Here is a 57671-nt window from a genome sequence, read left to right as displayed (position 1 = left end):
GAAAATACACATAATATCCTATCATTACAAAGAAAATAAGTGCAAAAATTATCGTTGTAGTCATAATTTCACTATTTAATTTTTTTCTTTTTTTTCTTTCCGACTTTTCCAATTTCGCCTGTTCTTTCAAGCTGTCGTATTCTCTCTGTCTGTCTCTGTTCATTGACTAATCCTTCCGTTGGAATTCTTCGCGTTACGTTTCTTTTTACTTTAGTTCCCACAATTGCTAAACCTTGCATAATTGCAAACACAAATAATGTACTTAGTATTGAACTACCACCACTACTTACTAAAGGTAAAGTTACACCTGTTGATGGAATCATTTTAAGTGCACCACCTATTGTAAGAAATACCTGTACTGCATAGCCTACACCAAGACCTACACACACAAGTTTATTAAACATATTTGCCTGTTCCATCGCAATTTTCAAAAATGCAATAAAACAACTAAAACAAACTAAAATTAAAAGCATTGCAAATAGACCGCCAAATTCTTCTGCTATAGCAGAAAAGATGAAGTCCTCAGTAACTACAGGAATATATTTAGGCGAGCCCTCATACAATCCAGTTCCCATAAATCCACCACTTCCAATAGCAAATAATGACTGTGCAACCTGATAGCCTGCATTATCTATAACTGACCATGGATCTCTCCATGCAATAAATCTCTCCTGCACATGTGAAAAAAGATGATACGCTATTACCGAAGCACCTGATAGCCCTCCGGCTCCTAAAAACAAATATATAATATTTCTTGTTGAAACAAATAGCATAAATAAATAAATCATAAAAAAGATTAAAGCACTTCCTAAATCTGTTGAAGCTACTAAAATCAAAACATATATAGCTGCTAAAACTGCAGAAATACACACGTCTTTAAATTTATTATGTTCAGCCAAATAACCTGCAAGAAAAAATACAAAGATAATTTTAACAAATTCTGATGGTTGGAATTTAAAATTTCCAATTTCAATTGCAAGTTTTGCTCCATAATCTTCATCTCCAAGGAACAAAACTGCTATAAGAGCTGCTATTCCAACGAAACAATATACCCATGTCAGATATTTCCATAATTGGAATTTACTCATCAAAAATGGAACAATAAGAGATGCCATTGTCACAACGGCAACAATAATGAACTGTCTGACACTTGTTTCAAAATTAAGTCGTGCAAGCATGATAAATCCAATAGATAAAAGCATACACATATTGCTTAATACCGCTCTGCTTATATTAGAATAAATTATTGGAAAAATACCTAATACTATTACTAAATAGCATAACTGTGCTCCCGCTAATATAACTGTAAAATTAGAGGGATTTTTCAAATATACAACGGATATTCCCAAAACATAAACAATAAATATTATTGCATTCTGTCTGTGAAATATTCTTGCTGTCTTTCTTTCTTTTCTTGTTTTTAATGCACTAAAACATTCCCATGTATATACCGCCATTAGTAACACAAAAATATATTTAGCTGCAGTAACGTACAAAGTTTCCATATCTTATCTCCGGTTATAACACTCCTCTGTTAAAATGTCCTCTTGTTATTTCACTATTATTTTCAAATAACAAATCATATTCTTTATTATCTATATGTTCAATCATATTTTTAATTTGTTTTTTTGATTCGAATGTAAAAGAATATCTTATACTGTTTAACTTTAGTTTATCAATTTTATTATTATAATCAATCAATGAAAGCGGCTTACAATTATATATAAGATTATAGCAATAATCGCAAACGCATTTCACCTTAAAATATTCACTCTTTCTATCTTTTAAACTGTAAATCTCTTTTGACTTTTGACACATATCACAACTTTTAGCAATGCAATTTACAGTTGTCATTACAGGCATATAACCATATATAATCATTTCCTGACCGCTACATCCCATATCAAACATTTCTTTATAATTCAATTCTACAGGAACAGTATATGTTATATCATCTGTTTTACGGATAAATTGTTGTGAAAAACTATTCATAACGTATACATTATAATCAAAAATATAATTTTTTACCATATCTATATTTTTAAGCCAGAAATATTCCTCCATATTTCTAATTAATGCACCATCAAATTTATTTAACATTCCTATATATTCTTTTGAAAAATAAGCCTTGTCTTTTTCCCTGAATATATATGGCATTGCTATATATATCTGTTTAGTTTTGTTGTTTACTACTTCTTCAATTTCCTGTCTTGTAAATTCTGATGCTTCTATATATATTCTTGATATTCTATTCCATTTTTCAATAGTTTTATACTGTTCAAAATTAGAAACCAACGCTGTCTCTAGTTTTTTATCATTACATATTATTGTATTTTTCTCTACATTTTCATATGGTAAAGCATTATTTCTTTTATATCTGTCAATAATGCTTTTTGTCATTTCATCAATCAGTTTTCTCTTTAATTGATTTATTTTACCAATGGTTACAAATAAATTGTCATCGATATAAGTTTCTATTTTTTCAACTTTAAATGGTGTATTTCCAAGCTTTGCCATTTTTTCATTTACCATATCAGAAGTTGTAGGTAGTTTTTTTGCTTCATCAGGCAAATCTTCATATACGGTAACAACATTTTCACCACATATTCCAACAGCTTCCATTGGAGAATCTTTTTTTATTGTAACAAATATATCTATATTTTTTCTTAAGTTAGTATTAATATATTTGTTCTGAATTTCCTTTATTAAACCTTCATTAGCTGCTCTGAAATCAGGTTTAGAAAATGTAATCATTTCTTTACCGTTATATGTTTTATAATAACTCTCACTAAATCCTTTTCTATTAAAAAGGTCATTCAATTTCTTTATATCATTATTATCTACTTTATATTTTTTTCGACCAAACTGTAAATATAAGTCAATATATTTTCTATAAATACTTACAACTCCTGCCGTGTATTCAGGCTTCTTCATTCTTCCTTCGATTTTAAGAGAATAAACACCTGATTCAATAATATCCGGCAATATTTTCAATGTGCAAATATCCTTAGGACTTAATACATACTTTGAATCTCCCGGATTAAGCACTTTACCATTCTTTACAACATCATATTCCATTCTACATGGCTGGGCACATCTTCCCCTGTTTCCACTTCTACCGCCAATGTAACTACTTAAAAGGCACTGGCCTGAATAACAATAACATAAAGCACCATGTACAAAACTCTCGATTTCTATATCACAATTTTCTTTAATTTTTTTAATTTCCGGAATTGATAGTTCTCTTGGAGTAACAATTCTTGTTACCCCTTTATTTTTCAACTCTTTTACAGTGAGTTCACCTAATATTGTCATCTGTGTACTGGCATGAACATGTAACTGTGGGAAATATTTTCTTACAAATTCCAAAACTCCATAATCCTGAACTATAACTGCATCTAAGCCATGAACATATAATGGTTCAAGATAATCATAAAGTTCTTTTTTTATTTCATTCTCCTTAAGCAGTGTATTTATTGTCAAATATATCTTTCTGCCATGCAAATGAGCGTAATCGATTACGGACTTTAATTGTTCAATAGTTAAATTGTCCGCATTTGCCCTTGCTCCAAATTTTTCACCACCGGTATAAACTGCATCTGCCCCTGCATTAAGTGCCGCAATAACAGTTTCATATGAACCACCTGGTGCTAAAAGTTCTACTTTCATTATTCCTCCGGTCGTTAACTGCTTTAAACTTAAAAAAGACCGGCTACAGGTCTTTTTTATTGTTTCCCAGTCACAATAACTTATTAAGCTTATATTATATGTGCTTTTGTTATTTCTTATTTTTTAATTCTGTCTGCAATTTTACTATTTCTTTCTGAAGTTCGATATTCTTATCTTTTGCTTCCTGAAGCTGTGCCTCTAACGATTCAATCTTCATATCTGCTGTAATTAAATCATGTTTTAAATCATAATTTTCTTTATCTTTTTCTTCTATCTCTACCTGAAGAAAATCAGCCTGCTTCTTTGCCTTAAAATAGTCATCTGCAATGTTAATTTCTAATAAAGTCTTCTGTGTATCAATTTTCTGTCTACGATAGGCATCATCCTGCTTAAATTCTAATATTTTACTACTAATATATGTAGCAAGTTTCTGTAAATAAGCTTCGCTTTCAAATCCGCCTATAGTATATATCTTTCCATCTATTATCACGTCAATTACATTCTTCGCTGACATATGTACTCTCCTCATTGTATTCAAGTATAAACTACGTTAATTTTATCACAATTTTTTACAAATACAACCATTTATTGTTTTATCCCTAAATGCTCATAAGCGATAGGTGTTGCAATTCTTCCTCTAGGAGTACGTTGTATAAGACCATTCTGAATTAAATATGGTTCATATACATCCTCTAAAGTTCCTGAATCCTCACCAATTGAGGCCGCCAAAGTATCAAGTCCTACAGGTCCTCCTGCAAATTTATAAATAATTGTTTCAAGTATTGTTCTATCCCCTTTATCTAATCCAATCTTATCTACATCCAAAAGATTCAGTGCATAATCTGCAACCTCTTTTGTAATATGTCCGTTATATTTAATTTGTGCAAAATCTCTCACTCTTTTTAAAAGTCTGTTAGCAAGTCTAGGGGTTCCTCTTGAACGTCTTGCCATTTCAACTGCACCATCCTCATCAATTTCCACATTTAATACTTTAGCTGAACGTGTAATGATTGTCTTTAATTCATCAACTGTATAAAACTCAAGCCTGTTAATTACACCAAATCTATCTCTAAGTGGTGCAGTAAGTAAACCTGCTCTGGTAGTTGCACCAACTAAAGTAAATCTAGGCAAATCAAGTCTTATTGAACGTGCTGTTGTACCTTTTCCTATCATTATATCTATTGCAAAGTCTTCCATTGCAGGATAAAGTACTTCCTCTACCTGTCTATTCAATCTGTGAATTTCATCTATAAAAAGCACATCACCTTCGCCTAAGTTATTTAATATTGCTGCCATTTCGCCGGGCTTTTCAATGGCAGGTCCAGATGTAACTTTAAGATTTACTCCCATCTCGTTAGCAATTATCGATGCCAATGTTGTCTTTCCTAAACCGGGTGGTCCGTAAAACAAAATATGGTCTAAAGATTCACCTCTTGCTTTCGCAGCTTCTATATAAACTTTTAAATTAGTTTTAATTTTTTCCTGACCTATATATTCATCTAATTCCTGAGGCCTTAGCGTCTTTTCTATAGCAATATCTTCATATTCAGGTTCAGTAGTAATTATTCTTCTGGACATTACTCTACTCCTTTTTCACATAATTCTACATTCATTAGTAAATCTTTTTTAATGCCATTTTAATTACGTTTTCTACGTCTAGTTCTTCTATATTATCAATACTCTTAACTGCCCTATAAGCATCTGCCTGTGAATAGCCAAGTGCTACAAGTGCCATAACTGCTTCTGACATTGAATTATTATCATTAACTTGAAAGTTTGCATCTAATTTAGGCTCAAGTACATCTTCTAAATTTAATTTATCCTTTAGCTCAATAATAACTTTTTGTGCTGTCTTTGCACCAATTCCAGGAGCCTTTGAAATAGCTTTTGCATCTTCTGAAATAACGGCAACCCTCAAGTCATCCGTAGTAATTGTAGATAAGACGGCAAGTCCTCCTTTTGGTCCTATTCCATTTACGGTAATAAGCAATTTAAATACTTCTAAATCGTCTCTTGTAAGGAAACCAAACAATTGCATTGCATCTTCTCTTACATTCAAATATGTAAACACTCTTACTGTTTCATCCACATTCAATGTATCTATCTGAGATGCCGGCATAAAAACGTTATACCCAACACCATTATTATTCACAACAACCTTATCTACATCAATATATTCAATAATTCCTTCAACAAATCCTATCACTGTATATCTCCTTTATTATTGTAAAATTTATCTATTCTATCAAGGACCAATCTGCTTACTATACCTATTATTGCACCTGTAACAGCACCAGTTAAAATTAAAATAGGTAAATATCCAAAAATATAATAATTATCAACTACAAATGATGCGACAACAATCTGTCCTATGTTATGAAAAATTCCGCCAAACATACTTACTATCATAATTGAAAATTTATTAGTTTTCTTCATTATCACCATAACTATCATGCTTAAAGTTGCACCTGCTAATGCGAAAAAAATGCTAAACAAATTTCCAAACATAAATCCTACTATTAATATTCTGACAAAATTACATACGGCCGCTTCTTTTGTTCCTTCCAAATAAAGTACTATTATAATAGCTAAATTAGCAAGTCCTATTTTCATTCCCGGGATGCCTAAAACAGGAATGCATGACTCAACATAACTTAAAATAACAGCAAAAGCAACAAACATTCCTAACAAAGGTACTTTCTTACTCATGTCATTCTCCTACCTGGCAATTACATCTACTTCTGATTTATCATCTGAAACTATAGTAACTTCTACCTTATGTGGAAGACAAATTAATGTCTGTCCATCTTTACTGATAGTTCCCATATTAACACATGTCTGATTACTACAATCCGACTCTTTTATCTTTGCTTTTTTATCTTTAATCCGAATAATATTATATCCGTTATCAACATTAACTTTATATTCCTGATTTTTGTTTAAATCAAGCTTTTTCTCTATCTTTCCATCTACATATATAACAACTGTATCCGCTTCATCGTTTCTTAACAAATTTACCGTAATATAACTTATAATTACAATTACAGCAACACAAATAATAGCTATAATATCATATTTTTTTAACTTCATTATCACACCAAAATTGAGAGTTTTTGACCCCGACATCATTTATTAGTTTCATTAATTTATATATTTTTATATAAATCAGAACAAACGTTTACCTATAGAATGATAACATAATTATATTTTTTATACAATCAGTATTTTCTGCTAATTTATAAAATAAAATGTGTTATAATAAGCGATAGTTATATATTAAGATGCCAAAGCAAAATGGTCTAAGTTCACATAAGTTTGCTTATAATTGGGCAAAAAAATTTTAACCACGACATCATACTAAACGATATATGAATATGGAGAATATTATGAAAAAAACTTTATTAAAAAAGCTGTTATCTCTTACAATAGTCATCACACTTCTTGCTATGCCTCTTACAGGATGTGTTTCCACATCATCAAGTACTACGGCAACAGCAACACACGAATGTTTCAATACTGTTGTTACACTTACAATAAACAGTTGTAGTGGTGATGAATCAGCTGATGATATAATAAATGAATGCTTTGGTCTTTGTTATAATTACGAAAAACTATTTAGCAGAACCAAAGATTCAAGTGACGTTTCAGCCATTAACAATTCAAATGGGCAGCCTGTAGAGGTAAAACCTGTAGTTGCTGAATTAATAGAAGATAGTATTTATTATAGCGAATTATCTAATGGTGCATTTGATATTACTATTGCCCCATTGAGTATACTTTGGAACATTACAGGTGATAATCCATCCGTTCCGTCATCAGATGATATTACTAATGCATTGTCACATGTAAACTACGAAAATATATCCGTCAACGATTCTACAGTTACACTAGCAGACCCTGAAGCAAAAATAGATTTAGGTGGAATTGCAAAAGGATTTGTTGCAGACAAAATAAAAAGCTATATGATTCAGACAGGTGTTACTTCAGCAATAATAAATCTTGGTGGAAATATTGTTACAATTGGTGGCAAAAAAAATGGTGGCAATTTTAATATAGGAATTCAAAAACCATTTGGTTCATCCGAAGAATATTCAGCAATTGTAAAAGGTTCAAATTTATCAATTGTAACTTCAGGCTCTTATGAACGATATTTCAAACAGGACGGAAAAATATATCATCATATTTTAGACACAAAAACAGGTTATCCTGTTGATAACAGACTTTTATCTGTAACTATTATTTCCGAGGATTCCTTAAGTGGTGATGCATTAAGTACAACTTGTTTTGCTTTAGGGTTAAAAAAAGGCATGCGTTTAATAGAAAATACACCAGAAATCGAAGCAGTATTTATTGATAAAGATTACACAATCCATACTTCAAGCGGACTTGTCTTGGATGAAGGAGAAGATGGAGTTCCTACAATTTCAGTTGTTTCTCCAGAATCACTAACAAAAGAAGTAAATGAAGCTGAATAATAAACACAAACTAAAATTATTTCATATTTTGATATAGAAAATAAAATGTCTTACGAATTGTCTTGTATTAACTACTCTTGCGATTTGTAGGACATTTTTATGTAATAAACAGTTATAATCTGATAGAAATATATATCTGTAAAATACATTTTTTATAAACTATCATTTTTTTCAAATTATAACTGTTTTATAATTATTTTTTACTTGTTCTAAAGAACTGTCTGCAAATTTTTTTTAAATCAAATGGTATTAAAGGATATATATAACTTGTGTTTGTAATCGTTTTATTCATTCCGATTACAACTGCTGTAAATATAACTCCTCCAATAAATCCATATAATCCAAATATCGCTGTTAAAATTAGTAAAATAATTCTTAAAAATTTTATCGCATATGCAAATTCATAATTTTCATGAGTAAAATTTGCAATTGCTACTACAGCCATGTATAAAAGAGTTTGAGGTACAAACCACCCTGTAGTTATTGTAAATTCCCCAATAATTATTGCTGCTATCAAACTTAACGGTGTGTTTAGCATATTAGGAGTATTAATTGCCGCCAATTTCAAACCGTCTACACCAATTTCAAGCATTAATAGTTGCCAGATAATTGGGATATTTAACTCATCAGATACCTTTGTAAATATTAACCAATTTGGAAGCAATTCCGGCTGCACTGCATATAAAAGATATAATGGAGTCAGAAGTATGGATATAATTGTAATAAAGGCTCTTGCCAATCTAAGGTAAGTACCGGTAAGAGGTGAAAAGTAATAATCATCTGCTTCTTCTATAGCATCAAATACTGTAGTTGGTAAAAGCATAGCCGCCGGCGAATTATCTACCAGTACTGCAATCTGTCCATTAATTACTGATGCAGCAACAGTATCAGGTCGTTCTGTGTATCTAAACTTTGGGAAAGGATTAATCCAGCTTCCTTTATAAATACATTCAGCAAGACTTTCCTGATTCATTGCTAACGCATCTATTTTTGCATTTGCCAGTTTATCTTTAATCAAATTAAGTGCCTCTTTATCGACTCTTCCTTCAATATAACATATTGCCACGTCAGTTCTTGAACATTCTCCTATTTGTGTTATTTCACATCTATACTCAGGACTTCGTATTCTTCTTCTGATTAATGCAGTATTATATACTAAAGTTTCAACAAAACCATCTCTTGAACCTCTTAATACCTTATATTTTTCAGGCTCTTCAACTCCTCTTGCCGGATATTCTCTTGCATCAATTAAAAAAGCACTTTCATATCCATCTACAATCAAGCAAACAATCCCGGATAAAATCGCAGTAATAATATTATATTCGTTACTTTCATCTGAAGTTTCAATATAAGGAATGATGTTTGCAATAAAATTTTCTTTATCATTCGGAATATCTTCTGATTTAACTGATGTTAAAGCTTCAATAACTTTTTCCATTACATCTTCATCACAAAATCCATTAATAAAATATAGAACAGCATTTTTATCTCCAATAGTAATTTTCCTTTTCAATAAATCATAGCTTGTTCCAATAGCTAGTATTTCATCTATTTTCTTCTCAGTAATTTCAATTTTTGAGTCAATAAATTTTTCCATAAAAAAACCTCACACTAGTATATAGTGTGAGATTTTCTTAATTTTATTCGCATTATATGTTAATTCCGGCATTTTCATAATGCAATAAAACAATTAATGCAATTTAGTAATAATTTTTTTCGGACATTTTTCAGCACATATTCCACAGTTTTTACATTTACTCTGATCAATATGAGCTAAATTATATTCAAATTCAATTGCACCATTTGGGCAATTCTTAGCGCACAGTCCACATCCTATACAACCAACAGAACATGCCTGCATAACATCTCTTCCTTTATCCTTAGATGAACAGGAAACCATATACTGTGCATTTTCCGTAATTATTTCAATAAGATTTTTTGGACACGCTTTTACACATTTACCACATGCGACACATTTATCTCTGTCTACTACTGCCTTACCATTAACAACTGATATTGCACCAAATTCACATGCTTTAACACATGAACCAAGTCCAAGGCATCCATATGCGCAGGCTTTTGCACCACCACCGGGAATATTTGCAGCATCCTGACATGACATATTTCCATAATATTCGTACTTATCTTTTGATTTATCACAATCACCTGAGCATTTAACATACGCATATTTCTTAACAACGTCTGCTTCAACACCTACAATTTCACTTATAATCTTCGCAACAGGTGCTCCTCCAACAGGGCATGCTCCCGGATCACATTCTCCATTTGCAATTGCAGCCGCTAAACCATCACATCCCGGATAACCGCATCCACCACAGTTATTTCCCGGAAGCACTTCTCTAATCGCTGCTTCTTTTTCATTAACTTCAACTGCAAAAAACTTTCCGGCAACTACAAGGATAACTGCAATAATTATACCAACACCGCCTACAACAATAACTGCTCCTAAAATTCCACTCATATCCAAGCACCTCCTATATTATTCCTGTAAATCCGGTAAATGCAATTGCCATTAACCCTGAGGCAATTAAAACCATCGGAGTTCCCTGGAAAGGTTTTGGAATATTATTGTTTTCACTCTTTTCTCTGATACCTGCTAAAATAACAATTGCAATCAAAAATCCTACAGATGTTCCAAGTGAATTAGCAAGGCTCTGTCCAAAAGTATATCCGTCATCAATATTCGAAATTGCTACACCTAAAACTGCACAGTTTGTTGTAATTAAAGGAAGATAAACACCTAATGCCTGATATAAAGGTTTTACATATTTCTTTAATATCATTTCAACCAACTGAACTAACGCAGCAATTACAAGAATAAAGACAATAGTCTGTAAATATTCAAGATTAAAAGGTTTTAAAATTCCATAATAAATTCCATATGTTACGCTTGAAGCAATCAAAATAACAAAAATAACCGCTGCTCCCATTCCGGCTGCAGTATCTGTCTTTTTTGAAACTCCAAGGAAAGGACACAAACCAAGGAACTGGCTTAAAACTACATTATTAACTAAAGCAGCTGCAACTGCTATTAACATACATTGAACCATTTACGCTTCCTCCTTTGTATCTTCTTTACAATGTTCTGTTGCCATTGCACAACCCTGACAATTACCATCGCATATTTTATCTTTTGGCTTTTGACCATGTTTCATTTTAATATAGTTCTGTGTAGCTATTAAAGCTGCAAGAACAAAGAACGCTCCCGGTGCCATTACAAAAATTCCGATTCCATCCCAATGTGGAATGTTAATTCCAAGAATTGTTCCCGCACCGATTATTTCTCTAAATCCGCCCAATATAGAAAGGGCTATTGTAAATCCAAGTCCCATTCCAAGTCCATCGAAAATAGATGGTAAAACAGGATTTTTTGATGCATAACTTTCTGCTCTACCTAAAATAATACAGTTAACAACTATTAATGGAATATAAATTCCAAGCGCTGCATTAAGTGATGGCAAATATGCTTCAAGCATAAACTGTAAAATAGTAACAAAACTTGCAACAATAACTATAAATGCAGGCACACGTACCCCATTTGGTATTATATTTCTAAGTAATGAAATAAAACAGTTTGACAAAACAAGTACCACCATTGTACTAAGTCCCATTCCGGCACCATTAATCAATGAAGATGTAACTGCAAGTGTCGGGCACATACCTAATATTAAAACAAATGTTGGATTTTCTTTTATAATTCCGTTATATAATCTTTCTAAACATTTACCCATTATTCAGCACCTCCTGTAATATATTTAAAACAGAAAATTGCTGCATTAACGCCATTAGTTGTTGCATTTGTTGTTATTGTTGCTCCACTCATTGCGTCAATTTCATTATCTTCTGATGCTCCTGTTTTTGAATATTTAAAGTAGTCAACTTTCTTATCATTAAACTGATTTTTATAACTGTCTTCTTTTGCTCTCATTCCAAGTCCTGGTGTTTCGCTTATAGATAAGAAGGAAATGCCATTAACAGTTACATCTTCCTTAATTCCAACTGAAAACTGAATCTTGCCATCGTAAGCTTCATTATCTGTAACAGTTATTACATATCCAAGTACGTTGTTATCTTTATCTTTTGCTTCCATTATTTCATTGATGTCTGCATTAATATCTGATGCACCATTAGCTTTAACTTCATCAGTATCCATTTTCTTAATGTAGTCCGCTATCTTTTTCTGGTCACTGTCATTTATTTTGTATTCATCAAAATGATCTGCGCCGTCAAATACTGCCTGATAAGCTGCATTTTTTGTTTTTTGCTCCTGTTGCGCTCTGGCCTGTGATGTAACATTATACACAGCTCCAAGTCCTAAACCCGAAACTAAAGTAATAGCAAATAATATTAACGCATCTTTTATCATTTTATTCATATTACTTGCCCTCCTTCTTTTCCTTAACCATTCCAAATGCTTTAGGAATTGTTATTTTTTCAATTAAAGGTACTAATAAGTTACAGAATATAATTGCAAACGATACACCTTCAGCTGTATTTCCAAATGTTCTGAAAATTGCAGTAAGTACACCTAAACATATTCCAAATAAAATTCTTCCATTCTTTGTCATCGGAGATGTAGAATAATCAGTTGCCATAAAGAAAGCACCAAAAATTAATCCACCACCACAAAGATGTTTAAGTAAGAATGTAATATCTGTCTGTCCGTTAAATAACATAATGCAGATTGAAAATACAACTATGTAAGTAATTGGTATTCTTAAATCAATTATCTTATTAATTACAAGGTATAAAGCTCCAAGTAAAAGTGCGATAATACTTGTTTCACCTATTGTTCCTGCATGTGTACCAATAAACATTGATAACAAATCAACATTTTCTCCGGCTTTTAATGCTGTAAGCGGTGTTGCCTGAGATACTCCATCTACGACTCTGTACATTTCAGGATAAAACGCTGTCATATTTCCTGCAAATGATAATACAAGAAAACATCTTGCACCTAATGCAGGGTTCATGAAGTTCTGTCCAAGTCCACCAAACAACTGTTTAACTATTATTATTGCAAATGCACCTCCAAGCATTGCTTTCCAATAAGGAAATGTACATGGAAGATTAAGTGCAAGAATCATTCCTGTTACTACAGCACTTAAATCGCCTATAGTTGATGGTCTTTTAGTTATTAAATCAAATATATATTCCGAAATCACACAAGCAGCTACTGTTAATAAAATCAGCAATGCTGAACGGATTCCATATTCCATTCCAAATAAATTTTGATAATTAATAATACCAAAAATAGATGGTGGTAATAATGCAATAATTACATCGCCCATTATAGATTTTGTTGTAAGTTTTGACTTAACATGAGGGCTTGATGATACATGATACATTTTTAGTTCACTCTTACCCTTTCTTTCTTGCTGCAATAACTTTTCTCTTCATAGTTCTTACAGACTGTGTAATATTTCTGTTTGCAGGACAAATATAATTACATGTTCCACATTCTATACATTCCATTCCATGATATTTTAAAAATGTATCCATGTCATCCGCCGCTGCAGCCTGTGCCAATTTAGCACATATAAGATTTTCAGGACAGACACTTGCACATTTCCCACAGTTAAGACAATTTGTCATTGTTGCATCAGCAACATCATCATGAAGAAATGCTAAAAGTGCTGAAGAACCTTTTATTACAGGTACATCTAAACTAAACATTGCCTGCCCCATCATAGGTCCACCTGAAATAAGTTTTACAACTCCATCTTTTAACTCGCCAGCTTCTTTTACTAATTTTGCATGACTTGTTCCAATTGGAACTACAAAGTTAGATGGTGTATTAATACCATCTCCTGATACAGTAACTATTCTTTCAGTTAATGGTTTATGAAATTTAACTGCATTATAAATATTATAAATAGTATCTACATTATCAACTATACATCCGGCATCAGCAGGAAGCATTTTTGAATTAATCTTTCTTTTAGTTACAGCATAAATAATATGTCTTTCTGAACCCTGTGGATATTTTGTTTTTAATTCAGCCACTGAGATTTTTGGTTCATTTTCCGTAAGTTTGCTTAACTCTTCAATTACATCTTTTTTGTTATTTTCAACAGCAATAACACCTTGTGCATTTTCAAAAAGTGATAATACAATTTTAAGACCTTCTATTACCTCTTTAGGCTGTTCTTTTAACCTTCTGTAATCAGCTGTAATGTATGGCTCACATTCTGCCGCATTTACTATTACATAATCAATTTTATCAATTTCTTTTGGTGATAATTTTACATGAGTTGGAAAACATGCGCCGCCTAAACCTACAACGCCACAATCTTTTATTAATTCAATTTTCTCTTCTCTGGATAAATTATCATCCGGTTTTTCGTATTCAAACTTCTCATACTGTTCATCATTTTCAATAACAACAGATAAAACTTTACTTCCATTAGGAACTAATCTTTGTTCAATCTTTTTTACTGTTCCCGATACCGATGAATGAATATTAGCTGAAACAAATCCATTAGCTTCAGCAATCTTTTGACCAACAAGGACTCTGTCTCCTACATTTACAATTGGTTTAGCAGGTGCACCAATATGCTGAGCTACAGGTATCACTACTTCACCATCAGGGTAAATTTGTCTGGTCGGAATATCTTTCGATAGTTCTTTTCCATCATATGGATGAACTCCACCCTTAAATGTTAAAATAGACATCTAACTTCCTCTCTTTCATTTTTGTACAACTAACTTGCCACTCTTTATAATAATACTTTTTATGCTTTTTTACAACGAAGTATTCTTCAATTTTTAGACTTTTGACCCTTATGTTTTTATATGTTATCATACGTTTATGATTGTTATAAAAGATAAAGTTGAAAATAAAATTGAATACCCATTAGAAAGATTAGGAAATGTTGACCATATGATTTATTTTGACATTGAAACAACAGGTTTTTCCCGAAAATATTGTATGGTTTATATGATAGGATGTATGTATTTTGTTAACGGTGAACCAATTTATACACAATGGGTTGCTGAAAATGCAAATGACGAAGCAAATGTTTTGATGGCTTTTCATAAATTTATTCAAAATTATAAAATAATAATCCATTTTAATGGAAATACTTTTGATATGCCATTTTTAAAGGAGCGTGGCGAAAAATATAATATAAATTTTGATTTTAATTCATTTGAAAGCATCGACATTTATAAAACAGTAAAAAAATATTCTGATTTACTTAAATTAGAAAACAACAAGCAAAAAACATACGAAGATTTTCTTGGAATAAAACGTAATGATCCTTTTTCAGGCGGTGATTTAATTGAAGTCTATAAAGAATTTATGCGTACACATGATGAAATGTTAGTGTTTCCACTATTATTACACAATAAAGAAGATGTATGGTACATGGGCACACTCACTTCTCTTCTTTCATTAAATGATTTTTTTGAAGGAAATTACACACTAAACAGTTATGAAATACGTAATTATAAATCAATAGATGGAATCATCGGTAAAGAATTATATATAAATTTAGACTTAGATGTATATGCTCCATTTACGGTTACTAAAAAAACTGACTACATTTATTTTAAGCTAAATGGAAATAATGCACAGATTACCATTATTAGTCCACATCTTTTACTTAAATACTTTTTTAAGAATTATAAAGACTATTATTATCTTCCTGAAGAAGATATCACAATACATAAAGATGTGGCAACATATGTTGATAAAAATCACCGAATTCAGGCAACCGCCTCTAACTGCTTTACAAAAGTAACTGATAACTTTTTACCGATATTTTCAGTCAAAAGCCCAGATTTTAACCAGATCTTCATTGAAAACTACGGCGAAAAGAATGGTTTTATTCAATTAGAGAGCATAAAAGATGAAGATTGTGTATTAAAATATGTCAACTGCATACTGGATTATTTGTATTAAGGGCCATAAACTGTTATTAATCATTTAACACAATAATATTTAGCTAATTTAATATTAAGAAAAATTTGTAAATTCAGGTTCAACTTACCAGTTTATTATCTATCTATCTCCACATAATAGTAGTGTAACATAAACCTTCAGTTGATGGTTTAAGTTACACAATATACTGAAGGTTTATAAAACCGGAAGTAATGTTAAATTCGGAGGTATGAAATTATGAGTAACACAAACAATGTTAATGTTCCTGAAGCAAAGGCTGCTATGAACAGATTTAAAATGGAATGTGCAAACGAAGTAGGAGTAACTTTATCAGATGGTTACAACGGAAACTTAACTTCAGCTCAGGCCGGAAGTGTTGGTGGTCAGATGGTTAAGAAAATGATCGAAGCTCAGGAAAAACAGATGTCAGGTAAATAAGACATTTCTCTTTAGAGTATGAAAAACGAGAGCTGCCGAAAGGCAGCTCTTTTTTTAATATAATATGCATCAAAATGATAACTTTACAATATTATTATGGAACTTTTTTGCAAAATAATTTAATAAATTGTTATTGAATATCCATTTTCAAATTCTTCTGATGGTTTTAATTTGTTTCCGTATTCTCTATCCTGTAATTCTCCATCAAAATCCTTAGAGTCACATCTACCGCACCATGGTTCTAAACAGATAAATGGAGCATTTTTCTTTGCAGGAGACCAAATACCACAAAGTGGCATATCAAATTCAACTTTTACATATTCATTTTTATTTGAATCTAATAATGAAAGACTATGAATCTGATTATCCTCTACAATTAAAGCGTCATCGTCAAACATATTTTTTGTTATATTAAATATTCCTTTATTATCAACAGTTATTTTATATGTTGCACTTGTATCCTTTACACCACCTTCGGCAATTTTGAAATATGTAAATTCATTTTTGCAATCCGTTTTAATATAACACTGACTTTGTTCTTCACCATCATTAATAGGACAATAAAAAGCCGGATGTGCTCCAATTGAAAAGTACATTTCCTTTGTATCATTGTTTTTAACTTTCCACATTACCTTAATATTATTTTTCTCTAATTTATACCCAATTTCTAAAGAAAAAATAAAAGGATATTTTGCAATTGTTTCATCAGATGCATTTAAGACAAACCATATTTCATCTGACTTACTAGTTATAAGTTTGAATTCCATATCTCTTGCGAACCCATGCTGTCCCATAAAATATTCTTTTCCATCATACTTATATTTCTTGTCTTTTAAGCTTCCAACAAAAGGAAATAAAACAGGTGAATGTCTTTTCCAATATTTTTCATCTGCATTCCATAAATATTCTTTGTCATTTTTCTTGTTTTTAATTCTTGATAATTCAGCACCAAAAGAATTAATTTCCACGTACAATTCTTCATTTTCTAAAACAAATTTTTCCATATGTTTTTTACCTTTCAATTATAAATTATTTTATGTAAAGCTTCGATAATACATATTTTCTAAATCTGTCAATCTGCTAAAGATAAACTGTTATGACAATTTTTCAACTATTGTTTTAAATTTCATGCTGTTTGAAGCTTTTACTAAAATAGAGTCATTTTCTTTTAATATGTCATCCATTTTGTTTTCAAATTCTTCTTTTGTTTCAAAATAAAACACTTTAATATTTTTATTATTTTCCTTTGCAGCATCTGCAATATTTTTTGCTAATTCACCTATGCATATAACAACATCAATGCCAAGATTTGCAGCATGCATTCCAACTTCTCTATGAAGTTGTTTTTCATTTTCTCCTAATTCATACATATTTCCAAGAATTGCTACTTTTCTGGTATTTGCTTCATTCAATACGCTTAAAGAAGCTTTCATGGACATAGGATTAGCATTATAACAATCATCAATAACAACAAATTTATCTGTATGGAAAATATTATTTCTTCCACTTATAGCCTTAAGACTTCTAATACCCTTATCTATTTCTTCTGTTGTCATCCCAAAATGTTTTCCAAAACATGAAGCAGCCATCGCATTGTAAATCATATGATGACCAGGAATTGGTATTATTGTTTCAAACTCTTCGTCAAAATATCTTATTGTAACTTTTGTTCCTTCAATTCCTAATGACTGATATTTAACTGCACAAACATCTCTATCTGTTTCTATTCCGAAGAAAACAGGCTTAACTCCTCTTACATCTTTTATTTGTGACAACTTGTCATCATCACCATTTAAAACTACATATGCATTTTCCTTAAGGTTATCAAAAATTTCTGTTTTTGCCTTAAATACACCATCTCTATCTCCTAAATTTTCCAAGTGACATGTACCAATATTTGTTATAACACACGCATCCGGTTTTGAAATTGCAGACAATCTGTGCATTTCCTCAAAATCACTAATTCCCATTTCAATAACAGCGATATCATGATTTTCTCTTATTTTAAGTATTGTTAAAGGCATTCCGATTTCATTGTTGTAATTACCTTGTGTTTTTAAAACATCAAATTTCTGTTCTAAAACAGACGCTATTATTTCCTTTGTGCTTGTCTTTCCAACACTTCCTGTTATTCCAATTATTTTACAGTCAAGTTGTTCTCTGTAAAATGTCGCAATTTCTTTTAATGCTAACGCTGTAGACTCTACCTTAATATAAGGATATTCTTCTGTTTCCAGAATCTTTTCTGACAATGTTACAAGCGCACCTTTTTCAAAAACCTGTGGAATAAATTTATGTCCGTCCACAACATTACCAACAAAAGGTATATATAAATATCCTTCTTCTATTAGTCTGCTATCTTTTTCAACACCTGTTATTTCTTTGTCTAATAATGATTTATCTCCATAAAACTTACCATTACATGCCTTTGTAATGTTTTCAATTGTCATATTTTTCATCAATATTTCCTGTTGATTTAATATTAAATATATACGTTTATTATACTGTATTATTTATCGAATTTATTTCAAATAGCAATATTAACTCAACTTTCTCCTTAATTTTTACTTATATTTTTTCATTGAAACATTAATCAAATGTTCACAAAGCTGTGGAAATTCCATTCCCATTGCTCTTGCTTCCTGTGGCACAAGACTTGTAACTGTCATTCCCGGTAAAGTATTTACTTCTATACAATACATTGAGCCATCTTTTTTCATCAAAACATCTGCTCTCGAATAAGTTACTATTCCAAGTGCTTTACATGCTTCCTCTGCCAATTTCTGCATTTTCTTTGTAAGTTCTTCATTAATTTGTGCCGGACATACATCTTCTGTTGCACCCGGAAGATATTTATTCTTGTAATCATACCATCCTGTTTTTGGAATAATTTCAACTATCGGTAAAGCCTTTCCATCAACAACACCTACAGAAAATTCTCTTCCTTCAACAAATTCTTCAATTACAATTGTATCTTCTAATGCAAAGCACTCTTTTAAAGCTGCATCATAATCTTTTTCATCTTTTACAATAACTACTCCTACACTAGAGCCGCCATTGCTTGCTTTAACTACAACCGGAATCTTCATTCCATAATCACTTAAATTTGTACTTTCACCTTTTTTTATCCATATTCCTTTTGGAGTAGATACATTCTGAGCCATAAATATCTGCTTTGTAATACTTTTATCCATGGCTAATGCACTTGCAACACTTCCGTCTCCTGTATACTTTATTCCCTGCAGATCAAATGCAGCCTGACATTTTCCATCTTCTCCATTTGCACCATGAAGAGCCATAAATACAATATCTGCCTGCTGGCATATTTCAAATACATTTTCACCAAAGAAGCCTTTTCTTTCTTTCTTTACTTTATCAACATCTTTTGATAATTTCTGTAATTTTTCCTTTTCAGCCTGTACATCAAAATCACTTACATCTAAAAGATTTTTATTTTCATTTCCAAAAAATACGTCTAAAAGCACAGCATTATGTCCAATACTTCTTAAAGCATCACACACCATTGAACCTGAATTCAATGATACTTCTCTTTCTGTACTTGTTCCACCGCATAAAACTACAATATTCATTGTGTTACCTCCAATTTATTTATATGCACAAATTACTGCCGATATTTTCCTTTATTTTAATAAATAACATAATACATAATTACTTAAATGCCATTCAACATTTAACTATACCATAGTAATTTAAATATTCAAGCCACTTGAATATATATATTTGTCTATATATTCATCAAGCCTTTGTTTTTCTACATCTGACACTTCAATTTCGCCATCTTCAATTCTATTTACCATATCAGCTGCAGTTTTTAAAATGCTTGCATCACTGTAAATATCACCTAGTTTAAACTCCATATCACCACTTTGTCTTACACCGAAGAAATCTCCCGGGCCTCGTAATTTAAGGTCTTCGTTGGCTATTTCAAATCCATTATTTGAATGATTAAGTATTTCAAGTCTCTCAGAAGCTTTCTTTGTTTCTGAGGCATTAATAAAAATGCAATACGACTGATATTTTCCTCTTCCTACTCGTCCTCTAAGTTGGTGCAGCCCTGCAAGTCCAAATCTTTCTGCATTTTCAATCATCATAACTGTAGCATTAGGGACATTTACTCCAACTTCAACCACCGTAGTTGATACTAATATCTGTATTTCATTTTTAGCAAATCTATCCATTATCTCATTCTTCATTGCAGGCTTCATTTTTCCATGTAAATATTCTATGTTTATATATGGTGGAAATATGTTTTTTAATGTATTGCAATAGTCAATTACATTTTCACCTTCAATAGCTTCGCTAAATTCAACAGTCGGGCAAATTATATATGCCTGTCTGCCTTGTACTACCTGTTGTTCTATAAACTTATAAGCATTCGGTCTGTAATTTGTACCAACAACGCAGTTTTTGATTGGTAATCTGTTCGCCGGTAATTCATCAATTATTGATATATCCAAATCTCCATACATAATAATTGCAAGAGTTCTTGGAATCGGAGTTGCACTCATTACAATTATGTGTGGCATTGAACCTTTATTTGCAATAGATTCTCTCTGTCTTACTCCAAATCTATGCTGTTCATCAGTTATTACTAATGCTAATTTTTTATAATTTACTGAATCCTGAATCAATGCATGTGTTCCAATAATAATTGACACTTCTCCACTTTCTATCTTTGCATATGCTTCTCTTTTTTCTTTTGCCTTCATTGAACCTGTAAGTAAAACAGTATTTATATTTAGTTCATTTTCTGCAATTAATTCATTAATGCTTTCCAAATGTTGTCTTGCAAGAACTTCAGTCGGTACCATTATTGCTCCCTGATATCCACTTAATGCTGCACTTATAAGAGCCAATGTTGCAACTATCGTTTTTCCCGAACCTACATCTCCTTGTATCAGTCTATTCATTACTTTAGAACCGGACATATCTTTTTCAATTTCATTCCATGTTCTAAGCTGTGCATTTGTCAGTTTATATGGCAAATCATTTATTATCGTTGAAATTACTTCTGAATTATTTATAACAAACCTATTTTCATTATCTTTATCACTATCTTTAAATTTTCTAAGTGAATATGTAAAATCAAAAAATTCATTAAAAATTATTCTGTCTTTTGCCTGCTTTAACTCCATTTTATTTTTAGGAAAATGAATCTGTATATATGCTTTGTTTATATCAAGCAGACCTCTCTCTTTAAGTACCGCATCTGGCATATATTCTTTAACCGGCAATTCAACTTTAATAGCCTGCACAACCGCTTTTGTAACCATTTTTTCAGTTAAGCCCGAAACTAGAGGATAAATAGGTTGCATTTTATCTAACAATTCTTTATATTCATTTATCTTATAAATTTTTGGCTGTTCTAAAACAAACGCTCCTCTATTTTCCTTAACCATACCTCTAAATACAAAACTTGATCCTGGTTTTAATGTGTTCTTAAGATATGCCGCATTAAACCACGTTGTCCGAATAACATTTTTAGTATCATCCTGTAAATACGCTGTTACAATTTGTAAATTACGAACACGTCTGATTTCAATTTGTTTGTAAACTATTGCTTTTACTGCACAAATTTGATTGCATTTTAAATCACGTATCCACAACGGCATTTCATATATATCATAATTCCTTGGATAGTATTTAAGCAGGTCATCCGTTGTATGAATGCCTGCTTTATTAAATACTTTTTCTGTTTTTTCTCCAATGCCCTTCAATTCATTTATATTCATATGATTGCTCCAAATCTGCTTTGTTAAATCATTTCTCATCATAACTATATCTATGATAACATATAAACTTATTTTATCACATTTCTTATTAGGAAAAAACTTTTTATTTAATTAAATCCATTACAAATATTACTTTAAATAAATCTCCATCCAAAATAATATCAAATGTTCCACCGTGATTTTCAACTATACTTTGTGCTATAGATAATCCTAATCCACTACCTTCAGTACTTCTTGAAACATCACCTCTAATAAATCTTTCCGTTAACTGATCACTGTTAAAGTTCAACTGACTCTCAGAAATATTTTTAACTTCAACTCTTACTTTTGAGCCAACAATATTCGCATCAATATATACTCTTGTATTAGCCAAAGCATATTTGTAAATATTTCCATAAAGATTTTCTAATAATCTCCACATTTTTCTTCCATCAGCAAAAATATAAACTTCATCTTCTGGAAAATTTGTAACAATATTTAGTTTCTTATCTTCAAATTTTTCTTCATATTCACCTAAACTTTGTCTGATAAGTTCCGTAAGATTAATCTTTGTTTTTGTCAGTTTAATTGTTCCGGAGCTTAACTTAGATGCTTCAACTAAATCATCTACAAGTATCTTCAAACGATTTGATTTTTCTTCCAAAATCTTTACATATCCTTGTGCCTTTTCATTTTCGAGTTCTTCCTGATCTAACAAATGAACATAGTTAATAATTGATGTAAGAGGTGTTTTAATGTCATGTGATACATTAGTTATCAGGTCTGTTTTCATACGTTCATTCTTAACATTCTGATCAACTGCCTTATCAATTCCCATTCCAATACTATTTACACTATGTGCCATTCTACGGTTAATTCCAAAAAAAAGCTTTTCGTTTATCGTTCTTTTTGTATCTCCGCTTGCAATCTTATCTGTTTCTTCATTTATAAATTCATATTCAACCAAAAACTTCCACAATATAGCCGCTAAAGTTATTGTTTCTATTGCTATTGCTAAAACTAATAAACCAAATGAATAAAATATACTATAAATTGCACAGTCTATTAAAGCGACTGCAATAATCGCTATCATAAAAATAATAACTTTAACCGTTGTTTTTAAATTAGTCCACAACGCTTCGCTTTTCTTAAATACAATATAAAGCAGACTTGTTCTAATGAGGGATTTTGCTTTTAATCTACGTATAATACTCATTACAAATTGAACGATAATTTCTGAGCATACAAAAATTATTGCTGATAAAACTATTTTAAGAATGTTTTGATTAATTACATTATCAATTTCATCAGTATAAAAACCTCTGGATGCTGCATTAATAATTAAGGCCACAACAAAACCTGATACTGCAACTAAATCCCACCATGAATAATCAATAGTATATAAATATGCCGGTTCCTTCCATTTATTCTTGCCTGTTGTAATAGCAAGTCCAATACCTGCTATACCTGCAATAACACAACTAAGTCCAAGAATAACAATCATTATGTTGTATTTTAAAATTTCCTTTTTTGAAGTAACTACATCTTTTACATAATAACTTAAATTAGTATCATATGGGTATGTTGTATTAACAGCCATTAAAACATATAAATCATTGTAATCTGTAAATGTTTTACACTTGCTGTTAAATATTTCAGCTGTAAAAAACTGTTTATCTAAAGTACAGATTTTTATATCGTTCAACTGGTCATACAAAAAATATTCTTTATATTCATTTGATGTAAGAATCTTCTCGGCATCCTGTGTATTATATTCTATATGCTGCCCATCTACATCGGTATACGAAATCTTGTACGATACATTTGAATCTATATTATTCATATACTTACTCGAATATTTATACAGTGAATAATCACAAAAGAAATTAAAAATTGCTTTACTTTCAGTTGAACTATATTCAGGATTTCTATCCATAAAATCCTGTAAATTATAATCACTTGAATACTCTAAATAATCACTATATGCATTATTGTCGTCTTCATATCTGCCATTATCATAATAATCACTATTTCCATAATATTCACCCATATTATACTCTGATGAAATATCCTGTTTATCATACATTTCAATCAATTGCTTTATAGTATAACTGGAGTTAGGCAATACCGCATTTTCATCTTTACCATATTTATCATAATATGTTGCAATATTTCCAACATCTGATAACAATGCTGAAAATGATGATTCAACAATATTATTGTAATTTCTCATTGCCTCATTTCTGGACATTATAGTTTTATCGTTAAACTCGAAGTACATAGAAGAATAACATATTCCCACAATTCCTATGGCAATTAAAACATTAAAAATTGTTTTCCATTTTTTCATAAGGTACACTCCTACATTTTTTCGATTTTATATCCTAAACCCCAAACTACTTTTAAATATCTTGGTTCTTTTGGATTAATCTCTATCTTTTCTCGAATGTGTCTTATGTGAACAGCTACAGTGTTGTCAGCAGAAATTGCAGGTTCATTCCAAACACTTTCATATATCTGCTCAATTGTATAAACCCTTCCCGGATTCTTGATAAGCAGAAGCAAAATGTTATATTCATATGGTGTTACTTTTACAGGTTCACCATCAACCGTAACCATTTTTCTGTCGTCGTCAATCTCAAGGCCTCCAACAACATATGTATTGCTTTTCTTTTCGGCTATATTTCCAAATTGTGTATATCTACGTATCTGTGATTTGACTCTGGCAACAAGTTCTAATGGATTAAACGGCTTTGTAATATAATCATCCGCTCCCACATCAAGTCCTACTACTTTATCTGAATCTTCTGATTTAGCCGATAAAATAATAATAGGTATACTACTGTTTTCTCTGATTTTTAAAGTAGCTCTTAATCCATCAAGCTTAGGCATCATTACATCAATTAATAGAAGCTGTACCTCGTTTGACTTCAATTTTTCAATTGCTTCTAATCCATCGTAAGCCTTAATTACATTATAACCTTCTTTTGATAAATAAATATCAATCGCTTCTACGATTTCTTTGTCATCATCACATACTAATATGTTGTACATTTTCTGCTCCTTTTCTAAAACACATTCTATTTGATTATAGAATATCCAATGATTTTTAAATTCCGTCACTCAATTTCTTAAGATTTAATTATGATTAAATTCTAAGTTCTAGTTTTGTTTACTTCTGCACTTTTCTTTTTACCTTTATAATCGGTTTACTTCTACGCTTTTACTTTTACCTTTATAATCAGTTTACTTCTACGCTTTTACTTTTACCTTTATAGTCTTGCTAAAACTGCCATAAATTTTCTTTTTATTATTCTTCTTAAAAGCTCTGGCTTTTACATAATATGTCTTTTTGCCTGCAAGTTTCTTGATTGTATATTTATTTTTCTTACATATTACTACATGTTTTTTCTTGAAATTTTTCTTTAAAGAATATACTATTTCAAAACCTGATGTACCTTTAGCCTTAGATAATTTTACATTAATTTTGTTCTTCAAGCCTTTTGCCTTAATATTTGCTTTTGCAGGAACAATATTAAATGTAACCTTCTGTATTCCCTTGTAAATACCTATTCCATTAATTTTAACTGTGGCTTTACCGATTTTTTTGTTATTTTTATATGTTATTGTATAATCAATGCCTTCTCTTAAAGTTACATCTCTATATGTGATTTCAATATTTTTAAATGTAATATTTTTACCTGTATACACTTTCTTTTTTGGCACACCGTTTACTGTTGTCATAGTAATGAATTTCTGTAATCTTGGTTCAGCAACTGCATTACCATTGCAATAAGACATAACTCTGCTTATATCTCCTGAGAATAAAGCATAAGCACCTGCATTATTTACAACATTATCAATTCCACCCTTACCACTTAGCACAACTGAACATGCATTAGTAATTGAAACTTCAGGCTTATCAGGAACACTGATTGCATTATTTAAATATGAAGATGATTTTGTTTTTCCTCCATAATTTCTTATTGTTTTTATTTCTAAACCCTTTTCATAAATTTTTAAGCATTTAAATATGATAACATATTTTAATATTGCGGTCAAAAATTGTAATATCTTTTTATCAAAAAAGTGCCGACAAAACATTTATATGTCTGTCAGCACTTCTTTAAAATATATTTATATATAATTTTATTAAATTAATGTAGGGTTAAAATCTCCCCACTTTGATGCCTACATCATTCCCATTCCCGGATTTGCAGGCATAGCCGGTGCATCTTCCTTTATATTTGCAACAACCGATTCTGTTGTTAATAATGTGCTAGCAACACTTGTTGCATTCTGTAATGCACTTCTTGTAACCTTTGCAGGGTCAAGGATTCCGGCATCAACCATCTGTACATATTTTTCATTATATGCATCAAATCCGTTTCCAGGTTCTGATTCGCGTACTTTATTTACGATAACTGAACCTTCAAGTCCGGCATTCTGTGCAATTGTAAATAATGGTGCTTCAAGAGCTTTAAGAATAATCTGTCCGCCTGTCTTTTCATCGCCTTCTAATGTATCAACTAATTTAGCAACTTTCTTTGATGCATGAATATATGCAGAACCACCACCTGAAATAATTCCTTCTTCTACAGCAGCTCTTGTAGCATTTAAAGCATCTTCCATACGAAGTTTCTTTTCCTGCATTTCAGGTTCTGTAGCAGCACCAACTCTGATAACTGCAACTCCACCTGCCATCTTAGCAAGTCTTTCCTGTAATTTTTCTTTATCAAAATCAGATGTTGTTTCAGCAAGCTGAGCTTTAATCTGAGCGATTCTTCCCTGAATTTCTTCAGAATTTCCTTCGCCATCAACGATAATTGTATTTTCTTTCTGAACCTTAACTGATTTAGCACGACCAAGGTCTTCAATCTTAGTTTCAGCAAGTGATAAGCCTAATTCTTCTGAAATAACCTGACCACCTGTAAGAATTGCAATATCTTTTAACATTTCTTTTCTTCTGTCACCGTATCCAGGAGCCTTAACAGCAACAACATTAAATGTTCCACGAAGTTTATTAACAATTAATGTTGTAAGAGCTTCGCCCTCTACATCTTCAGCAATAATTAAAAGTTTTGAACCGCTCTGTACAATCTGTTCAAGAATTGGAAGAATCTCCTGAATATTTGATATTTTCTTATCTGTTATTAAAATATATGGATTATCAAGGTTTGCTTCCATCTTTTCCATATCTGTTGCCATATATGCTGAAATATATCCTCTGTCAAACTGCATACCTTCAACAAGGTCAAGCTCAGTTTTCATTGTCTTTGATTCTTCAATTGTGATTACACCATCGTTAGAAACTTTTTCCATTGCATCTGCAACCATTTCTCCGACTTCTTCATCTCCAGCTGAAATTGCAGCTACTTTAGCAATCTGTTCCTTACCTGTAACCTTACTACTCATTTCTGAAATTGCCTTAACAGCTTCATCTGTAGCTTTCTGCATACCCTTTCTTAAAATAATTGGGTTAGCACCTGCAGCTAAATTTTTCATTCCTGCATTAATCATAGCCTGTGCTAAAACTGTAGCTGTTGTTGTTCCATCACCTGCAACATCATTTGTCTTAGTAGCTACTTCTCTAACCAACTGTGCACCCATATTTTCAAATGCATCTTCTAATTCAACTTCTTTAGCAATTGTTACACCATCATTAGTAATAAGTGGTGCACCATATGATTTATCTAAAACAACATTTCTTCCTTTAGGTCCAAGTGTTACTTTTACTGTATTTGCCAACTGATTTACTCCAGCTTCTAACGCAACTCTGGCATCTGCTCCAAATTTAATTTCTTTAGCCATTTTTATAACCTCCATTCAAATTTCCAATTTATAAGTATGATATTAAAACTATTCAACTACAGCTAAAATATCGTTCTGTCTAACTATAATATATTCCTCGCCATCTAATTTAACTTCATTTCCTGCATATTTTGAATATATTACTTTATCTCCGGCTTTAACCTGCATTGTTACTTCTTTACCGTCTACAACTCCACCGGGACCTACAGCAATTACTTCTGCCTGTTGTGGTTTTTCCTGTGACTGTGTTGTCAAAATAATTCCTGACTGTGTCTTTTCTTCAGGTTCAGCCTGTTTCAATACTACTCTGTCTCCTAATGGTACTAATTTCATTTAAAACTACCTCCTTTTCAGCTTGTTAGCACTCTTTCTTTTTGAGTGCTAACCCAATAACCTAATAATATATCAATTATTTCAAATATGCAACCCCTTATTTTTATTTTTTATTGTCACTTTTCTTCTTTTTATCTGTTTTCGTTCCAATTTTAGCATCTCTTCCAAAGCAGAATAAATACTGCTGTGCATAGCCTCCATACTCACCATAATGATTAGATGCGAATTTTTGTATTTCCTCTTTACTTGTCTCTTTTCCAAAATAAATGGCTTCCATTATACGTTTAATCCAAACATCAATAGGAAATGCATTTCTATATCCAAGTCCAAATAGCAAAACACAGTTTGCAACTTTATCTCCCACTCCCTTTATTGACTTTAATAATTCTCTTCCATCTTCTTCATTTAGATTTGCAAATAATTCTTCATTTATTTCACCTGAAGCAAGCTTTTGTGATGCATCATATAAATAAGGTGCCCTAAATCCGGACTTCATTTCCCTAAATGCTTCTTCTGTTATTTCTCCTAACTTTTCAGGATTTGGGAAACTATAGTATTTTTCACCATTTACATCACCAAGATATTCACCATATTGTTCACTTATTCTTTTTACAATCTGCTTGATTTGAGGTATTTGTTTGTTTTGTGAAATAATGAAAGATATTAGAACTTCATGGAAATCCTGATTTAAAATTCTAACACCATATTTTTCTTTAATTGCACTTTCTAATTTATTATCCTTCTTCAACAAATATTCTTTAATTTCATTATAATCTCTATCCAAATCAAAATAATTAGTCCATATTTTTTCTACATCTTCCTTTGAAGTATTATAAAATATAAGTTGATTTTCATCTTGTTTTATATGAAGCATTTTATTTTTTGCAACAATAACATATTCTTCTTTATCTAACTTATAAAATCTAAAACACTGACCACATTCTAATGTCTGTTCCAAATCAAAATCTTTAAGTTCATTTATTAGAGTATTTTTTCCATTCTCTGTAATTTTCATTTGTTTTTCCTCTTTTCTTACGAATATTTAACTAATCTAATAGGTAGAGTATCATTTTTATTATTCACATTCAATATAGATATTTATGTAAATTTATTACATTCTATTTTTTTAGCGTATGTAATATACATAAGTTTATATTTACTCACTTTTTACTCACACAATAACTTATGACATTATATCCTCTTTTTTTAATAATTAATATTAAAATTGTCATAATTTCTTTACATTATTTAATGTATTTCTCCTTTATTTTAGTCCAAAATAGTTATATAATTATATTAAAATGTTGGCAACGAAAGGAGACTGTATTATGGGATTTTTTAAAAAATTAGTTGGTTCAGCCGCTGTTATTGGCGCTGCTGTTGGAGGGATATCTTATTTAAAGAAGCGCAAAGAGGAAAAATATACTGAAGACGATATTTTTGAAGACTTTGATGACGAAAAGATTTTTGATATTAAAACAAATTCTAACAAAAACGGAACTCAGAAAATAACAATTACATTTAATTCTAACAAAGCTAAATCAATGGCTAATAATGCTGCTGATAAAGTATTAGAAGCTGCTGATTCTGCTAAAGGAAAAATTGTAGATGCTGTTGGCGAAGAAAAATATGATTCTGCTGTAAAAAAAGTAACTGATGCTGCTACTTTTGCTAAAGATAAAGCAAATGATGCAAAAGACAAAATCACAGATTTTGTTGGTGAAGACAGAATTGACAACGCTAAAGATTTATTCAATGATGCCGTTGATTTTGCAAAAGATAAAACATCTGAATTAATTGATAAAGTAAAGAATTATAATAATGAAAATGATTTTGTTGATACAGATTATAGTGACATTGATGATTTTGAATCTTTAGATGATGACTTTGTTGATGAATCTGACGATTTAAATAACGACTTTGATGAAAATTACTCTGATAATGATGATTTTGTTTCATCTGTCAAATTAGAGGAAGATGAGGCTTCTTCATTTAATGACGAAACATTTGATAACAATGACATACCTTCTGAAGAAAATCATATTTTCGAAGACATTGATGATATAAAGCAGGACGATGATTCATTTGAAGATACAAATATTTCTGAAGAAGGCACAGACATATTTGAAGAAGAATCTGTACCAAATGTTACGGAACATAATACCGAATCAAGTCTAACTGACGATGAAGAATATGATACTGAATCTAATATTACCGATGATGAGCTTGATAATAAAAGCAGTATTTCAGATAATACCTCAGAAAATCAGGCTGCTACAGAACCTGATGAATTTAATGAACTTGATGACGAATTAAACGATGATACATTTGATAATATCGAAGTAAATAATGATTCTTTAAATAGCAATAAATATAACAGCGAAAAAGATTCTGCTATTGTTGAAGAACATTTCTCTTTTTTAAAAAAAGCATCAGATAAGAGTGATGTTAACACTTCTACTGAAGATACTGATTTCTTAGATGATGAACTTGATGAAATCTAAATAATTTATAATAAAAAAATATAAAGGAGCCATTACAGTATGATAATTCTGACTAGTTAAGAAGTATCATACTGTAATGGCTCCTCTTGTTATCTTCCCGTAAAAAATCTCCCTATTCTAGGTCTATAGAGATTTTTCACAATGTAACCGAAAAAATAAATTTCGAAATTTGTACGAATATATTTTACAATAAATGAGCTCTTAATTCTTCTCCGCTCATTTCGCTTAAATATGCAGGTGCAATATCTAATACTGTCTTACAGCCTTTCTGTCCTTCATCATAAAGACGCTTAGCAGCTCTTGCATATGCAATTAAAACACTTGTAGTAAATTCAGGATTTGAATCTAACTTTAAGCTATATTCAATAATATGATTATGTTCTTTATTCATTCCTGTTTTTCCTGAACGGATTACAAATCCACCATGTGCCATTCCGCTATGATTCTTTTCTAATTCTTCTTCACTAATGAAATGAACTGTTGTATTGTAATCTGAGAAATAATTTGGCATTTCCTTGATTTCTTTTTCAACTGCAGCGGCATCTGCACCTTCTTCTAATACAACAAAACATTCTCTTTCATGCTTATCTCTTGTTGTAAGTTCCGGATTTTCGCCCGATCTAACTCTTTCTAAAGCACTTTCTACAGGAATTGTATACTGCTTTGCATTCTTAACGCCTTTAATTCTACGAATTGCATCTGAATGTCCCTGACTAACACCTTTTCCCCAGAATGTATAATCTTTTCCATCTGGAAGAATTGCATTTGCATAAACTCTGTTAAGCGAGAACATTCCAGGATCCCAACCTACTGAAATAACTGCTATTTTTCCAGCTTCCTTTGCTGCCTTATCAACTGTAGCAAAATGTTCAGGTATTCTTGCATGAGTATCAAAACTATCAATTACGTTAAACATTGAAGCAAACTGTGGAGTCTGTACAGGAAGATCTGTAGCACTACCACCACATAAAATCATAACATCTATCTTATCTTTCCAGTCTGCAACTTCATCAATATGACATACCGGAACATTTTCTGTTAAAATAGTTACATTCTTAGGATTTCTTCTTGTAAATACAGCAACTAATTCCATATCATTAGCTTCTTTAACTGCACATTCTACACCTTTTCCCAGGTTTCCATAACCTAAAATACCAATTCTTGTTTTCATTTCAGTCTCCTTCGTTAATATATATTTTACTTAATCAGCACTTGCAATCATTAGTCTTCTTTAATTGACATATTGTAAGTTTTCGCCACAAAAAATTATAGAATTTTTCCACAGATTTGACAATACTTTATATTATATTTTCTATAATTCTTTAATTTTTTCAAGAATACTTTTGATGCCTTGCTAAATACTGCATGTTTTTTCCATACTAAAGCTAGATTGCCAAAAAAGAAGTGTATTTAATTCACAATGAAAATAAATACACTTCTTAGGCTTATATATTTTTTATATATTATTTACTATTTGCTTTATATCCTCTAAATTGTCTGCGAAAAAAATTCCTTCCTGTCTTTGTTTAGACGAAAATTCTTTTTCAATCATATGATTTAACAATTCTTTTAAACTGTTATAATATCCATCCAAATTATATAAAATACAAGGATTATTAAGCTGTTTCATTGAAATTTTACACATAACTTCAGACACTTCTTCCAGAGTACCCGTACCACCTGGAAAAGTCACAAATACATCTCCTAATTCTATCATTTTAGTTCTTCTTTCTGACATATCTTTTGTAATAAATAATTCGGTTAATCCCTCATGTTGAACTTTTGCATCTATAAAAAATTGTGGTTCAACTCCTATAACTTTGCCACCTGCATTTAATACACTGTCTGCAAGTTTTCCCATAAGTCCTGTTTTAGATCCACCATACACAAGTGTGTTGCCACTTATTCCAATCCATGTTCCCAATTCTTTAATTGCCCTTTTAAATGTTTTATCATTTCCGTCTGATGCCCCAAGATAAACTGTAATATTCATTTCAATACCTCTTTCGTAATTTAATTCTAAACTTCTGTCCCAACTTCAATTAAGTTTCCATCTAAATCATAAAATCTTATAACTTTTTGTCTCCAACTATTTGTCATAAGTTTATTAATTTTCCATCATTATCTAGTATTACATCCAATCCAAATAATTCATGATATAACATTATTGATTTTTCTATATCATTAACAACAATTAAAACATTCCTTAATTTCATAAAAACGACTCCTATACATATTAGTCTTATTTTATTATATTATTTTTCACTACCTCATAACAAGTAAAAGAATTATATTTATTTCATTCTTCATCCGTAACACCGTTTGTTTTGTACATTGTTCTTACTAATGCATCCTTTGAATTTTTCCATGGTTCATCTTTATATCTATAATCAAATTTTTTTATAAACCATTCTACATCCTCAATTGTTCTATCTAGATTTTGTTCAAATATATCTATAGTCATTTTATTAAATTCGTCAAATTTATTTCCCGATAATTCTTTATCAGCATATTTAAGTAAAGCATTTAAATGCTCAAAGCAAAATCCTTTACAATTCTTATATAATTCTAAAAAATCTTTATCTTCTTTTTTCCATAAATAAAGTATCGTGGCAACATATCTGTCAAATGTATCATTTAAACGGTCGCACACGAAACAACTTCCATTTAATTTATCCAGATATTCAGTTATTGGCTTCTTTTCTTTCTTTTTAAATAATCCACCTGAAGATTTCTCCTTAGACAGCGTATCAACCTGCTTTTTTACATTCTTTAAATGTGTTTCCATTATTAGAGCAAGTCCTAATCTGTTATTGTATTCGTATAATTTTTTTATATGTCTGGAACAATAACCTTTTTCATCAGTTTCAAATCTAATATAGTCCTCCATGTAACTTGGTCCCATGGCAAATGCTATATTATCGTTTTCTATATCATCTCTCATTTTGCATAATGGGCACTCACAATCTACCTTAAATGCATCCATTACAGGTATTGTATATAATTTTTCTTCCATTCTTCCTTCTCTCCATTTTTTAATCTGTTTACATTTTTATATTAATTCATAGCGAATAATTTAAACTAAGTCTGTTTATATAATTTAAGTTAATTCTCTTTGTTTAATTAAAACTAATAAAAGGTTGAAAAGGATTTCTCCTCCTCAACCTTTTATTGGCTCTATTTAGGTAATTTAAAAGAACTCTTTAATGAAACTATTCTGTTATATACCGGTTTTTCTTTTGTATAATCTTTAATATCTGCACAGAAATAACCCTGTCTTACAAACTGGAATTTATCTTCAGGCTCTGCATCAGCAAGTCCCTGTTCCAAATAGCATTTCTTCAATACTGTAAGTGAATTTGGATTAAGGTTAAGAGAACCATCTTCATTAAGTTTTCCTTTTTCTTCATCAACTATATTTTCATATAATCTTACTTCAGCTTCAATAGCATGTCTTGCTGATACCCAATGAATTGTTCCTTTGACCTTACGTGCTGTAAAGTTATTACCACTTCTTGTTTCCGGATCATAAGTACAATGCACTACAGTAACATTACCATTTTCATCCTTTTCGTAATCTACACATTTTACAAAATAAGAATGCATAAGTCTTACTTCATTTCCCGGGAACAATCTGAAATATTTCTTAGGTGGTTCTTCCATAAAGTCTTCTCTTTCAATATATAGTTCTTTACAGAATGGAACTTTTCTACTTCCTAATTCTTCATTTTCAATGTTATTAACTACATCAAACCATTCAACCTGGTCTTCAGGATAATTGTCAATTACAAGCTTAATTGGATCTAATACAGCCATCATTCTTGGTTTCTTAGTCTTTAAATCTTCTCTAATGCAATATTCTAACATTGCATAATCAACTGAACTATTGCTCTTTGATATACCACAAAGTTCAACGAAGTTCTTAATTGATTCAGGAGTAAATCCTCTTCTTCTAAGTGCTGCAATAGATACTAAACGTGGATCATCCCATCCATCTACAATTCCATCTTCAACTAATTTTTTAATATATCTTTTTCCTGTGATTACATTTGTCAAATATAACTTTGCAAATTCAATCTGTCTTGGAGGATTAGGGTATTCAAGTTCTGTGACTACCCAATCATATAAAGGTCTGTGATCTTCAAATTCCAATGTACAGATAGAATGTGTTACATGTTCAATTGCATCTTCAATAGGATGAGCAAAATCATACATTGGATAAATGCACCACTTATCTCCTGTATTATGATGTGTCATATGAGCCACTCTATAAATAATTGGATCTCTCATATTAATATTAGGAGATGACATATCAATCTTAGCCCTTAATACCTTTTCACCATCTTTATACATTCCATTCTTCATGTTTTCAAATAGTTCTAGATTTTCTTCAACACTTCTGTCTCTATATGGGCTGTTCTTTCCAGGTTCAGTTAATGTACCTCTATATTCCCTAATTTCTTCAGGTGTTAAATCGCATACATATGCTTTACCTTTTTTTATTAACTTAACAGCTGCCTCATACATCTGATTAAAATAATTAGATGCAAAAAATAATCTGTCTTCCCAGTCAGCTCCAAGCCATTTTATATCTTTTAAAATTGACTCTACAAATTCTGTCTTTTCTTTTGTAGGATTTGTATCATCAAATCTCATATTAAATTTACCATTATATTTCTTAGCCAAACCATAATTTAAAAGAATTGACTTTGCATGTCCAATATGAAGATATCCATTTGGTTCAGGTGGAAATCTTGTCTGAACATGATCAAATCTTCCTTCTTCCAAATCTTTGTCGATAATCAATTCAATAAAGTTTTTAGTTACTTCACTTTTCACGTTTTCTTTTTCCATTTTGTATGTCCTCCAGCGTTTAGAATATAAACGTTTTCATAATTATTAGATTATACAATAAATTTTTTTCCATTTCAACATCAAGTATGCATTGTTTTAGGCATATTTAGTCAAATATCAATGCTTTTACTGTTAAATCAAATGTTTTATAAAATAAATTTTTCAAGCATTCTTCTTAACACATATTCATGTCCGGCCATAACAATTGTATCATCATTAATTCTTAAAACGGCAGTTCTTACAAAATTCCAACCAACACCAAGTTCAATACCACCATGTGTCTCACAATTTCTGATTATTCTTTTTCTTTCATTTTCACTCATTGCAAGTAATTTCATATTATCTTCTTTATCAAATTGTATTATCGGATATCCGCCATGATATCCAACCAATTTTAAATTTTTCAAATTAAAAGTTTTGCTCCATTGTTCTAATATCTCTTCCAAAATTTATCTCCTTAAATTTTATCTTTTCATAATCTTTATTCATTATTAATTGTCTATTCTAAGAATTATAACACAATAAGGCAAAACTTTCATTTTTTTGTAAATACAAAGAAACAGGTTTTATGAAAGACATCTTTCTAAAAACCTGTTTCTTTTCAAAATCTAAACCCTTTCGTAACACTTTGTTACGATAGTAATTTAACATATTTAATATAATAAATATAGTATTTATATTTTAAAATATGTATCATTTTTTATATGTGAATGTAATTACAGATAAAAATACACTAAAATAAGTTTTTTTTGCATTGTCAAAAAAACTGTCAATTTATAAACATAACATTTTTATCTTTTTATCGCATTTATTATTTGATATGTTTCTGAATAAAATTAACTACTAACTTTCTTGTTTCTCCCAATGCATTCGATGTTTCAAATTTTCTTTCAGGATGCCACTGCAAAGCTAATATCTTCATTTCATCAGAACCAAATGCCTCTATTGTCTGATTTTCTTTATCAATTGCAAGAGGCTTAAAACACGGAGCTAATCCATCAATTGGAACTACGTCCTTGTGATAGTTGTTTACTATAATTGTTCTATCTTCTTCCACAAGATATACTTCGTGATCCACTCCTCTTGGTCTTTCTACCGGCAAATCAGGATGATAAAGTAACTTTCCGCCAAACAAAGCATTCATATACTGCATTCCTCTACAAGTTGCGATAATTGGAATTTCCTGCTCAATACAATGTCTTATTAATTTTTCTTCCATTGCGTCTCTATGCGGCTGTAATTCTTCGTTATGAGGCCTGTCATAAAATTTACATGGAAGAGCTCCTCCACCTACAACAATAAGTAAATCACATTGTCTTTCAAATAATTTACCTACATTTTTAACATGATTTGAAGCCGGCTGTGGAATAAATCCAAGCAATTCGTAAAATCTTATATATGCAGATTCTAATACATCAGTTGAATCTCCATATTGATTTACGCCTTCTCTTTGAGTAATCAGTGCTCGCAAATCCTCACACTGCATCCCTTCTTTAATACTGCCATTAGCACAGTCTAATTCCATGTAGTTCATAGATGCCGCATAATTATATATTTTTTCACCACATCCGATTGCTGCCGGGATTTCAAACTCAGCACATCTTATAGCCATATGGCTTGCCATTCCACCATATTTTGTTATAAATCCCTTTATTCCTTTTGTAAAAATCCATTCATATCCGGGATCAGCCTTTGGAATCATTACAATTTTATCCATAAGGTCTTCATCTGTTTCCCTTTCAAGATTTACTACTTCTCCCTCAACTTTTTGTGATGTAATAAAATTTGGTCTTGCCTCATTTACAGGAATAAACGAAACACCTAACTTAGATAAAATGACATCCGGTAAAATGATGTTTAACTTATCATAATATTCTTTTCTATTATTTACTATTGTATCCGTTAAATATTTTTTAATTTCAGCTACTTTTAATTTCTTACAATGTTTTAAATCCTCTACTGTAATATATGACAGGCTTTTTCTGTCAATTTCAAGTAATTTACCTAAATTCTGAATTAAATCAATTACTAGACTTAAAGATTTAGTAAATTCAAATTTAAAAAATTCTCTTCCCTCAATTGCAGAAACAAGGAAATTATTAAATTCCTTTGGATGAATATCAAATCCAATAGAAGTAAGTGCTTCTTTCAACCTGTTTTCATCTAAACCTTTAGATACATTCTTATCTTTATAGTTTTTATTCTTCTCCGTTACCGGTCTGAAAACCATCTGATTATAACTGTCTGTACGAATATCATAAGTGCCACTTCTTAAATGTCCATATATTTTATTAAATTCATTTCTAGACATTAACCCCAATGAAAACTTGTGGAAATCATAATCAAATTTTGATGAAACAGTATTAATTGATTTCATAAACTCATCTATTTCATCATTTGTAAACCATCCTGCTTCTACTAATGAACTGCAAAATGACTTTGCCATAAATGCCATTCTTGCCTGTCTTGTAAACTGTGGTGTACCAAGACTTTTTATGGCATCTAAAAGTTCTGTTATATCTTCTAATATTCTATGAATATTATTTGTTTCTGAATCCAAAGATGCTATTCTTTTTCTTTCATTTTCCAAATGATTAATATCTGCATTATCTTTCATTGATATTAATCCGTGTTTTTCAATTGTATTTAAAGTAAGTTTATGAAGTGCCTCTACAATTGTATTTCTTTCTGCTCTTGTAAATCCATTTTCAAGTAATTCTTTTGTTCTGTTTTCTGTATTAAAATCATAACTTGTGTAAACTATTTCAAATTCAATTTTATCATGAGCAGTTGTGTCCTGTTTCAATTTATTTACGTAAAAATCAACAAGTTTTAAAGCTAATTTTTCACTAATCTCAGCAGGTATTAATGAATAAAACGAATATTGTATACTTATATATGGTTTTACACCAATCTTGTACATCAGTTCTTTCTCTAATTTCTTATATCCCATTGGCACAAGGCCCTGATTCCATGCCCTTGATGTAATAATTTCTCTATATAATGAATAATCAAGATTTCTAGGACTTGTTCCAATAATTTCTGAAGGATTCCAAAATGCCATATCAGATAGAATCATTGGTTGTCCGTCAAGACTGCATTCTATTCTATCATAATCCTTTTTTACGTCATTTAATTTACTATAGAAATCATTAATGGCATTAATCGCATTCTTATTTTTTGTATTTGCAACCAAAGGTCTAACCTGAAAAATTATTACTTCATTTTTCTTATTTACTGCAAATTCAATATCTAATGGTATTTTCAATAAATCTTCGATTTCCTGAACTGATTCAAGAAGATTTTTCCATGCTGTATTTAACTCTGAAAGTTCCGTATTTCTTGCAATCCATAAAGTCTTTCCGCCTTTTCCACTTGTTACGGAATCTGTAGAACCGCTATCATCATAATTTATCAGATAATATGGTCGCTGCCCCTGAATATCATAAGTAAACAAAACACCACTATACAGTACATCTACAGCCTGATGCTGAATTAAAACCTGTTCATCTTCAATATCATCAATATCTAAAGTGTATGATTTAAGTACAGTATCTATTGCATTAATAATTGCTGTTTCATTAGTTGAATCTACATCTAAAATACTTGTGTAATGACCTGCATTTGATTTTACAAAACAGTCTTCATTTGTAGATGAACTTCTTACAACTATTTTTTCACCTTTAAATTTTTCAATTATTTTATCAGCTGTTTTTTTCTTATCACGATGATATTCTTTAGCTGTTATAATAAGCATTTCTTCAATATATCCTAATTTAATTACTTCATTTAAGGCTTTAAGGGTATTAGCCTTAGTAGATATAAATTTTATTGTCTGCTTATTATCTCTGTCTCCTAAATTTCCAATATAATCTCTCTCCATATTTTCAATCCTTTTTGTACCTAAAACTAATTTTCTTCAGTTACATCTTTTAGTTCTCCACCGTCCGTTACAATCTTCAACCACTCTTTTGCCTTTGCTACTGTTTCTTCATTAGGAACCATTACATAAGCTCTATTACTTGGAACTGAATATGTGTAATTTGACTGTCCTGAACCTGATACATTATAGCTTTGAATATTCCACTCGTATCCATTTGCCAATTGGAATTTAACAAATTTCTGAATGTTTTTCTTGCTAACGCTTGTCTGAAAACTTTCACTTATGCTTTCAAGTATTTTCTGATAATTATCCAAAATGCTTGGGGATGCACATTTTGATATCACACCTTTAATTACAGACATCTGATTCTTTCCACGCTGTACGTCACCTCTTGCAAATGATTTTCTTTCTCTTGCAAATACTAATGCCTTATCGCCATTCATATTATAATTAATTCCCTGACTATAGCTATATCCTTTTGCTGAGAAAGCACATTCAGAATCAACATCTATTCCACCTAATGCATTAATAATATCTTTAAATCCGTCAAAATTAACTCTCACATAGTAATCAATATCAATATCATAAAGCATTTCTAATGTTTCCATTGATACATCTACGCCATATAAACCTGCATGTGTAAGTTTGTCTCTTACTCCGTTTGAATTAGACAAAGGAACATAATAATCTCTAGGTGTTGAAAGTAATAAAATCTGTCTGGTCTGTGGATTTACTGACATTATTATATTTACATCACTTCTGCTCTTTGTTGTTACTGCGCCAAATGTATCAATACCGCTTATATAAACATTAAAGCATTCCTTTGTTATATCTTTCTTCTTATTTTCATTTTGAACCTGATGAGTAACTTTATATGTATAGATACATTTTACCTTCGATTCAAAATCAGTATAATCAGCTTCATCATTTTTCTTTTCACCCATAGATGTTATAACATCTATCATTGACTGATTTAATACAACTGCTCTTGTTTCTTTATTATATAAAGCTTCTGTCATGGTTATTACATCATCGTATTCCTGATAATTACCATCCTGATTAATCTTTTCATTAATGTTATTTAATAATTCGTCTTTGTCATCACCTACAAATTTCTGAATATATCCAAATTTATCATCTTTTAACTCTTCAATATTCTTTGCCTCATCATCTGATAATATATATACACCAAATTCATCTGTTGATAACTTACTGTTGTTTACAATTTTATCTATTGTTTTTTCTGATTCTTTAAAAATACCTTTTATAGTCTTTTGATTTAATCCAATTGCTATATCTGCTCCAACGCTCATTACAATCATAATTGCAGACATAACTATTGATACTATTGCTCCAACTTTGTTTTTCTTAATGAAAAATGGAATTAACATCCATAATACTATCGCAATTTCTACTGCAACAATTAATCTTACCGGAATATAATTTAAAGCTACATTGTTGTTATAAGTTAATATCATAAATAAAAATATCTCTAATATTACTATTGGAATTACCTGTAATATATTTAAAACTGTTGCTGTCATTTTTAATTTCTTATTTAACATCTCCATCTCCTTTTTAATTGTGTCTCATTTACAGCATTAAAATAGATTTTACCTTCTTTTATCTGCTTACTTTTTTTAAATAACAAACGTACTTTATGACTTCCGTATGCTATCGATAATTATAGCATTTCCCATTCATTACGACAATATTGTTATTGTCTATTCATAAATGATTAAGAAATAACTTTATTAAAATAATCACCTTGTAAATTTTTATACATATAATTAATGTATAGAAAATAGCTTTTATTTTAGTTTATATATTATGGAAGATTGATAATGTTAACGAAATAACGCTCGCGCTGCTTGCCACTCGTAACAGTTCTAAATTTTCAACTATATTTTGCTTTTAGAACCTCCGGCTCTAAGCAAAATATACCTGTCAATTCAATTTGAACCGACGGTGGCAAATGCCCTTTCTTATAACATTATCAATCTTCCATAAGAATAACATATATAATAAAAAAAGGTGATTTGTATGGATTCATTTGCAATTATTTCAAATGGGAATAAGCAGAAATATTTGTATGATTATTTAATTTTTCATAATTATTCTGCCAAACTTGTAACAAATTTTAACCTTGCAGAATATAAATATATTGTCGCATCAATTCCTTTTTCCAAAGATGGAGAAAATGTAAATTGTGATTTTTATACAAGTTTTCCAATTACAACTTTTATTTCATTATTAAAACCGGGACAGATTTTATTTGGTGGAGGATTTAAAGGTTCAGTCGTATCACATTGTATGAATTTAGGAATTAAAGCAATTGATATCTTGAATATTCCTGACTTTTACAGAAATAATGCATTTTATACTGCAGAAGGACTTTTAGGATATATAATTTGTAATACTAATTATTCTTTAAAAGGATCTAATATTTTAGTTCTCGGTTATGGAAAATGTGGAAGCGAAATATGTAATTTATTCAACAACGTAGGTTCTAATATTTTCTTTTATGAAAATATTGAGTCAAAAATAAACGATGGTTTAAATAAAAACTTTACTTTTTTAGATATAAATAAAAAGATTAATAATTTATCAAAAATAGACATAATTATTAACTGTATTCCTAAAAATATACTCTCCATAAGTAATCTTAAAACACTTCAGAAAAGTTGTACTATTTTCGATATAGCATCATACCCTTACGGATTTGACAAAGATATTTTAAATTCTCTCTCCCTGACATATCACATTTGTCCCGGACTTCCCGGCAAATATGCCTCTAAAAGTTCCGGTGAATTAATAGCAAAGAACATATCATCAATTATAGAAGGGACTGCAGAAAATGAATCACAGTTTAGATAATAAAAATATTGGAATTGGAATAACCGGTTCTTACTGTACCTACAAAAAAGTTTTTAACGAATTAAAACGTCTATCTGAAGCAAATACAAATCTATATACCATTTTTTCAGATAACGCTTCTAAAACTGACAGTAGATTTGGAAACCATAAAGAATTTTTAAATTTAGCAAAAGAACTTAGCAATAAAGAACCAATCACAACTATAACAGATGCCGAACCAATTGGTCCTAAATCAATGTTTGACGTTTTAGTTATTGCACCATGTACAGGTAATACTCTTTCAAAACTTGCCAATGGTATTTCTGATACACCTGTTTTAATGGCATGTAAAGCACATTTAAGAAACAACAAACCTTTAGTTATATGTTTAAGTACAAACGATGCACTTGGAATGAATTTAAAAAATATAGGTATTTTATTAAATACTAAAAATATTTATTTTGTTCCTTTTGGAATGGATGATTATATTTCAAAACCAAATTCCATGACTGCACATGTTGATTTACTGCAGGATACAATAGTTAAAGCTTTGCAGGGCCGACAAATTCAGCCTGTAATACAAAGTCCACATGTAACAATAACCTAAAAGGTCCTATGGACCTTTTTTATATGATTTTTAGGAGGTTTTTATGAGCGGTATTGCCGGTTACTTTCAAACAGAATTTGACGTTGAGAGGAACCATACTTTGTATGCAATTTACGAAAGCAAATTAACTAATATGCAGGATTCCTTAATAACAAATTGCCACGAAAACAGTATAATTTACATGAAACATCATATTGGATTTACAGCAAGCAATTTTTCAATCGCACATAGAGATTCGCTATCAGTTACCTATAAGAATCGAACAGCTTCTATCGTTTTTACAGGAAATATTTATAATTCAAATGAATTAAAATATAAATTATCATCCTATGATATTTCCGCTTATGAATTGTGCAACGAAGAACTTATTCTATATTTATATTTAGTTTTCGGCGAAGATATTTTCAAAGAAATAAATGGTGGTTTTTCATTTGCAATTTACGAAAACAACTCATTAATAATAGTAAGAGACCCTATTGGTATAAAGCCATTATTTTATCATTGTACAAATAATCATTTTATATTTGCTTCTCAACAAAAAAGTATATTTGCTTACGGCATAAAACCCGAACTAACAAATGAAAGCTGGTGTGAAATCATCGGACTTGGTCCTGCACGAACTCCCGGAAAAAGTTTATTTAAGAACATATTTGAAGTACTTCCCGGCAATTATATAAAAGTAACTTTTAACTCACAGGACATTATCAGTTACCAAACTCATTGCTATTGGGAATTAACCTATAATCATCACGCTGATCCTTATTTAGATACAGTTGACAAAGTTAATTATCTGATAAAAGACAGTATTAAAAAGCAATTAACTAAAGATACAACTATTTGTTCTCTTTTATCCGGCGGAATTGATTCAAGTCTTGTAACTTCTATTGCTAAATCTATGATGGATAAAGAAAACAGAGAATTGAAAACATACGCATTTGAATTTGAAGGCAATGAAATTTTCTTTAATGGGAACTCTTTTCAAAACTCATTAGACAGACCTTACGTAGAAATAATGAGAAAATACTTAAATTCTAATCATAAATATCTAACCTGTGACAGTTCAGGGCAAATTAAATATTTAAAAGAAACTGTTGATATGAGGGATGCTCCATGTATGGCAGATATTGAATCTTCTTTAATGTACTTTTGCAATGAAATATCAGAAACAAATAACATTGCTTTAACGGGAGAATGTGCTGATGAAGTATTTGGTGGTTACCCATGGTTTCATCGCGATGAAATGTTAAACTCAAATTCTTTCCCATGGTCTAAAGATTTGTCCGTAAGAACATCTCTTTTTAATGACAGTTTCATTCAATCTCTTAATTTAAAAGAATACGTTGATGACGCTTATAAAACTTCTCTAAGCAAATGCCCTGAAAGTGATTGCAGCAACGAGAAAGATAAACGTCGTTTTGAAATTGGATATCTGACTATAAACTGGTTCATGATGACTTTAGTTAACAGAATGGAACGTTGTAGTGTTTTCTCAGGGCTTGATGCAAGAGTTCCTTTTGCCGACTATAGATTAGTATCCTATGTTTTCAGTATTCCATGGGAATACAAATGTAAAGACGGAAGTGTTAAACATTTATTAAAAGAATGCGGGAAAGATTTTCTTCCACCAGAAATTATAAACAGAAAAAAATCTCCATATCCCAAAACTTACAATCCTGAATACGAGAAAATGATTGGTAAACTTCTTCTAGAAGAATTTGATAATAACTATGCACTTAATTTTATTGTAGATAAAAGTAAGGTAATTGATTACATCAACTCATCTAAAGATTATGGCAAGCCATGGTACGGTCAACTTATGGCTGGTCCACAAATGTTAGCATATATTCTTCAAATCAGTTATTGGTTAAAGAAATATAGTTAAATTGAATTTAAGAAAAAAACTCCAACAGACAGTTGATTATTAAATATTCTCAAAACTAAAAAGATTATTTTTTTCAGCCTTGTCTGCCGGAGTTTTTTCTTATGGTTGGCTTCTTTTAAAGCCTTATTAATTAATTTCTTAATTTTTTTATTTGCTTTGACAGTTATTTTTGATTTAACTTTTCTTAAGCAATCTTTGTATTGCATAACCACCACCATTATCTGCACCTGTTCTAATTCCTGCAGTTGTATTATTTACAATATGATTAATACCTACCTTTGGTCCATTACCATCTGCAATTTCTACGATGCATGCATTTTCAATAAGGACATTTTATTCATTTGGAACTTCAATTGGCATATTTTTCTGTATCGTAATATAAAAATGGCTTTTCTCTAAGCTTTGGCGTTGATTCGATTACAGTTGTTGCATTTCTGTCTCCCCAATCTGAAACACCATTTCCATTTGTAAGCTGTTTCATTCCTGATGTATCAACTGTATTTCCGACACATCCCTGAATCACTTCATTCCAATTAACTCCATACACTCCATCATTAATGTAGCAATTTCTATAATATTTCTTTTTGTTTAAACTGCTTATTTTTTTTAGTTATATATTAAAATTAATTCTACATATAAAAACGATTTTATATGTTTATAAATTTCATTTATTAAAAAAATCTTTCACCCCACTCTTGACAAAGAGCCAAAAAAACAAACGACATAGCCGTTTACACGACTATGCCGCTTGCTTTTAATTTTTATCTAAACATTAAATTATGCTTATAAATTACTAATCAATATTCTGGTCATTATCAATTGGTAAATTTGGAAAATCAACAACAATGTTTGCACCTGTAACTGTAATAGTTGCTGATGTTGCTAATTCTTTATCAGATTCATTATCAAATGCCTTAATTACATATGTTCCATTAGGTACGCACTTGAATTCATATTTTCCATCATCATATGAACTTACGTAATCATATCCAATAGGTTCATCTGTTTTATCTGCTTTGTAAATTCTTACATAAGCTCTCTTATTAAGCTTAGCACCATTTCTGTCTGTAAGTGTACCATTAATCGTTGCTCTTGTTGGAGCTGTATATGATAATACTGTATCAGCGCCTAAGCTTACATACTTAGCAAGAGTAATCTGTTCTCCATAACTTTCAATATATACAGAATAGTTACCTGCCGGGAGACATACCTTTGATGTAAGAATCTTCTTTTCATAATCAGTTGTTTCATCAGCAGATACTGCACTGAAAGTTTCATTTAAATCATGATTGTAAAACATTAATTCATCTGTGCTACTGTCATAATTATAAAGAACTGTAGTAACAGAAACTGCCGGAGTAACTACAACTGTAAGTGTTCCTATAGCTGTAAGTGTAGGATTTTCTATATCTGTAAACTGTACTCTAAGAGTATATGTTCCTGCTTCAACTTTTCCTGATCTACCATTAACATATACTCTACTTGATGTTGTTGTATATTTGTTTCCGTTTTCATCTGTATTTTCACTATCCAAATAAAATAAATCATTGTATGTGTCTAAAAGAGTAGCACGGTATTCTCCGCTTCCACCTTCAACATTAATGTATGATCCAATATATTCATGCGGATAAATTAATGCATTAGCCTGATCACCAATAGTCTTGTTTTCAGCAACAACCTTATTCTTGTCACCAATAAGGAAATTTACTTTTGAACTTGCTGTTCTACCAAGTTCGTCTGTACCTGTAAAGTTTACAACCTGATTTTCTGCTACAGCTGCAACCTTACCCTTAATGTTGTTTGTGTACTTTTCAATTGCTAAGCCTGCTGGAAGATTTCCTGATGCAACTGAAACTGTTTCATATCCAACAAGATTTTTGAAACCAACACCTGTATTAATTTCGTCTCCTACAACACCTGAAACAAGTTGTCTATATTCATATCCGTCTGCAAGAGCCTGTAACTCAACAGCGTTTTTCCCCTTTAATGATGGTACTGAAACCTGTACAAATTCTCCCATTTCAACTGAATTCTTTGTAAATATAGTGTAGTTTAAATTGTCGTTTGTAAATACTTTTTCAACTTCAAGTTCTCTGTTGTATGTACCTTCTGCACGAACTTTGCTCTTAACTACAAAGCTATCTTTTGTAAGTGCAATTGGTGTATCTAATACAACCTTATATGAGTCTACATAATAGTTATTTCTTGGATTGTTTAACTGTACATCTTTAATTCCATTCCATACAGCAACTGTACATGTAGCTTTCTTCTTGCTACCATCAAGAGCTGTAACAGTAACCTTAGCTGTTCCTTCGCCTACTGCACTAACAACACCCTTATTTGAAACCTTAACTACTTTTTCATTTGATGATGTCCACTTTACTGCCTTGTATGATTTCTTAGGAGCATTTACCTTAGCGCTTAACTTTTCTGAAGCACCAACTGCAAGGTCAAGATTCTTCTTGTTAAGTGTTACTTTCTTAACTGCATTCTTTACAACCTTAACTTTAATGCTTGCTGTTTTCTTTTTGTTCTTTACTGATACAACCTTAATTGTTGTTGTACCAACCTTTTTACCCTTTACAATACCTTTCTTAGATACTGTAGCAACTTTTGCATTGCTTGACTTATAAGTCACTTTCTTGAATGCTTTCTTCTTTGCTTTAACTGTTACAGTAAGTTTAATTGACTTACCCCTTGCAACTGTCGCAATTTTCTTTGTACCTGCAGGTGAAACGACTTTAACGCTTTTAACTGCATTTGTCGCCTTTGCTTTCTTCTTAGCAGCGCTTGCAGGTGTAACATTTGTTGAGAATACTAAAACAACTGCTAAAGCCAATGCTAACAAAGACTTGAATGTTGATTTTCTTTTCATTGAAAATTCCTCCTTCTCTTGTTTTTCATAACTGAATCTCAGTCTTTGTATATTATAGCACGTTGTACCACAATTTTCTTACAAAAATTTTTTTTAAATTTCATTAACTGGAAATTTCGTACATTAATAGAATAAAAACAGTTTTATTATTTGTATATTTAGCAATAATCACTAAAGTAATATTTTAATTTATTTAGTAAATTCTTGTTTTTTTCAATTTTTGACCTGATTTTTATATATTTTGCTTAATTAATAAAAGTAAACATGAATATTTATTTCGTAAAAATAATATATATGATAAGATTTATAAAATTAATCTGTATTTTTTTAGTTGTCTATTTACATTTTCCCTAATATAAAACTTATCACTTCAGCGAAAGGAGATTTATATGGCGATAACTTTAACTTGTGTATCACTAATTTTGTTTTTATGTATAATAGCCGATAAATTTTCAGGCAAATTTGGTATGCCTACGCTTATTCTTTTTATGGGCATAGGTATGATTTTTGGAAGCGATGGAATATTTAAAATAGCCTTCTCTAACTATGAATTTGCCGAAAAAATCTGCATGCTTGCCCTATGTTTCATTATGTTTTATGGAGGTTTCAATACAAAATTGGCTACCGCTAAAACTGTAGCTTTAAAAGCCATTTTATTATCAACTATTGGAGTTATAATCACCGCCACAATCACAGGTTTATTCTGCTATTTTGTTCTTAATTTTACTTTTGTAGAAAGTTTCCTGATTGGTTCAGTTCTTTCCTCAACTGATGCAGCAAGTGTTTTTTCTATATTAAGAAAGAAAAAGTTAAATTTAAAAAATGGAACTGCATCTCTCCTTGAAATCGAAAGCGGAAGCAACGACCCTGTATCATATATGCTTACAATCATAGGAATATCTTTGGTTAATTCTAAATCATTATCTACAATACCTTTAATGATTTTTTCACAGATACTTTTCGGTCTTCTGATTGGTATATTTTTTGCAATTATCGGATTATTTATAATAAAAAAGACAACTATAATTAGTAACGGATTAGATACTATTTTTATGATTTCTCTTGTTTTAGCCGCATTCGGAAGTTCTATGTACTTAAATGGAAACGCATTGTTAAGTGTGTATTTATTAGGTATAATACTTGGCAATAGCGAAATAAAATGTAAAGATGTTTTAATTCCTTTTTTCGATGGGATTACCGGTCTGGCTCAAATTTTAATATTCTTTTTATTAGGATTACTTGCATTTCCACATAAATTTCCTGATATAGCTATGCCTTCACTTTGCATTGTTGCTATACTCACTTTAATTGCAAGACCAATAGCTGTATTTGCATTGCTGATACCATTCAAATGTAGTATTAAGCAATGCCTATTAACATCATGGTCGGGACTTCGCGGTGCTGCTTCTATTGTTTTTTCGATTATGGTTGTTGCCGGGAGCCCTGATATCTCTTTAGATATATTTCATATTGTTTTTATGGTTGCTTTATTTTCAGTTTCAATTCAAGGAACTCTTATTCCTAAGATAGCAAATAAATTAAAGATGATTGATAACAACGAAGATGTTCGAAAAACATTTAATGATTATAAGGAGGATTCTTCTATTACCTTAATGAGAATGTACATACCTAAAGGTCATAATTGGGAGAATAAATTAATTAGTGATGTAAGTATGCCCACTAATTCTTTAGCTCTTATGATTAAACGCAATGGAACAACTATAATTCCTAAAGGTGATACTATGATTTTAGCGAAAGATACATTAATACTTAGTGTTCCTTCATACGAACCATCAGGGCAGGAAAATCTAAAAGAAATCAAGATACAAAGCACAGATAAATGGTGCAACAAAACAATTCATGAATTAAATTTACCAGAAAATGTTCTTATTGCTTTAATTAAACGAGGCGAAGATAATTTAATACCCGATGGGAATACATTAATAAAAGAAAATGATTCTGTTGTGTTATATAAATAGAGGGATATTGGGGATAATGTTGGCAGGTAACTTTCGTGATACCTGCCATTTAACATTATCTTATATAAATATTTACTATTGAGGAATAAATGTATATCCGTTCGAATTAGCCCATGATTCAGCATATGAACCTTTTTTCCCTTTGATACTTGTCAAACTATAACATCCATTAAACTCATTAACACCTATACTTGTTACACTATTCGGAATTGTTATGCTTGTCAAACTACTGCATTCCTCAAACACATAGGAACCTATACTTGTTACGCTATTCGAGATTGTTATGTTTGTTAAACTATTACAATTCATAAACGCTCTATTGCCTATGCTTGTTATACCATTTGGAATTATTGCTTCTTTAATATCTTTTTCAGCATGTATTATTGAATTATCATTAATATACATTCCATTATCTTTATAATCATATAAAATCATACCATAAAATTCATTTCCACTTATCTCAAATTTACTATTATTAATAATTTTATTTTTTTCTACATAACATCCACCAAAAGCATAGAAACCTATACTTGTTACGCTATTTGGAATTGTTACGCTTGTTAAACTACTGCATTCCTCAAACGCATAGGAACCTATACTTGTTACGCTATCTGGAATTGTTATGCTTGTTAAACTACTGCATCCACCAAATGCGTCCTTTCCTATACTTGTTACGCTATCTGGAATTATTATGCTTGTTAAATTACTGCATCTATAAAACGCACTATTTTCTATGCTAATAACACCACTTGGTATCTTTACACTTGTAATTTTTTTGTTATTTAAAAACCCAGCAACACCTACCACTGGCTTTCCACATATCCTTGACGGAATTACAATATCAGTGTCGTTTCCTACATACTCCTGAATCCAACATTTATTTGAAGTGCTTTTTACAATCCAATCCTCACCGCTGTCACCATAATTATCTGTTGTTGTTTCTTCAACCGGGTTAGTACTTGGCTGTTCTGGCTTTGTTGTAGGTTGCTCTGCCGGTTTTGTTGTTGGCTGTTCTGCTGGTTTTGTAGTCGACTGTTCTATACTTGTTGTAGGCTGCTCTGCCGTTTTTACTGTTTCCGGAACATTTGTTGGTTCTACAACTGCTTTATTCTTTACAGTAACCTTACAGTTATATTTTTTCTTTCCAATCTTTGCTGTAATTGTTACTTTACCTGCTTTTTTGCCTGTAACTTTTCCCTTCTTGTTTACTATGGCTATCTTCTTATTTGAAGTAGACCATTTTACCTTCTTCTTGTTATTGTTCACTTTTAACTGAACTGTCTTTCCAACATAAATTGTTGCTGATTTTTTGTTTAATTTTGCTTTAGATGCTGCATTTACACTTGACAATGGTACAAGAGTGAAAACCATCATGATTGAAAGCATCACGGCAACTATTCGTTTCATTTGTCCTTTCATTTTTCGTTTCCTCCTTACGTTTTTTGATATAAATATTATAACATATGGTTATTGCCGTTTTTTTCATAAACTGACCTTATTGCATTCTCTCTTTGTGCAAAAAAAGTACCGCAATCCCTTTGATTACGGCACTTTCAAGTGTTTTATTTAATTGCTTGATTAGAACTTACCAGCGTTAGCTGCTTCCTCAACAGAAACTGCTACAGCTACTGTAGCACCTACCATTGGGTTATTACCCATTCCGATAAGACCCATCATTTCAACGTGAGCCGGAACTGATGAAGAACCTGCGAACTGAGCGTCTGAATGCATACGTCCTAATGTATCTGTCATACCATATGAAGCTGGACCAGCAGCCATGTTATCCGGATGAAGTGTACGTCCTGTACCACCACCTGATGCTACTGAGAAATACTTCTTACCCTGTTCGATACATTCTTTCTTATATGTACCTGCAACAGGATGCTGGAATCTAGTTGGGTTTGTTGAGTTACCTGTAATAGATACACCAACGTTTTCGTGATGCATGATTGCAACACCTTCCTGTACATCGTCAGCACCGTAACATTTAACAGTTGCACGAAGTCCATCTGAGTAAGCTTTTTCGTAAACAATGTTTAACTTAGCTTCTTTATAATCGTATTTTGTTTCAACGAATGTGAAACCGTTAATTCTTGAGATAATCTGAGCTGCATCTTTTCCAAGACCATTTAAGATAACTCTTAAAGGTTTCTTACGAACCTTGTTAGCTTTTTCAGCGATACCGATAGCACCTTCAGCAGCTGCGAATGATTCATGTCCTGCAAGGAATGCGAAACATTCTGTTTCTTCTTCAAGTAACATCTTTCCTAAGTTACCATGTCCAAGACCTACTTTTCTGTGGTCAGCAACAGAACCAGGAATACAGAAAGCCTGAAGACCTTCACCGATTGCTGCAGCAGCATCAGCAGCTCTTCTACATCCTTTCTTAATAGCAATAGCTGCACCTACTGTATAAGCCCAGCATGCATTTTCAAAACAAATTGGCTGAATCTTTTTAACCTGTTCGTAAACATCTAATCCAGCGTCCTTTGTAATCTTTTCAGCTTCTTCGATAGAAGCGATTCCATAACTATTTAAAACAGAATTAATCTGATCAATTCTTCTTTCATATGATTCAAATAATGCCATTGTTGTTACCTCCTATTCCTTTCTTGGATCGATAATCTTAACAGCGTCATCAACACGTCCATACTGACCCTTTGATTTTTCCCAAGCTGTTGTAGGATCATCACCTTTTTTAATAAAGTCTGTCATCTTTCCAAGATTTACAAACTGGTAACCAATAACTTCATTATCAGCATCAAGAGCGATACCTGTTACATAACCTTCAGCCATTTCAAGGTATCTAACACCTTTAGCCTTTGTTGCGTACATTGTACCAACCTGTGAACGAAGACCTTTACCTAAATCTTCAAGTCCGGCACCAACTACAAGACCATCATCTGAGAAAGCACTCTGTGTTCTACCATATACAATCTGTAAGAATAATTCTCTCATTGCTGTATTGATAGCATCACAAACTAAGTCAGTGTTTAAAGCTTCAAGAATTGTCTTTCCCTGAAGAATTTCAGCTGCCATAGCTGCTGAATGTGTCATACCTGAACATCCGATTGTTTCTACTAATGCTTCTTCAATGATACCTTCTTTAACATTTAAAGTAAGCTTACATGCTCCCTGCTGAGGTGCACACCAGCCTACACCATGTGTAAAGCCTGAAATATCTTCGATTTTTTTTGAATGAACCCATTTTCCTTCTTCTGGAATTGGAGCTGGTTCATGCTTTGCACCCTTAGCTACAGGGCACATCATTTCAACTTCTTTTGAATAAATCATTTGAATAAATACTCCTTTCGAAATATAACCTAGGGAACTATCCCCATATTTTTAGCATAAAACAAGTAATGCTACCCATCTTATGCTATGTATTATTTGTGAGCGTTTAGTCTGCCCACACCTTTGTTTATTTTCTCATAAAATCACAAAATAGTCTATAGTTTTACAAAATCTTTCAAAAAAAATTGTAACTGCAGGTCTTGTTGTAGGTATAACTATTGTTGGATGAGATATTTCAAGATATCCTACATTAAGTGTACTTGTTACGAGAAATGTTAATGAAAGTCAAATGAAAGACCCCTCTTCAATGATTTTTTCATAATATCACTCCTTCAATTTTTATATACAAAATGTATATATTCCTATTTTTTTGCTAATTATGGAACACATTTTCCACATTGTGTAGATATTTTGTAAACAAAAATTATATTTTGTTCATTTTTTATTCAAATATTGTTTTCATTTCATTAATAAACAATCTTCCTGCCTTTGAAATATATTTTCCTTTTTTAAATGCTACACACATTTTTCTGCTTGTACTTTCTTTTGTTCCCACTTTGTAATATATAGGATGATTTGCATAATTATTAAATTTAATTGCACTTTCAGCAACAAAAGTCACACCCATTCCAGCCACTGCCATTGCAAATCCTGTTGTTGACTGCTGAATTTCCATTATTTCCTCTGGGCTAATTGAATATTCGTCAAACAATTTGTTTACAATCTTTCTAACTCTTTGGTCTTCATTTAATAATATAAATCTTTCATCTTTAAATTCAGACATATCAACTTCTTTTATAGCTTCATCATTCAGTTTTCCTGCAATTATAGTTTCAGGACTAACCTGATAATCTTTCAACTTTTCATTTATGACATTTTCCCTTGGTACCGCTATAACAATTCTTTCTTCAAATATATCTTCTTTTTCAAATAAACTATCATCTATATCACTGTCAGAAAGGAAAATATCAACCGTACCGTCTAAACATTTCCTTTGAATATCCGGAGTTTTTCCTTCTATTATCTGAAAGTTAATTCCGGGATATTTTTTACTATATTCTGTTAACGCATATGGCAAATAACTCAACGAAAAACATGCAGTACTGCCTAATACAATCGTTCCGGTTTTAAGTTCATTTAAATCCGATATTTCTTTTTCAAAACGTTCTTTAGCTTCTATAACTGAACCCGCATACTCTAAATATGATTTGCCAAATTCTGTAAGTTCAATAGGTGATATACTTCTGTCAAATAAAAGTATTCCCCACTTTTTTTCTAATTTATTGATATATGAACTTAAAGCCGGTTGCGAAATTCCAAGTTTCTTTGATGCTTTAGAAAAGCTTTTTTCTTTCGCCACTTCTTTAACATAATAAAATCCTGTATTCTTCATCTTTTTTCTCCATCCTATTGAATATTAAATTATATTTTATCACTAATACGTCAAATCTGTCGAGTATCCTTTGTAGATTCATTAGGTGCATATAAAAGCAGATGGCATCATTGACACCATCTGCTTTAAAATTCAAATTAATTATTTGATTAATTATTTTGCTGTAATATATCCCTGTGCTGTAAGAAGTTCTGCTGAAAGAACTGCTCCGCCTGCTGCACCTCTTAAAGTATTGTGAGATAATCCTACAAATTTATAATCATATACTGTATCTTCTCTTAATCTACCTACTGAAATTCCCATACCATTTTCAAAGTTTACATCTAATGAAACCTGTGGTCTGTTGTCTTCTTCTAAATACTGGATAAACTGCTTTGGAGCACTTGGAAGATCAAGTTTCTGTGGAAGACCACTGAAGTTTCTTAATTTTTCAATTAATTGTTCCTTTGTAGGTTTCTTAGCAAACTTAACAAATACTGCTGCTGTATGTCCATCAAGAACCGGTACTCTGATACACTGAGTTGTTATTACAGGAGTTGTTGCCTTTTTAATAACACCATCTTCAACTTTTCCCCAAAGTCTAAGTGGTTCCTGTTCTGATTTTTCTTCTTCACCACCAATAAATGGAATGATATTTCCTACCATTTCAGGCCAATCCTTAAATGTTTTTCCTGCGCCCGAAATTGCCTGATATGTTGTTGCTACTACTTCTGTAGGTTCAAATTCTTTCCAAGCTGTAAGAACAGGTGCATAACTCTGAATTGAGCAGTTAGGTTTAACTGCAACAAACCCTCTCTTTGTACCAAGTCTTTCTTTCTGGTATTTAATAACTTCATAATGTTCAGGATTAATTTCAGGAACAACCATTGGTACATCAGGTGTCCATCTATGTGCACTATTATTTGAAACTACAGGTGTTTCTGTTTTAGCGTAAGCTTCTTCTATAGCCTTAATTTCATCCTTTGACATATCAACTGCACTAAATACAAAGTCAACTGTTGAAGCTACTGCTTCTACTTCATTTACATTGTGTACAATCATGTTCTTAACTTTTTCAGGCATAGGTGTTGTCATTTTCCATCTATCGCCTACAGCTTCTTCGTATGTTTTTCCTGCTGAACGAGGGCTTGCAGCTAATGTTGTAACTTCATACCAAGGATGATCTGCAAGTAAAGTTATAAATCTCTGTCCTACCATTCCTGTTGCGCCTAAAACGCCAACCTTTAATTTCTTTTCCATATGACCTCTCCATTTTTTTTATTTTTGGTGATTAATCCACCCATATATTATGAACAATCAGATGTATTATTTATTTAGTATAAATCTGACCAATCATCATCACTGTTAGAATCTGCATCTGTAGAATTACTCTTGTTACTATTATCATTTAATACATCATCTGAAGAATCATTTTTTGTATCATTTGATGAACCATCTTTATCTCCATCAAAGAATATATCTTCAGCTGAATTATTTCCATTACCATTGTTATTAATCTTTGCTGTTTCCTGTTCAGTAGTTGTTTCTTTCTCTTTATCAGTATTTTTTGTGATAACTTCAGTCGTTGTAACTTTCTCGTTATTGCTTTCACTTTCTTTTAAAGAATTAAATCCAACTATTCCTGCTAACGCAATTACTATTACTATTACGCAAACAAGTACTATACTACTTCTTTTTTTCATATTGTCATTTCTCCTACAATTATATGTCTTGTTTCTCAATTAAGTCAGATGCCGATTATGGGAAACTTTTTTATAGCAAATGAATTTTGCTCATTTTTCCTAATATCAGATTATTTTTCTATGGAAACAGTTGTTTCTTCCACAGTCAATGTTTCTTCGTTAAGAAGCGATTCATCTTCTAACTGTTTTTGTCTTTCTTCTAACTTTTTCCGGTATTCTTCATCATATTTTTGTACTGATGTTTTATATGTATCGCTCATACAATATATTTCTACCTGCATAATTCCATAGCATAAAAGTATAACAACTAAAATACCTATAAACCCTGAAACAGGATTATGTTTTCTAAATACCGGAATGTTATCTATATATTTAAAATCTGACAAAAATAATGCCGGACTTAATACTGCAACGAGAATAAATACATATTTAAATATCTCTAAAACAACATCTAGTGGTTCAAATTTAAGTGATGTAAATTCTCCATATAAACTAAATAACACATATGAAATAACTAATACATAATATAACAATGCCGGAATCATCTTATAAGACTTTCCTGAGCGGAATCCAAACAATTTGACATTGTCATATTTCTGTGGATTTTCAAGTCTGTTACGTTTATTATCATACTTTTTATAAATGTCCCTGTTATTCGCTGTTCTGTATGGTTTATATTTTTTTGTCATTGACTCTCCTAACAATCATTAAATCTGATTAAATATTAATGCCAACAAAAATATTAACAATTAACTTTTAAGATGTCAAAAAGTTCTTCTTTCCGACAATACGGTTATTATAACCACTTTACAATGAAATGTAAATAATTAGTTCACGTATTTAAGATTTAATCTAATAATTAATTGACAACAATTTTATCATTTTGTATTATATATAGGTGTGACACGCTTCTGTGGCTCAGTTGGTAGAGCGACGCACTCGTAATGCGTAGGCCACGGGTTCGAATCCCGTCAGGAGCTGATTAAAAGGCTATTAGATTTACTATTATCTAATAGCCTTTATAAGTTTCATTTATAATTTTTTTATTAACTCTTTACCCATATCGGTTATATCACCTAATACGTCTCCATAATTTGTTACGCCCTCTAAACGACTGTCATTTCTTCCTGAAATATCAGATTCCGTAAGACCTTTTTTAACTCTTGACTGTTTATTGTCCTTTTGAATCAAATTACTAATCTTATAGTTCGTTTCGGTTTCATGATTATGTCTTGCATCACTATTTCTATAACGCATAAAGTTAATAATGTAAAATGCTATACCTGCTAATAAAACAATCCAACTAAAGTCACTATCCTCTGCATTCATATTCCATAGTGCAAATATTACAAAACTAATTATTTCAACGATAAATGATACTAACAATAACCTAGAAATATCAATCGGTACACTTCCCATGGTTTCTCCGGTTCTACCGTTTACAGCTACATAATGTAACCTTTCTTTTTCATTTTTCTTTTCGAGATAACTATATAAC

Annotated in this window: 53 protein-coding genes and 1 tRNA gene (2 of these 54 running past the window's edge); 9 read left to right on the top strand and 45 right to left on the bottom strand. The window is 31.0% G+C overall.

From position 1 onward, the window contains the following. From DWW96_RS04295 to DWW96_RS04260, 8 genes are all read right to left on the bottom strand, one after another. Window positions 1–163 carry the start of a penicillin-binding transpeptidase domain-containing protein gene (locus tag DWW96_RS04295; protein WP_117909334.1) on the bottom strand. 1313 nt of this gene lie to the left of the window's left edge, so the window shows 163 of its 1476 coding nt (coding positions 1–163); the start codon lies at window positions 161–163; its stop codon lies off the left edge, out of view. Beyond that, a complete protein-coding gene (locus DWW96_RS04290; RefSeq protein ID WP_022089550.1) occupies window positions 72–1505 on the bottom strand; it encodes an FtsW/RodA/SpoVE family cell cycle protein in 1434 nt (477 codons plus the stop codon). The genes DWW96_RS04295 and DWW96_RS04290 overlap by 92 nt, the downstream gene beginning before the upstream one ends. 13 nt (window positions 1506–1518) lie before the next feature. Next, entirely contained in the window at window positions 1519–3669 is a 2151-nt protein-coding gene (locus tag DWW96_RS04285; protein ID WP_117909332.1) for a U32 family peptidase, read from the bottom strand. 109 nt (window positions 3670–3778) lie between these two features. Further along, the gene (zapA, locus tag DWW96_RS04280; protein ID WP_022089548.1) at window positions 3779–4183 is read right to left on the bottom strand and encodes a cell division protein ZapA; all 405 of its coding nucleotides are present in this window, start codon (window positions 4181–4183) and stop codon (window positions 3779–3781) included. Between the two features lie 71 nt (window positions 4184–4254). Next, window positions 4255–5247, bottom strand: a complete 993-nt coding sequence (ruvB, locus tag DWW96_RS04275) for a Holliday junction branch migration DNA helicase RuvB (RefSeq protein ID WP_117909330.1) — start codon at window positions 5245–5247, stop codon at window positions 4255–4257. 34 nt (window positions 5248–5281) lie between these two features. Further along, complete coding sequence (gene ruvA / locus DWW96_RS04270) at window positions 5282–5875, bottom strand: Holliday junction branch migration protein RuvA (protein ID WP_117909328.1); 594 nt, start codon at window positions 5873–5875, stop codon at window positions 5282–5284. After that, window positions 5872–6378, bottom strand: coding sequence for a Gx transporter family protein (locus tag DWW96_RS04265; RefSeq protein WP_022089545.1), 507 nt, complete (start codon window positions 6376–6378; stop codon window positions 5872–5874). The genes ruvA and DWW96_RS04265 overlap by 4 nt, the downstream gene beginning before the upstream one ends. A gap of 9 nt (window positions 6379–6387) precedes the next feature. Beyond that, window positions 6388–6759 carry a NusG domain II-containing protein gene (locus DWW96_RS04260; RefSeq protein ID WP_158562645.1) on the bottom strand — a complete coding sequence of 124 codons (372 nt, stop codon included), beginning with the start codon at window positions 6757–6759 and terminating at the stop codon, window positions 6388–6390. A gap of 296 nt (window positions 6760–7055) precedes the next feature. On the opposite strand from DWW96_RS04260, the gene DWW96_RS04255 reads away from it, so the two are divergent. Continuing rightward, the gene (locus DWW96_RS04255; protein ID WP_117909324.1) at window positions 7056–8144 is read left to right on the top strand and encodes an FAD:protein FMN transferase; all 1089 of its coding nucleotides are present in this window, start codon (window positions 7056–7058) and stop codon (window positions 8142–8144) included. Between the two features lie 193 nt (window positions 8145–8337). Here the strand turns inward: DWW96_RS04255 and DWW96_RS04250 are convergent, their stop codons facing one another. From DWW96_RS04250 to rsxC, 7 genes are all read right to left on the bottom strand, one after another. Continuing rightward, the gene (locus DWW96_RS04250) at window positions 8338–9741 is read right to left on the bottom strand and encodes a spore germination protein (RefSeq protein ID WP_117909322.1); all 1404 of its coding nucleotides are present in this window, start codon (window positions 9739–9741) and stop codon (window positions 8338–8340) included. A gap of 93 nt (window positions 9742–9834) precedes the next feature. Continuing rightward, a complete protein-coding gene (locus tag DWW96_RS04245) occupies window positions 9835–10626 on the bottom strand; it encodes an RnfABCDGE type electron transport complex subunit B (protein ID WP_336306465.1) in 792 nt (263 codons plus the stop codon). Between the two features lie 13 nt (window positions 10627–10639). Continuing rightward, window positions 10640–11215, bottom strand: coding sequence for an RnfABCDGE type electron transport complex subunit A (locus tag DWW96_RS04240; protein WP_022089540.1), 576 nt, complete (start codon window positions 11213–11215; stop codon window positions 10640–10642). Then, window positions 11216–11896, bottom strand: a complete 681-nt coding sequence (locus DWW96_RS04235) for an electron transport complex subunit E (RefSeq protein ID WP_022089539.1) — start codon at window positions 11894–11896, stop codon at window positions 11216–11218. Then, entirely contained in the window at window positions 11896–12540 is a 645-nt protein-coding gene (locus tag DWW96_RS04230) for an RnfABCDGE type electron transport complex subunit G (protein ID WP_117909319.1), read from the bottom strand. Before DWW96_RS04230 ends, DWW96_RS04235 begins: the two co-directional genes overlap by 1 nt. Before the next feature lies 1 nt (window position 12541). Continuing rightward, entirely contained in the window at window positions 12542–13456 is a 915-nt protein-coding gene (locus DWW96_RS04225) for an RnfABCDGE type electron transport complex subunit D (RefSeq protein ID WP_336306548.1), read from the bottom strand. Window positions 13457–13526: 70 nt separating this feature from the next. Next, window positions 13527–14840, bottom strand: coding sequence for an electron transport complex subunit RsxC (gene rsxC / locus DWW96_RS04220; protein WP_117909317.1), 1314 nt, complete (start codon window positions 14838–14840; stop codon window positions 13527–13529). Window positions 14841–14976: 136 nt separating this feature from the next. Between rsxC and DWW96_RS04215 the strand changes: the two genes are divergently transcribed. Then, a complete protein-coding gene (locus DWW96_RS04215; RefSeq protein ID WP_117909315.1) occupies window positions 14977–16071 on the top strand; it encodes a ribonuclease H-like domain-containing protein in 1095 nt (364 codons plus the stop codon). Window positions 16072–16287: 216 nt separating this feature from the next. Then, the gene (locus tag DWW96_RS04210; RefSeq protein WP_022089534.1) at window positions 16288–16488 is read left to right on the top strand and encodes an alpha/beta-type small acid-soluble spore protein; all 201 of its coding nucleotides are present in this window, start codon (window positions 16288–16290) and stop codon (window positions 16486–16488) included. Window positions 16489–16607: 119 nt separating this feature from the next. Here the strand turns inward: DWW96_RS04210 and DWW96_RS04205 are convergent, their stop codons facing one another. The 10 genes from DWW96_RS04205 to DWW96_RS04160 all read right to left on the bottom strand — a co-directional run bounded on the left by DWW96_RS04205 (window position 16608) and on the right by DWW96_RS04160 (window position 29379). Further along, the gene (locus DWW96_RS04205) at window positions 16608–17492 is read right to left on the bottom strand and encodes an aldose 1-epimerase family protein (protein WP_117909313.1); all 885 of its coding nucleotides are present in this window, start codon (window positions 17490–17492) and stop codon (window positions 16608–16610) included. Between the two features lie 90 nt (window positions 17493–17582). Continuing rightward, on the bottom strand, window positions 17583–18947 hold the full coding sequence (murF, locus tag DWW96_RS04200) for a UDP-N-acetylmuramoyl-tripeptide--D-alanyl-D-alanine ligase (RefSeq protein WP_117909311.1): 1365 nt from the start codon (window positions 18945–18947) through the stop codon (window positions 17583–17585). A 105-nt stretch (window positions 18948–19052) separates the two neighbouring features. Further along, the gene (locus tag DWW96_RS04195) at window positions 19053–20078 is read right to left on the bottom strand and encodes a D-alanine--D-alanine ligase (RefSeq protein WP_022089531.1); all 1026 of its coding nucleotides are present in this window, start codon (window positions 20076–20078) and stop codon (window positions 19053–19055) included. A gap of 120 nt (window positions 20079–20198) precedes the next feature. Continuing rightward, entirely contained in the window at window positions 20199–22283 is a 2085-nt protein-coding gene (recG, locus tag DWW96_RS04190) for an ATP-dependent DNA helicase RecG (RefSeq protein WP_243003017.1), read from the bottom strand. A gap of 61 nt (window positions 22284–22344) precedes the next feature. Then, the gene (locus DWW96_RS04185) at window positions 22345–24570 is read right to left on the bottom strand and encodes a HAMP domain-containing sensor histidine kinase (protein ID WP_117909307.1); all 2226 of its coding nucleotides are present in this window, start codon (window positions 24568–24570) and stop codon (window positions 22345–22347) included. A gap of 11 nt (window positions 24571–24581) precedes the next feature. Further along, window positions 24582–25274 carry a response regulator transcription factor gene (locus tag DWW96_RS04180; protein ID WP_117909305.1) on the bottom strand — a complete coding sequence of 231 codons (693 nt, stop codon included), beginning with the start codon at window positions 25272–25274 and terminating at the stop codon, window positions 24582–24584. 198 nt (window positions 25275–25472) lie between these two features. After that, the gene (locus DWW96_RS04175; protein ID WP_117909303.1) at window positions 25473–26282 is read right to left on the bottom strand and encodes a hypothetical protein; all 810 of its coding nucleotides are present in this window, start codon (window positions 26280–26282) and stop codon (window positions 25473–25475) included. A gap of 129 nt (window positions 26283–26411) precedes the next feature. Continuing rightward, a complete protein-coding gene (gene groL, locus DWW96_RS04170) occupies window positions 26412–28031 on the bottom strand; it encodes a chaperonin GroEL (protein WP_022089526.1) in 1620 nt (539 codons plus the stop codon). A 48-nt stretch (window positions 28032–28079) separates the two neighbouring features. Next, window positions 28080–28364, bottom strand: coding sequence for a co-chaperone GroES (groES, locus tag DWW96_RS04165; RefSeq protein WP_022089525.1), 285 nt, complete (start codon window positions 28362–28364; stop codon window positions 28080–28082). A 103-nt stretch (window positions 28365–28467) separates the two neighbouring features. Beyond that, window positions 28468–29379 (bottom strand): DNA glycosylase, encoded by a 912-nt coding sequence (locus DWW96_RS04160; protein WP_117909300.1) that lies wholly within the window; start codon window positions 29377–29379, stop codon window positions 28468–28470. 313 nt (window positions 29380–29692) lie between these two features. Between DWW96_RS04160 and DWW96_RS04155 the strand changes: the two genes are divergently transcribed. Continuing rightward, window positions 29693–30868: a hypothetical protein gene (locus DWW96_RS04155; protein WP_117909298.1), complete on the top strand. Its 1176-nt coding sequence runs from the start codon at window positions 29693–29695 to the stop codon at window positions 30866–30868. A gap of 184 nt (window positions 30869–31052) precedes the next feature. Here the strand turns inward: DWW96_RS04155 and DWW96_RS04150 are convergent, their stop codons facing one another. The 9 genes from DWW96_RS04150 to DWW96_RS04115 all read right to left on the bottom strand — a co-directional run bounded on the left by DWW96_RS04150 (window position 31053) and on the right by DWW96_RS04115 (window position 41170). After that, window positions 31053–32039: a diaminopimelate dehydrogenase gene (locus DWW96_RS04150; RefSeq protein ID WP_117909296.1), complete on the bottom strand. Its 987-nt coding sequence runs from the start codon at window positions 32037–32039 to the stop codon at window positions 31053–31055. Between the two features lie 285 nt (window positions 32040–32324). Further along, window positions 32325–32861: a TIGR00730 family Rossman fold protein gene (locus DWW96_RS04145; protein ID WP_117909294.1), complete on the bottom strand. Its 537-nt coding sequence runs from the start codon at window positions 32859–32861 to the stop codon at window positions 32325–32327. 26 nt (window positions 32862–32887) lie between these two features. Beyond that, complete coding sequence (locus DWW96_RS14615; protein WP_346432176.1) at window positions 32888–32968, bottom strand: hypothetical protein; 81 nt, start codon at window positions 32966–32968, stop codon at window positions 32888–32890. Then, window positions 32965–33084 (bottom strand): VOC family protein, encoded by a 120-nt coding sequence (locus DWW96_RS14610; RefSeq protein WP_022089520.1) that lies wholly within the window; start codon window positions 33082–33084, stop codon window positions 32965–32967. The genes DWW96_RS14615 and DWW96_RS14610 overlap by 4 nt, the downstream gene beginning before the upstream one ends. A gap of 83 nt (window positions 33085–33167) precedes the next feature. Further along, window positions 33168–33884 (bottom strand): DUF6062 family protein, encoded by a 717-nt coding sequence (locus DWW96_RS04135; RefSeq protein WP_022089519.1) that lies wholly within the window; start codon window positions 33882–33884, stop codon window positions 33168–33170. A 161-nt stretch (window positions 33885–34045) separates the two neighbouring features. Then, the gene (locus DWW96_RS04130) at window positions 34046–35722 is read right to left on the bottom strand and encodes a glutamine--tRNA ligase/YqeY domain fusion protein (protein ID WP_117909292.1); all 1677 of its coding nucleotides are present in this window, start codon (window positions 35720–35722) and stop codon (window positions 34046–34048) included. A 146-nt stretch (window positions 35723–35868) separates the two neighbouring features. Continuing rightward, window positions 35869–36168: a hypothetical protein gene (locus DWW96_RS04125; protein ID WP_117909290.1), complete on the bottom strand. Its 300-nt coding sequence runs from the start codon at window positions 36166–36168 to the stop codon at window positions 35869–35871. A gap of 365 nt (window positions 36169–36533) precedes the next feature. Continuing rightward, on the bottom strand, window positions 36534–39605 hold the full coding sequence (locus DWW96_RS04120) for a gamma-glutamyl-gamma-aminobutyrate hydrolase family protein (RefSeq protein ID WP_117909288.1): 3072 nt from the start codon (window positions 39603–39605) through the stop codon (window positions 36534–36536). 26 nt (window positions 39606–39631) lie between these two features. Next, window positions 39632–41170: an LCP family protein gene (locus DWW96_RS04115; RefSeq protein ID WP_022089515.1), complete on the bottom strand. Its 1539-nt coding sequence runs from the start codon at window positions 41168–41170 to the stop codon at window positions 39632–39634. A 478-nt stretch (window positions 41171–41648) separates the two neighbouring features. On the opposite strand from DWW96_RS04115, the gene DWW96_RS04110 reads away from it, so the two are divergent. The 3 genes from DWW96_RS04110 to asnB are packed head-to-tail and all read left to right on the top strand — an operon-like array spanning window position 41649 to window position 44950. After that, window positions 41649–42482, top strand: coding sequence for a dipicolinate synthase subunit DpsA (locus DWW96_RS04110; RefSeq protein WP_117909284.1), 834 nt, complete (start codon window positions 41649–41651; stop codon window positions 42480–42482). Next, window positions 42463–43068, top strand: coding sequence for a dipicolinate synthase subunit B (locus DWW96_RS04105; protein ID WP_022089513.1), 606 nt, complete (start codon window positions 42463–42465; stop codon window positions 43066–43068). Before DWW96_RS04110 ends, DWW96_RS04105 begins: the two co-directional genes overlap by 20 nt. 43 nt (window positions 43069–43111) lie before the next feature. After that, window positions 43112–44950 carry an asparagine synthase (glutamine-hydrolyzing) gene (asnB, locus tag DWW96_RS04100; RefSeq protein WP_117909282.1) on the top strand — a complete coding sequence of 613 codons (1839 nt, stop codon included), beginning with the start codon at window positions 43112–43114 and terminating at the stop codon, window positions 44948–44950. Here the strand turns inward: asnB and DWW96_RS04095 are convergent. The 3 genes from DWW96_RS04095 to DWW96_RS04090 form a co-directional block, all read right to left on the bottom strand. Continuing rightward, window positions 44947–45168, bottom strand: coding sequence for a hypothetical protein (locus DWW96_RS04095; protein WP_117909280.1), 222 nt, complete (start codon window positions 45166–45168; stop codon window positions 44947–44949). The two genes, asnB and DWW96_RS04095, sit on opposite strands and share 4 nt — an antisense overlap. Before the next feature lie 131 nt (window positions 45169–45299). Continuing rightward, window positions 45300–45497 carry a hypothetical protein gene (locus DWW96_RS13820; RefSeq protein WP_147339805.1) on the bottom strand — a complete coding sequence of 66 codons (198 nt, stop codon included), beginning with the start codon at window positions 45495–45497 and terminating at the stop codon, window positions 45300–45302. 246 nt (window positions 45498–45743) lie between these two features. Beyond that, window positions 45744–47825 carry an Ig-like domain-containing protein gene (locus tag DWW96_RS04090; RefSeq protein ID WP_117909278.1) on the bottom strand — a complete coding sequence of 694 codons (2082 nt, stop codon included), beginning with the start codon at window positions 47823–47825 and terminating at the stop codon, window positions 45744–45746. A gap of 389 nt (window positions 47826–48214) precedes the next feature. Here DWW96_RS04090 and DWW96_RS04085 point away from each other — a divergent pair, with 389 nt between their 5' ends. Further along, window positions 48215–49804 carry a potassium/proton antiporter gene (locus tag DWW96_RS04085; RefSeq protein ID WP_199522673.1) on the top strand — a complete coding sequence of 530 codons (1590 nt, stop codon included), beginning with the start codon at window positions 48215–48217 and terminating at the stop codon, window positions 49802–49804. 75 nt (window positions 49805–49879) lie between these two features. Here DWW96_RS04085 and DWW96_RS04080 read toward each other — a convergent pair whose 3' ends face one another. The 7 genes from DWW96_RS04080 to DWW96_RS04050 all read right to left on the bottom strand — a co-directional run bounded on the left by DWW96_RS04080 (window position 49880) and on the right by DWW96_RS04050 (window position 56862). Continuing rightward, the gene (locus DWW96_RS04080) at window positions 49880–51223 is read right to left on the bottom strand and encodes a leucine-rich repeat protein (RefSeq protein ID WP_117909276.1); all 1344 of its coding nucleotides are present in this window, start codon (window positions 51221–51223) and stop codon (window positions 49880–49882) included. A gap of 159 nt (window positions 51224–51382) precedes the next feature. Further along, the gene (locus tag DWW96_RS04075; protein WP_117909274.1) at window positions 51383–52393 is read right to left on the bottom strand and encodes a GGGtGRT protein; all 1011 of its coding nucleotides are present in this window, start codon (window positions 52391–52393) and stop codon (window positions 51383–51385) included. A gap of 12 nt (window positions 52394–52405) precedes the next feature. Then, window positions 52406–53098 (bottom strand): iron-sulfur cluster assembly scaffold protein, encoded by a 693-nt coding sequence (locus DWW96_RS04070; protein WP_117909272.1) that lies wholly within the window; start codon window positions 53096–53098, stop codon window positions 52406–52408. A 442-nt stretch (window positions 53099–53540) separates the two neighbouring features. Further along, window positions 53541–54491, bottom strand: coding sequence for a LysR family transcriptional regulator (locus DWW96_RS04065; protein ID WP_022087935.1), 951 nt, complete (start codon window positions 54489–54491; stop codon window positions 53541–53543). 153 nt (window positions 54492–54644) lie between these two features. Continuing rightward, entirely contained in the window at window positions 54645–55730 is a 1086-nt protein-coding gene (gene asd, locus DWW96_RS04060; RefSeq protein WP_022087936.1) for an aspartate-semialdehyde dehydrogenase, read from the bottom strand. Window positions 55731–55804: 74 nt separating this feature from the next. After that, a complete protein-coding gene (locus DWW96_RS04055) occupies window positions 55805–56173 on the bottom strand; it encodes a hypothetical protein (protein WP_022087937.1) in 369 nt (122 codons plus the stop codon). A 110-nt stretch (window positions 56174–56283) separates the two neighbouring features. Continuing rightward, complete coding sequence (locus DWW96_RS04050; protein ID WP_022087938.1) at window positions 56284–56862, bottom strand: hypothetical protein; 579 nt, start codon at window positions 56860–56862, stop codon at window positions 56284–56286. Between the two features lie 218 nt (window positions 56863–57080). On the opposite strand from DWW96_RS04050, the gene DWW96_RS04045 reads away from it, so the two are divergent. Beyond that, window positions 57081–57153: transfer RNA gene (locus tag DWW96_RS04045), tRNA-Thr, on the top strand. A 52-nt stretch (window positions 57154–57205) separates the two neighbouring features. Here DWW96_RS04045 and DWW96_RS04040 read toward each other — a convergent pair. Further along, window positions 57206–57671: the 3' end of a TFIIB-type zinc ribbon-containing protein gene (locus tag DWW96_RS04040; protein ID WP_117909270.1), read on the bottom strand. It continues 941 nt past the right edge of the window; 466 of the gene's 1407 nt are visible here — the last part of the coding sequence; the start codon falls outside the window, past its right edge; its stop codon occupies window positions 57206–57208.

The organism is Eubacterium sp. AF17-7 (assembly GCF_003461285.1).
Classification (GTDB): domain Bacteria; phylum Bacillota; class Clostridia; order Lachnospirales; family Lachnospiraceae; genus Eubacterium_U; species Eubacterium_U album.
The sequence above is the reverse complement of the archived record's forward strand: the minus strand, read 5'-3'. Positions and strand labels throughout refer to the sequence as shown.

Excerpts from the sequence above, each read along its gene's own strand:
- DWW96_RS04080 (WP_117909276.1), bottom strand. The coding sequence starts at position 51,223 with ATGAAAGGACAAATGAAACGAATAGTTGCCGTGATGCTTTCAATCATG.
- asnB (WP_117909282.1), top strand. The coding sequence starts at position 43,112 with ATGAGCGGTATTGCCGGTTACTTTCAAACAGAATTTGACGTTGAGAGG.
- DWW96_RS04230 (WP_117909319.1), bottom strand. The coding sequence starts at position 12,540 with ATGAATAAAATGATAAAAGATGCGTTAATATTATTTGCTATTACTTTA.
- ruvB (WP_117909330.1), bottom strand. The coding sequence starts at position 5,247 with ATGTCCAGAAGAATAATTACTACTGAACCTGAATATGAAGATATTGCT.
- DWW96_RS04205 (WP_117909313.1), bottom strand. The coding sequence starts at position 17,492 with ATGGAAAAATTTGTTTTAGAAAATGAAGAATTGTACGTGGAAATTAAT.
- DWW96_RS04185 (WP_117909307.1), bottom strand. The coding sequence starts at position 24,570 with ATGAAAAAATGGAAAACAATTTTTAATGTTTTAATTGCCATAGGAATT.
- DWW96_RS04110 (WP_117909284.1), top strand. The coding sequence starts at position 41,649 with ATGGATTCATTTGCAATTATTTCAAATGGGAATAAGCAGAAATATTTG.
- DWW96_RS04115 (WP_022089515.1), bottom strand. The coding sequence starts at position 41,170 with ATGTTAAATAAGAAATTAAAAATGACAGCAACAGTTTTAAATATATTA.
- DWW96_RS04215 (WP_117909315.1), top strand. The coding sequence starts at position 14,977 with ATGATTGTTATAAAAGATAAAGTTGAAAATAAAATTGAATACCCATTA.
- groES (WP_022089525.1), bottom strand. The coding sequence starts at position 28,364 with ATGAAATTAGTACCATTAGGAGACAGAGTAGTATTGAAACAGGCTGAA.
- DWW96_RS04135 (WP_022089519.1), bottom strand. The coding sequence starts at position 33,884 with ATGGAAGAAAAATTATATACAATACCTGTAATGGATGCATTTAAGGTA.
- DWW96_RS04095 (WP_117909280.1), bottom strand. The coding sequence starts at position 45,168 with ATGGTGGTGGTTATGCAATACAAAGATTGCTTAAGAAAAGTTAAATCA.
- DWW96_RS04210 (WP_022089534.1), top strand. The coding sequence starts at position 16,288 with ATGAGTAACACAAACAATGTTAATGTTCCTGAAGCAAAGGCTGCTATG.
- DWW96_RS04250 (WP_117909322.1), bottom strand. The coding sequence starts at position 9,741 with ATGGAAAAATTTATTGACTCAAAAATTGAAATTACTGAGAAGAAAATA.
- DWW96_RS04130 (WP_117909292.1), bottom strand. The coding sequence starts at position 35,722 with ATGGAAAAAGAAAACGTGAAAAGTGAAGTAACTAAAAACTTTATTGAA.
- DWW96_RS04240 (WP_022089540.1), bottom strand. The coding sequence starts at position 11,215 with ATGGTTCAATGTATGTTAATAGCAGTTGCAGCTGCTTTAGTTAATAAT.
- DWW96_RS04255 (WP_117909324.1), top strand. The coding sequence starts at position 7,056 with ATGAAAAAAACTTTATTAAAAAAGCTGTTATCTCTTACAATAGTCATC.
- DWW96_RS04070 (WP_117909272.1), bottom strand. The coding sequence starts at position 53,098 with ATGATTTATTCAAAAGAAGTTGAAATGATGTGCCCTGTAGCTAAGGGT.
- recG (WP_243003017.1), bottom strand. The coding sequence starts at position 22,283 with ATGATGAGAAATGATTTAACAAAGCAGATTTGGAGCAATCATATGAAT.
- DWW96_RS04055 (WP_022087937.1), bottom strand. The coding sequence starts at position 56,173 with ATGAAAAAAAGAAGTAGTATAGTACTTGTTTGCGTAATAGTAATAGTA.
- DWW96_RS04085 (WP_199522673.1), top strand. The coding sequence starts at position 48,215 with ATGGCGATAACTTTAACTTGTGTATCACTAATTTTGTTTTTATGTATA.
- DWW96_RS04290 (WP_022089550.1), bottom strand. The coding sequence starts at position 1,505 with ATGGAAACTTTGTACGTTACTGCAGCTAAATATATTTTTGTGTTACTA.
- DWW96_RS14610 (WP_022089520.1), bottom strand. The coding sequence starts at position 33,084 with ATGAAATTAAGGAATGTTTTAATTGTTGTTAATGATATAGAAAAATCA.
- DWW96_RS04120 (WP_117909288.1), bottom strand. The coding sequence starts at position 39,605 with ATGGAGAGAGATTATATTGGAAATTTAGGAGACAGAGATAATAAGCAG.
- DWW96_RS04090 (WP_117909278.1), bottom strand. The coding sequence starts at position 47,825 with ATGAAAAGAAAATCAACATTCAAGTCTTTGTTAGCATTGGCTTTAGCA.
- DWW96_RS14615 (WP_346432176.1), bottom strand. The coding sequence starts at position 32,968 with ATGACAAATAGTTGGAGACAAAAAGTTATAAGATTTTATGATTTAGAT.
- DWW96_RS04105 (WP_022089513.1), top strand. The coding sequence starts at position 42,463 with ATGAATCACAGTTTAGATAATAAAAATATTGGAATTGGAATAACCGGT.
- DWW96_RS04160 (WP_117909300.1), bottom strand. The coding sequence starts at position 29,379 with ATGAAAATTACAGAGAATGGAAAAAATACTCTAATAAATGAACTTAAA.
- zapA (WP_022089548.1), bottom strand. The coding sequence starts at position 4,183 with ATGTCAGCGAAGAATGTAATTGACGTGATAATAGATGGAAAGATATAT.
- DWW96_RS04235 (WP_022089539.1), bottom strand. The coding sequence starts at position 11,896 with ATGGGTAAATGTTTAGAAAGATTATATAACGGAATTATAAAAGAAAAT.
- groL (WP_022089526.1), bottom strand. The coding sequence starts at position 28,031 with ATGGCTAAAGAAATTAAATTTGGAGCAGATGCCAGAGTTGCGTTAGAA.
- DWW96_RS04285 (WP_117909332.1), bottom strand. The coding sequence starts at position 3,669 with ATGAAAGTAGAACTTTTAGCACCAGGTGGTTCATATGAAACTGTTATT.
- DWW96_RS04155 (WP_117909298.1), top strand. The coding sequence starts at position 29,693 with ATGGGATTTTTTAAAAAATTAGTTGGTTCAGCCGCTGTTATTGGCGCT.
- DWW96_RS04145 (WP_117909294.1), bottom strand. The coding sequence starts at position 32,861 with ATGAATATTACAGTTTATCTTGGGGCATCAGACGGAAATGATAAAACA.
- asd (WP_022087936.1), bottom strand. The coding sequence starts at position 55,730 with ATGGAAAAGAAATTAAAGGTTGGCGTTTTAGGCGCAACAGGAATGGTA.
- DWW96_RS04245 (WP_336306465.1), bottom strand. The coding sequence starts at position 10,626 with ATGAGTGGAATTTTAGGAGCAGTTATTGTTGTAGGCGGTGTTGGTATA.
- DWW96_RS04195 (WP_022089531.1), bottom strand. The coding sequence starts at position 20,078 with ATGAATATTGTAGTTTTATGCGGTGGAACAAGTACAGAAAGAGAAGTA.
- DWW96_RS04260 (WP_158562645.1), bottom strand. The coding sequence starts at position 6,759 with ATGAAGTTAAAAAAATATGATATTATAGCTATTATTTGTGTTGCTGTA.
- DWW96_RS04075 (WP_117909274.1), bottom strand. The coding sequence starts at position 52,393 with ATGGCATTATTTGAATCATATGAAAGAAGAATTGATCAGATTAATTCT.
- rsxC (WP_117909317.1), bottom strand. The coding sequence starts at position 14,840 with ATGTCTATTTTAACATTTAAGGGTGGAGTTCATCCATATGATGGAAAA.
- DWW96_RS04050 (WP_022087938.1), bottom strand. The coding sequence starts at position 56,862 with ATGACAAAAAAATATAAACCATACAGAACAGCGAATAACAGGGACATT.
- DWW96_RS04225 (WP_336306548.1), bottom strand. The coding sequence starts at position 13,456 with ATGGGCGATGTAATTATTGCATTATTACCACCATCTATTTTTGGTATT.
- DWW96_RS04065 (WP_022087935.1), bottom strand. The coding sequence starts at position 54,491 with ATGAAGAATACAGGATTTTATTATGTTAAAGAAGTGGCGAAAGAAAAA.
- DWW96_RS04150 (WP_117909296.1), bottom strand. The coding sequence starts at position 32,039 with ATGAAAACAAGAATTGGTATTTTAGGTTATGGAAACCTGGGAAAAGGT.
- DWW96_RS04180 (WP_117909305.1), bottom strand. The coding sequence starts at position 25,274 with ATGTACAACATATTAGTATGTGATGATGACAAAGAAATCGTAGAAGCG.
- DWW96_RS04265 (WP_022089545.1), bottom strand. The coding sequence starts at position 6,378 with ATGAGTAAGAAAGTACCTTTGTTAGGAATGTTTGTTGCTTTTGCTGTT.
- murF (WP_117909311.1), bottom strand. The coding sequence starts at position 18,947 with ATGAAAAATATGACAATTGAAAACATTACAAAGGCATGTAATGGTAAG.